Here is a 57,671-nt window from a genome sequence, read left to right as displayed (position 1 = left end):
GCAGCGCGGCCTGCTGGCCACGCACGCGGGCCGCTACTTCGAGGTGATCGAGCGGGTGTGGGCGGACCGGTCGATCCAGATCGCGATGGACATCGTGAAGGGGCTCTACCCCTCGCTGCAGGGTGACTCCGCCACGCTGGAGGCCACGGACGCGTGGCTGGCCGGGCACGAGGACGCCGCCCCGGCCCTGCGCCGCCTGGTGCTGGAGTCCCGCGACGACCTCGCCAGGGCCCTCGCCGCGCAGCGGTGCGACGCGGCGGCCGGCTGACCGACCCGGGCTCTGGCCGGACCCGGTCCTCGAACGCCGGACGGGCTGGAAGAACCAGCCTCGTCGGTGTCCGAGGCGCGGGGTCCGGGCAGAGCCCTGGTGCCGGGGCCGCAGCGCCGCAGGCTATCGGCAGTCGAACGCCCGTACTTTAGCCCCAGCTTGTCCGGATTTGCCGACGAGCGTGTAACAGGGGTTAGCAAGGCCATGGCCTGAGGGAATCACCGCGTCATGAACCACAACGCACCCCTCCCCCTCGCCCACCTCACCGGCAACCGCCCCCGCGTGCTGACCCTCGCACAGCTGCGCGAGCACGGCGTGAGCGCCTCCGAGGCCGCCGGGCGGCCCTGGCAGCAGATCCTGCCCGGCGTGTTCCTGCTCCACTCCGGGCCGGCGACCAGCGAGGAACGGCTGCACGCCGCGCTGCTGTACGCGGGCCGGCGCGGCGGGGGCGAGGCCATGATCACCGGGCTGGCGGCCCTGGCCCTGTACCGCTTCGCCTCCGCGCCCTCGTTGCTCGCCCTCCCGCACATCGACGTGCTGGTGCCGGGCATCCGGCGGCTCCGGTCCACCGGTGACGTGCGGATCGTGCGGGTGCACGCCGCGCCCCGGTCCCAGGAGGTCACCGGCCTGCCCGTCGCGCCCGTCGCCCGGGCGGTCGCCGACGCCGTCGCGCAGCTCTCCGATGCCGGCACCGTACGCCGGCTGCTGAGCGAGGCCGTCCGCAGCGGGCACTGCGAACCGGGTGCCGTCGTAAGGGAGCTGACGGTGGCCCGGCTGCTGAACCGGCCGCACGTGGTCGACGCCGTCGAGTCCCTCCTGGCGGAGGGCCGGGCCATCGCCGAGGACCGGCTGTACCACCTCGTGCGGGGCTGCGAACTCCCCGACCCCGTCTGGAACGTGGACCTGCGGATCCCCGGCGGGCCGCATCTGGGCGGGGTCGACGCGTACTGGCCCGAGCACTCCGTGGCCGTGGAGATCGACACCCGTGTCCCGCGCCAGGGCGAGGACGAGGAGTGGTCCGAGTGCGTGCGCAAGCGCGAGACGCTGGAGCGGCTCGGGGTGACCGTCCTTCACATCACCCCGCGCAAGCTCCGCGACTGGCCCGAGCAGCAGGCCGCGGTCATCCGCACCGCCCTGACGGCCTCGGACGTCCGGGAGCCCGCCGCCTACCTGGTGGTGCTCCCCAGGTGAGGGGAGTACTCCGGGGTGCTCCACAGCAGCCGCCCCGGATGCACCCCCTCCACCACCGACTCCACGCGGAAGCGGGTGCGGCGGCCGCCGTCGGGCGCGAACTCCGTCCGGGCCCGGCCGCTGAGCTGGAGGACGGCCCCGCTCTCCCAGTCCGGGAAGAGCAGCCCGGCCCGCGGGTCGGTCATCAGGTTCCCCAGGGTCAGGAACATCGCGTTCCCGGCGTAGTCCGGCCAGGCCAGCTCGACCGGGGAGAGCACCTCCACGAAGCCCGGCAGGCCGCCGCGGTGGCTCGCGTCGACACCGTCCCCCTCCGCCGTGGTGGCGACGAAGAAGGTGTCGGCGCCCCGGACGGTCCGCACCTGGCCGGGGGTGAGCGCGTCCCCGCGGCGCACCACGCCGGCCCCGTCCGCGACCAGCTCCAGCGGCTGCCGCTTCTGCAGGTACTTCGGGCAGTTGGCGAAGACCTGCTCGGCCTCGACGGCGAAGCCCCGCGCGGTGGCCGTGAGGGTTCCGTTCAGCCGCATCCGGCGCCGGGTGCGCGGATCGAGCGCGATGGTCCCGACCCGGGTCCCGGCCGTGGCCAGCGCCCCGGCGAGCGGGTCGCCGGCGGGCGGACCGCCCGTGACGGCGACCCGGTGCGCCCCGGTGGCCCGTACGAAACCGGGCGGCCCGGTGAGCAGGGAGGCCCACATCCGGCCGGCGCCGTCGGCGGCCCCGACGACCAGGTGCGGCTGGAGTTCCAGGAAGGCCGCTGCGACGTCGCGGATGTCCGTACCGATCGAGCGGCCGACGTGCTCGGCCGGCCCGCGCACGCCGACCCGCTCCTGCACCGCCAGCGACCCCCAGTGGTAGACGCTGCCCATTAGAAGAACCCGCAGGTCGGCGCCCCCGCAGTGGGAGCGGGGGCATCCTCGGCGCCGGTCGGCACGGAGATCTCCAGGCGGGTGCCGTCGGGGTCGTGGAAGAAGATGCCGCCGGAGGCCGCTCCCTCGCCGTGGGCGACGACGCCCTCGTGGGCGAAGTCGACGCCGAGGCCGCGCAGCCGCTCCTCGTACGCGCGCACCTCCTCGATGGCGCCGGCCGAGAACGCCAGGTGGTGCAGTCCGGCCGCGGCCGGTGCGAAGGCGCCGTCGGCCTGCTGCCAGAGCGTGAGGACGAGCTCGCCGTCCCGGCCGAGGAAGGCGTAGCGGCGGTCCTCCTCCTTGCCCTCCCCCAGCACCTGGAAGTCGAGGGCGTCCCGGTAGAAGGCGAGCGAGCGCTCCAGGTCGGTGACGTTCAGGCCGACGTGTCCGGTGCGGAGCTTGCTGATGACGGTGGTCATGACGGGTCCTTCCCCAGAGGCCGTTCAACGAGTTCTAACCTTCTAAATCCAATTTAGAGGTTAGAGCAGGGGACGTCAACCACTCACGTACCCTTGAGGGGTTAGCGAGCGAGGAGACGGACATGACGACGGCGGACCCGCGGCCCCTGACCGGGGAGCCGATCGCCCTCGACCTGCTGAACACCCGCTGGATGCAGGAGGGCGAGCCCCTCGACCTCTTCGCCGGGGCCTTCGGACTGAGCCGGGTCGAAGGGCTCGCGGTCTGGCTGGAGTCCGCCGGGCTGGCCGGCCGCTTCCGGGCCGACGCCTCGACCCTCGTCCACCTGATGACCGCCCGCGAGGCACTCGCCCGGGCGGTCGCCGACCCCGCCGACGAGAGCGCGCGCGCCCTGGTGGACGCCGTACTGGAGCACGGGCGCATCCGCGCCACCCTGACCGCCGAAGGCCCGGGCGAGCGCGCCGAGTTCGACGACCGCACCTGGGGTCCGGCCTGGACGGCCGCCCGGAACTACCTGGAACTGCTGGAATCCGCGCCCGACCGGATCCGCAAGTGCGCCTCCGAAACCTGCGTCCTGCACTTCCACGACACCTCGCGCAACGGAACCCGGCGCTGGTGCTCCATGTCCGCCTGCGGAAACCGGGTGAAGGCATCGCGCCATTACGCGCGCACGCGCGAGCGCTGACCGCTCGAAATCTGTCACACCCGCACCGGGGAACGACTGCACCTCGGTGCGGACTTGGGGCCACTAAGTCGATAAGTCAACTCTTCAGCACCTGCGGTTCGCACCACTGTGCCCGGATACGGCCTCACTGGCGGAAGTCCCGCGCTGGCGGATGTCCGCCACGACAGGTCTCGGTCGATGACATCCCTCCCCAAAGACCAGTCGGTTGAGGAAAGCTGACCGGTCATCCGGCACCGAAATCCGGACCGTATCTTTCACTTACCAGGGATGCTGATGACCCTCGAATCCCCCAGTTCCATACCCGGGGCAAGACGCGTCGCGCGCGTCGCGGCCGCGGCCGGCCTGGTCGCCGCCCTCGCGGCGACCGGCGCCGGGCCCGTGTTCGCGGCGACCGCCGCGGACACCCCGGGCACCTCGCCCGCGGTCAAGTCCGCCGACCAGAAGCTCGGTTCGGCCGATGTCGAGCTGCTCCAGGAGGCCAAGGCCAAGGGTGACGCGAACGTCACCGTCATGGTCGCGACCGCCCCCGGCCAGACCAAGCAGGTCGCCGACCAGCTGGACGCCGTCCAGGGCGCCTCGGTCGGCCGGACGTACGACAACCTCGGCTACGTGCGCGCCACCCTGCCGACGGGCCAGGCCGAGGCCGCGCTGAAGGCGGCGGCCAAGCTGTCCTCGGTGCACGGCATCGACCTGCGTCACGAGATCCAGCTGCCGGACCCGCGTCCGGACGCCGGCCGGGAGAGCGGCACGGTCAAGAAGACCGCGGCCGAGACGTACGCGGCGCCGGACAAGAACACCCCGGCGAAGAACCCGTACAACCCGTCCTTCGAGACCGGTGCGGTCGACTTCGTCGAGCAGAACCCGCAGGCCGACGGCCGCGGCGTGACCATCGGCATCATGGACTCGGGCGTCGACCTCGGCCACCCGGCCCTGCAGAAGACCACCACCGGCGAGCGCAAGATCGTCGACTGGGTGACGGCCACCGACCCGATCACCGACAACGACGGCACCTGGCGCGCCCAGATCACCCCGGTGACCTCGGCGGGCGGCGCCTTCACCGCGGGCGGCCAGAGCTGGAAGGCGCCCGAGGGCAGCTTCCAGTGGAGCCGGTTCAGCGAGTCGATCACCGCCACCGGCGACATGGCGGGCGACGTCAACCGGGACGGGGACACCACCGACCGGTTCGGCATGCTCTACGACGCCGCCGCCGGCACCGTCCGCGTCGACACCGACCAGGACGGCGACTTCACGAACAACGAGCCGATGAAGCCGTACAAGGACGGCTACCAGATCGGCTACTTCGGCACGGACAACCCCGCGACCGAGGTCGCCGAGCGGATCCCGTTCGTGATCGAGATCCGCAAGGACGTCCCGATGGACCCGCTGGGCGGGGACTGGGTCGGCAAGAAGGCCGACTTCGTCAACATCGGCATCATCGAGTCCGAGCACGGCACGCACGTCGCCGGCATCACCGCCGCCAACAGCCTCTTCGGCGGCAAGATGAACGGTGAGGCGCCCGGCGCCAAGCTCGTCTCCTCGCGCGCCTGCTCCTGGTCCGGCGGCTGCACCAACATCGCGCTGACCGAGGGCATGATCGACCTCGTCGTCAACCGCGGCGTGGACATCGTCAACATGTCGATCGGCGGCCTGCCGGCGCTGAACGACGGCAACAACGCGCGCGCCGAGCTCTACCGCAACCTCGTCGACACCTACGGCGTCCAGCTGGTCATCTCGGCCGGCAACTCCGGTCCGGGTGTGAACACCATCGGCGACCCGGCCCTCGCGGACAAGGTCATCTCCGTGGGTGCCTCGGTCTCCAAGGAGACGTGGGCCGCCAACTACGGCTCCGGCGTGAGCACGAAGTACAACATGTTCCCCTTCTCCTCGCGCGGTCCGCGTGAGGACGGCGGTTTCACGCCGACCATCAGCGCCCCCGGCGCGGCCATCAACACCATCCAGACCTGGCTGCCCGGCGCGCCGGTGAAGGAGGCCGGCTACGGCCTGCCGGCCGGTTACGGCATGCTCCAGGGCACCTCGATGGCCTCGCCGCAGGCGGCGGGCGCGAGCGCGCTGCTGATCTCGGCCGCGAAGCAGCAGGGCATCAAGCTGACCCCGGCCTCCCTGCGGGTCGCGCTCACCAGCTCCGCGAAGAAGATCGACGGCGTCCCCGCGCACGCGCAGGGCTCCGGTCTGATCGACGTCAAGGGCGCGTGGGAGTCCATCCAGCGCGACGCCAAGGCCAACGAGTTCACGGTCAAGGCCCCGGTCGACACCGCGATCGACCAGTTCCTGAAGACCCCGGGCTTCGGCACCGGCCTGTACGACCGCGAGGGCGGCCTCAAGGTCGGCCAGAAGAAGGTCTACAACGTCGTCGTCACCCGCACCACGGGCGTCAAGTACGGCACCCGGCACGACCTGAGCTGGCGCAACAACGACGGCACCTTCAAGATCATCGGCGGCTACGACTACGTCACGCTGCCGCTGAACAAGCCCGTCACCATCAAGGTCGAGGCCAACGCCAAGACGGCCGGCGTCCACAGCGGCATCCTGCAGCTGGACGACGAGACCACCGAGGGCATCGACAAGCAGATCCTGACGACCGTCGTGGCTTCCGCCCCCCTGGCCGCGCCGGCGTTCTCCCTGTCCGAGTCCTCCACCGTGCAGCGCAACTCGCACAAGTCGTACTTCGTGACCGTGCCGCCGGGCGCCAAGAGCCTGGAGGTCGCCCTCAGCAGTCTCGCGGCCGGCGCCCAGACGCGCTTCATCGCGATCCACCCGTACGGCGTGCCGGTCGACCCGACGGCCACGACCAACTGCTACCCGAACTACGACAACCCGGCGAACACCTGCCGCCCCGACGTGCGCTCGTACCCCGAGCCGACGCCGGGCGTCTGGGAGATCGAGGTCGAGGCCCGTCGTACGTCGCCGGTGCTCGACAACCCGTTCAAGCTGGACGTCTCCGTGCTCGGCGCCGCCTTCGACCCCGCGGTCAAGGTCCTGCCCGAGGTGAAGCAGGGCACCCCCGCCCCGGTCCAGTGGAGCGTCAAGAACGCCGCCGCGGCCATCAGCGGCGGCAAGCTCAAGGGCGGGCCGCTCGGCTCCGCGAAGGTCGCCAAGCCGACCATCGCGAACGGTGAGACCCACACCACCGAGATCGCCGTTCCCGCGGGCACCTCCCGCCTCGACGTCGCGATCGGCAAGGTGTCCGACACCGGCGCCGACCTCGACCTCGAGGTCTACAAGGACGGCGTCAAGGTCGGCTCCGCCGCCGACGGCGACTCCGAGGAGGCCGTGAGCCTGGTCAACCCGGCCGCGGGCACCTACACCGTCAAGGTGATCGGCTACGCCGTCCCGGCCGGTTCCACCACGTACGACTACCGCGACGTGTTCTTCTCGGCCGCCCTGGGCTCCGTCCAGGTCGACGAGGCCGCCGCGGTGAACCTCGCCACCGGCGCCACCGCGCAGGTCTCGGCGAACGTCCTGGTCACCAGCGCGGCCCCCGAGGGGCGTCAGTTCTTCGGCCAGGTCGAGCTGCTCAACGCCCGCGGCACCGCCGCCGGCACCGGCAGCGTGCAGATCGAGAAGGTCCTCCCGTAGCACCTTCGGCTCTTCCCGCGTGAAAACCCGAGGGGGCGGCGCTCCGACGAGCGCCGCCCCCTCGGGCCGTTCCCCGGCCGGCTACGGCCGGCCGAGCGTGCGCAGCGACTCGGCGTAGGTGCCGACCGCGTGCGCGATGACGTCCAGGTTCGTGTCGAAGGCCCTGAGGTCGAGGTTCTTCAGGTCGTCGCCCGCCCCGTGGTAGTTCGGGTCGTACGGAGCCCCGGCGGTGCCGCCGTAGCGCCGCGCCTGCTCGGCGGTCTTGATGCCCTCGGCCCCGGTGAAGGTGCCGCCGGCCGGGATGCCGTTCGCGATGAACGGCCCGTAGTCGGAGCGGCCGTCGAAGTCGCTGCCCTCGTGGGGCTTGCCCTTCCCGTCGAGGAAGCCGTTGATCAGCGCCTCGATCTGCGCGGAGCCCGCCGGGCCGGCGCCTGCGCCCGTCCTGTCCGAGTCGTCGCCGTCGTAGACGAACTGCACCGGGTTCGGCGAAGCGATCATGTCGAAGTTCAGGTAGAGCGCGATGTCCTTCCGCTGCTCCTCGGACAACTGCGCGACGTAGTGCTCCGAGCCCAGCAGGCCCAGCTCCTCCGCCGACCACCAGCCGAAGCGGACCTTGTTGGCGGGCCCCTTGCCCTTCTTGCCGGCCTCGGCCAGCTTGAGCGCCACCTCCAGCAGCCCGGCCGAGCCGGAGCCGTTGTCGTTGATGCCCGGCCCTTCGGGCACGGAGTCCAGGTGTGCCCCGACGGTGACCACGCGGTCGGAGCGGCCGCCCCTGGTTTCGGCGATCACGTTGCGGGTGGTCTTCCTCAGGTGCTCCTGGTCCAGGTCCAGGCGTACGGTCACCTCGCCCCGGCCGGCGGCGGCGGTCAGTGCCTCACCGTCGGCGAGGGTGATGCCGGCGCTCGGGATGATCCCCTCGGCGGGCGAGGAGAAGCCGCCCCGCACCGGGGTGGTGCCGCTGTGGTTGTAGACGATGACGCCGAGTGCGCCCGCTCCGGCCGCGGCCCGCTGCTTCTCCACGAAGGTGCACGCACCCCGCTTGACCAGGGCGATCTTCCCGGTGAAGGCGCCGGCCGGGTAGTCGTCCGCCGTGCATCCGGGGGTTTCGTCGACCCGGGCGGGCGCGAGCGGTGCGGTGAGGCCGCCCGCCGGGGTCGACCTGGTGAAGGTGAAGGCGGCGGTGGACAGCTCGCGGGAGTCCGGGCCGAGGACGGTGGTCCGCTCCGTGCGCGTGTGCGCCTCGTGGACGTCGAAGTCCTGGTACGAGACGTCGTACCCGGCCTTCTTCAGCGTGTCGTGGACGTAGGCGGCGGAAGCGGCGTGGCCGGGGGTGCCGGCCGCACGGTTGCCGCCGTTGGCGTCGGCGATCCGCTGGAACCTCGCCAGGTGGCGGTAGGCGCCCTTGGCGGTGACCTCCTCCACCAGCTCCCTGGCGAGCCGGCCCTCGCGCGGGTGGGCGGAGGCCGGGGCGGCGGCGAGCAGGACGGGTGCGGCGACGACGGCGGCCGCGAGGGCGGCGAGCGCCGGTATGGACCGGCGGCGGTGGCTGTGGCGGCGGATGGCGCGCACGGTGGATCTCCCCGAGTCTGTGGTTCGACCTGAAGTCGATCATGTCCGGATAGCGGACATGACAAGCTGGACGCTAACCGGTCCCGATCAGGCAAAACGGTCGTTCAGGGGGCGTGAAACACGGCTGCCACGCACTCGTCATGGGTGTTCACATTCAGAACACCGTCCGTTCCTCGGACAATAGATTGGACAAGGCGCGTGGGGTCGAACGCATGATGGCCTCACGCGCGCCCGCGTCGTACGGAGCAGAAGGAGTCACCGTGAGGGTCGGAATCGTCGGAGCCACCGGTCAGGTCGGCGCAGTCATGCGCAGCATCCTCGCCGAGCGCAAGTTCCCGGTGGACGAGCTGCGCCTGTTCGCCTCGGCCCGGTCCGCCGGCTCGACGATCGAGTGGGAGGGCCGCGAGATCACGATCGAGGACGCCTCCGCGGCCGACTACTCCGGCCTGGACATCGTGCTCTTCTCCGCGGGCGGCACCACCTCGAAGGCCCTGGCCGAGAAGGTCGCCTCGCAGGGCGCCGTCGTCATCGACAACTCCTCCGCCTGGCGCAAGGACCCAGAGGTCCCCCTCGTCGTCTCCGAGGTCAACCCGCACGCGATCAAGAACCGCCCCAAGGGCATCATCGCGAACCCGAACTGCACCACCATGGCGGCCATGCCGGTGCTGCGCCCGCTGCACGACGAGGCCGGCCTGACCGCTCTGATCGCCACCACCTACCAGGCCGTCTCCGGCTCCGGCCTGGCCGGTGTGGCCGAGCTCGACGGCCAGGTCAAGGCCGTCTCCGCGGGCGCGACCGCGCTGGTCCACGACGGCGGTGCCGTCGACTTCCCCGAGCCGGGCGTCTACAAGCGTCCGATCGCCTTCAACGTGCTCCCGCTCGCGGGCTCGATCGTCGACGACGGCTCCTTCGAGACCGACGAGGAGCAGAAGCTCCGCAACGAGTCCCGCAAGATCCTCGAGATCCCGGAACTCAAGGTCTCGGGCACCTGCGTGCGCGTGCCGGTCTTCTCCGGCCACTCCCTCCAGATCAACGCCCGCTTCGACCGCCCGATCAGCGTCGAGCGCGCGTACGAGCTGCTGAAGGACGCCGCGGGCGTGGAGCTCTCCGAGATCCCGACCCCGCTCCAGGCCGCCGGCAAGGACGCCTCGTACGTGGGCCGCATCCGCGTCGACGAGACGGTGGACAACGGCCTCGCGCTGTTCGTGTCGAACGACAACCTCCGCAAGGGCGCCGCGCTGAACGCGGTCCAGATCGCGGAGCTGGTCGCCGAGGAACTGCGCGGCTGACCCCGCACCCGGCACGACCTGGAGGGCGGGCGCCGCACGGCGCCCGCCCTCCAGTCGTGTCAGGGCCGGCGCACCTCGAACTGGAAGCAGCCGAACTCGGCGAAGCGCAGGTGTACGAGGGCCACCCCGGGATCGACGAAGGCCTCGTCGAGGGCCCGCTCGATCACCCCGTCCGGATCCTCCCCGAGGTCCAGGACCCGCCCGCCGAGGATGTGCCCGCGGGCGTCGTACCGCCGGGCGGTGCGTTGCACCCCCGCCCGGGCGAAGGGGTATCCCCCGCTGCCGCCCGCGGGCCCGCCGCAGTCCTCGGCGTGGACGAAAACGGGCCCCTGCTCGTCATAGGCGCCGGGATCGGCACCGGTCCGAGCCGCCCAGCGGCGCAGCGGCGCGTAGGAGACGAGCGCGATCCGCTCCCCCGCCGCACTGACGCGCAGACAGCACCGCAGGGGTGCCCCGCCCTCCCCGTCGGTGTACGGGACGGGGCCCCGTCCCGCGTCGTCGCGCACGCGGAGCTCCTTGAGCGCCGCCTCCTCGATGGGCCTCGCCCGGTATCTGCTGCTCATGCCCACCAGCGTGCCGAGGCGGGGCGCCGGTGTCCGGCAGGTTTGCGACCTCGCGTTCGCCCGTGGATTACTCCGAGGGCGGTACCCGTTCCCCCGTGGAAGGATGTCGGGGCAACGTCACCATCGAAGGAGATGACCGCGTGCCAGGCACGAACCTCACCCGTGAAGAGGCTCAGCAGCGTGCAAAGCTGCTCACCGTCGACTCGTACGAGATCGAACTCGATCTCAGCGGTGCGCAGGAGGGCGGGACCTACCCGTCCGTGACCACCGTGCGCTTCCAGTCGGCCGAGGCAGGGGCGGAGACCTTCATCGACCTGGTCGCCCCGGCGGTCCACGAGGTCGTCCTCAACGGAAAGTCGCTCGACGTCGCCGCCGTCTTCCGCGACTCCCGGATCGCCCTGGCGCACCTCGCGGCCGGGGCCAACGAGCTGCGGGTCGTCGCGGACTGCGCGTACACCAACACCGGTGAGGGCCTCCACCGCTTCGTCGACCCGGTCGACCAGCAGGCCTACCTCTACACCCAGTTCGAGGTGCCGGACGCGCGGCGGGTCTTCGCCAGCTTCGAGCAGCCCGATCTGAAGGCCACGTTCCAGTTCACCGTGACCGCCCCCGAGGGCTGGACGGTCATCTCGAACTCCCCGACGCCGGCACCTGCCGACGTCAAGGACAACGTCTGGCGTTTCGAGCCGACCCCGCGCATCTCCTCGTACATCACGGCGCTGATCGTGGGCCCGTACCACGCGGTGCACAGCTCCTACGAGGGCCCGGACGGTCAGTCCGTGCCGCTCGGCATCTACTGCCGGCCCTCGCTCGCCGAGTTCCTCGACGCGGACGAGATCTTCGACGTGACCCGGCAGGGCTTCGACTGGTTCCAGGAGAAGTTCGCCTACGACTACCCGTTCGCCAAGTACGACCAGCTCTTCGTACCGGAGTTCAACGCGGGTGCGATGGAGAACGCGGGCGCGGTCACCATCCGCGACCAGTACGTCTTCCGCTCGAAGGTGACGGACGCGGCGTACGAGGTGCGCGCGGAGACCATCCTCCACGAGCTCGCCCACATGTGGTTCGGCGACCTCGTCACCATGGAGTGGTGGAACGACCTGTGGCTAAACGAGTCGTTCGCCACCTACACCTCGATCGCGTGCCAGGCGTCCGCGGAGGGCTCGAAGTGGCCGCACGCGTGGACCACCTTCGCCAACTCCATGAAGACGTGGGCGTACCGGCAGGACCAGCTGCCGTCCACGCACCCGATCATGGCCGACATCCGTGACCTCGACGACGTCATGGTCAACTTCGACGGCATCACGTACGCCAAGGGCGCCTCGGTGCTCAAGCAGCTCGTCGCCTACGTCGGCACGGACGCCTTCTTCAAGGGCGTACAGGCCTACTTCAAGGCGCACGCCTTCGGCAACACGCGCCTGTCGGACCTGCTGGGCGCCCTGGAGGAGACTTCGGGCCGCGACCTGACCGCCTGGTCGAAGGCGTGGCTGGAGACGGCCGGCATCAACGTCCTGCGCCCCGAGATCAGCACCGACGCCGAGGGCGTGATCACCGCCTTCGGCATCCGCCAGGAGGCGCCCGCGCTGCCCGCCGGTGCCAAGGGCGAGTCCACCCTGCGCCCGCACCGCATCGCGGTGGGCCTGTACGAGCTCCAGGACGGCGCGCTCGTGCGCACCGACCGGATCGAGCTGGACATCGACGGCGCGCTGACCACGGTGCCGGAGCTGGTGGGCCGTACCCGCCCGACGGTGGTCCTGCTGAACGACGACGACCTGTCGTACGCGAAGGTCCGCCTGGACGAGGCCTCCCTCGCCGCCGTCACCGCGCACATCGGCGACTTCACGGAGTCCCTGCCGCGCGCCCTGTGCTGGGCCTCGGCCTGGGACATGACCCGTGACGGCGAGCTCGCCACCCGCGACTACGTCTCGCTGGTGCTCTCGGGCATCGGCAAGGAGTCCGACATCGGCGTCGTCCAGTCGCTGCACCGCCAGGTGAAGCTGGCCCTCGACCTGTACGCCGACCCGGCGTGGCGCGAGGAGGGCCTGGCGGCCTGGACCGAGGCCACCCTGGCGCACCTGCATGCGGCGGAGCCGGCCGGCGACCACCAGCTGGCGTGGGCGCGGGCATTCGCGGCCACCGCCCGCACCGAGGAGCAGCTGTCCTACCTGTCGGCGCTGCTGGACGGCTCGGCGGAGATCGAGGGCCTGGCCGTCGACACCGAGCTGCGGTGGACGTTCCTGGAGCGGCTCGCCGCGACGGGCGTGGCCGACGAGGCCGCCATCGCGGCGGAGCTGGAGCGGGACGCGACGGCGGCCGGCGAGCGGCACGCGGCGACGGCCCGGGCGGCCCGCCCGACGGCGGAGGCCAAGGCCGCGGCCTGGGCCTCGGTGGTGGAGTCCGGCGACCTGCCGAACGCGGTGCAGGAGGCGGTGATCGGCGGCTTCGTCCAGACCGACCAGCGCGAGCTGCTGGCCCCGTACACCGAGAAGTTCTTCGCCTCCGTCAAGGAGGTCTGGGAGACCCGCAGCCACGAGATCGCCCAGCAGATCGCGGTGGGCCTGTACCCGGCGCTCCAGGTCTCGCAGGAGACCCTGGACGCGACGGACGCGTGGCTGGCCTCCGCCGAGCCGAACGCCGCGCTGCGGCGCCTGGTGTCGGAGTCCCGCGCGGGCGTCGAGCGCGCCCTGAAGGCCCAGGCGGCCGACGCCGCCGCCGCCGCTGCCGCTCAGGTGTAAGGGCCCCGGGCCCGGCGCGGGGGCTCCGCCCCCGGGCCCCCGCGCCTCGAACGCCGGTGGGGCTGGATCTTCCGGCCCGCCCGGCGGGTGAGGCGCGGGGTCCGGGGCGGAGCCCCGGGGCGGACGGTCAGCGTGCGGCGGCGACGGTCCGCAGGGCCGTGAGGACGTGCGCCACCGCGGGAGCGGACTCGGCTCCGCGCCGCACCGCGGCGATCACGTGCCGCGTCGGCCGGTCCCGCGACAGCACCCGTACCGCCACCCCCGAGGCCCGGCTCGACACCATCCGGGGGACCAGGGCCACGCCCATCCCCGCCTCGACCATGGCCAGGATCGCGGTCCAGCCCGACGCCGAGTGGGCCTGTTCGGGCACGAAGCCCGCCGCCTCGCACGCGCCCCGGGCGATCTCCGACCAGGGCCCGCTGCCCCCGTAGATCCACGGGTCCCCGGACAGGTCCGCCAGCCGCAGGTCCGCCGCGTTCCGCAGGGGGTGCCCGGGCGGAAGTGCCACGTCCAGCGGGTCCTCCATCAGGGTGACCCGGGTGAACCTCCGGTCCCGCGCGGTCGGTGCGTGGGCGGCCAGCGACAGCGCCAGGTCCACGCCCCCGGCCGACAGGAGTTCGTACGACTCCGCGGCCTCGGTCTCCCGGACCCGTACCTCCACGCCCGGGTGGGCCCTGCGCAGTTCCGCCACCGCAGGGACCACCAGCGCGGGCACGGCGGTGGAGAACGCGCCGACCCGTACCTCTCCCGCGTCCCCGGCGAGGTAGCCGGCCAGTTCCGCGTCGGCCTGCTCCAGTTGTGCGAACACCGCTTCCGCGTGCCGCAGCACGAGGTGGGCGGCGTCGGTGAGGCGGACCCGGCGCCCCTGCGCCTCCAGCAGCACCACCCCCAGCTGCCGGGCGAGGTTCGTCAGTTGCTGCGAGACGGCCGAGGGCGTCATGTGGAGCGCCTCGGCCGCCCGGGTCACGGTCCCCTGTTCGGCGAGGGTCCGCAGGATCCGCAGCTTCTTGATGTCCCACTCGGTCATGACCCGAACCTACCGCCGGGCACTTCCCAGCCCGACCCCGCCGAGGATCAGCGCCATGCAGAGCAGTTGGGCCGGTCCGGTCGGCTCGCCCAGGAGCAGCAGGCCCAGACCCGTCGCGCACACCGGCTGGAGGTAGTAGACGACTCCCGCGCGGGCCGCCCCGATGATCGAGACGGCTTTGTTCCAGGCGAAGAAGGCGACGGCCGAGGAGAACACGCCGACGTAGAGGAGCGGTCCGACCGTGCCGGCCGTCGTCTCGAAGCCGCCCTGGACGTGGAGGGAGACGGCGTAGGCCGGGGCCAGCATCAGCGCGCCGAGGACGAAGGTGGTGACCAGGAAGGCCAGTCCGCCGAGTTCGGCGGGCTTGCGCTTGAGCAGGGCGCTGTACGTGGCGAAGGAGAGGGCGGCGGCGAACATCCACAGGTCGCCCGCGCCGAAGTCGAAGCCGATCGAGCCGTCGCCGACGAGCAGCAGCACTCCGAAGGCGGCGAGCAGCATGCCGAAGGTGCGGCGGGCGCCGAGGCGTTCGCCGCCGACGCGGGCGTAGAGCGCCATGATCACGGGTGAGGCCGCCATGATCATGCCCATGTTGGAGGCCGAGGTGGTCAGTCCGGCCTGGTGCACGAGGGTGTTGTAGAGGGCGACGCCGAACAGTGACGCGAGGGCGGTGAAGCCGAGGTGGCGCCGGATGAGGGCCCGCTGCTGCCAGGCCTGGCGGGCGGCGAAGGGGGCGACGGCGAGGAGGGCGATGATCCAGCGCCAGAAGACCGCCTGGACGGGCGGGACGGTCTCGGCCATGCCGCGGGTGGCGACGAAGCTGCCGGACCAGACGACCGTCGCGATCAGGGCGAGGAGTACGCCGAACCCGGCGGCACCCTTCTTGCCCGTGCTGCCGGGTTCGGCGTGCGAAACGGTGCGGACGCGGTCCATGACGGCCACTGTGCGTCTCCCCCTCGGGGTCGGTCGGATGTCGAGGGACCTACCGTCGCACCCGCCCATCGGTCAGGTCCATCGAAATGTTGCGATCGTTCTTTTCAGTAGAACTGAACGGTTGTGGGGTGCGGGCGGCCGCCAGCTGTCCGGCGACGGTGGCCCCGAAGGCGATCGCCATCCCCACGAGCTGTACGGGGGTGAGCGCCTGCCCGAGGGCGGCCCAGCCGATGGCGGCGGCGGTCAGCGGGGAGAGCGGGCCCAGCAGGGTGACGGAGGTGGCGCCGAGCTGCCCGATGCCGCGGAACCAGAGCCAGTAGGCGATACCGGTGTTGATCAGCATCATGTAGCCGTAGCCGAGGAGGGCCTTCCCGTCGAGCGCGGGCGGTGCGCCTTCGAGGAGGGCGGCCACCGGGATGATCACCAGCCCGCCGGCGGTGAGCTGCCAGCCGGTCATGGCCAGGGGCCCGACACCCTCGGGCCGGCCCCAGCGCTTGGTCATGACGGTGCCGGCGGCCATGGAGGCGGAGGACACCACGCCGGCGACGACGCCGACCAGGTCGAGGGCCGCCTCGGCCCTGAGGACGACCATGCTCACGCCGAACGCCCCCACGACGGCGGCCAGTACGGTACGCAGGCTCGCGCGCTCCCCGAGCACGAGGGCGGCGAGGCCCACGACGAACAGCGGGCCGGCGGAGCCGAGCACGGCCGCGACCCCTCCGGGCAGCCGGTAGGCGGACAGGAACAGCAGCGGGAAGAAGGCGCCGATGTTGAGGGTGCCGAGGACGGCGGACTTCCACCACCAGGCGCCCTTGGGCAGGGTGCGGGCCAGCGCGGTCAGCAGCAGGCCTGCGGGCAGGGCCCGCATGACCCCGGTGAACAGCGGCCGGTCGGGCGGCAGCAGTTCGGAGGCGACGGCGTAGGTCGAGCCCCAGGAGATCGGGGCGAGGGCGGTCAGGGCGACGGTGGCGAGACGCTTCATGGCGGGTGGCTCCCCGTGCGGGTGAGGAAGGCGGACCGGGGGTGTGGTTCAGGCGGCCGCGGGGGCCGGACGGCGGTCGGGTGCGGCCTCGGCGGAGCCGGCAACCGCGGCCGGGGGCTCCGCGTGCACGGCCGCGGCCGGCAGGTGCCGTTCCAGCCGCAGCAGCGCCAGGGCGGCGCCGAGCGCGGCGACGGCCAGGACGGCCCAGGGCAGCCGGCCGTCCACGGCGAGCAGGGCGGTGAAGAGGGAGGGGGCGAGGGCGGTGGCCAGCGAGTGGGACAGCTGGTAGGTGGCCAGGTAGCGGCCGCGCACCGGCTCGGGGGCCGCGGAGACGGACAGGGCGCCGCCGGAGGGGCTGTGCACCAGTTCGCCGAAGGTGTAGACGACGACGATGACGAGCAGGGCGGCCAGGGTCGCGCCCTGGCCGGGGCGCAGGGTGCCGAGCACGATCTGCCCGATGAAGGCGGCGGCGAAGAGCAGGGCGCCGAGGGCGGCGGAGCGGGTGCGGCGGGCGCCGGAGCGGCGGACGCGGCCCGCGACCAGCACGCCGATCCCGGCGCACAGGGCCGTGTTGAGGGTGAAGGCCGCTCCGGTGAGGGAGTCGGGGGCCGTCAGCCACGTGGAGAGGTAGAGCGGGAAGAGGACGGAGAGGGCGGCGTAGCCCAGCGCGGTGAGGAAGTTGGCGGCGGTGAGCCCGAGGAAGGGGCGGTCGCGCAGGACCATCCGGTAGCCGGCGGCCGGCCGCCCGGCGGTGGCGGCGTCCGCCTCGGCCGGGACCGGGCGGACCCTGCTGACGAGCCATCCGGCGAGGGCGAAGGCGAGGGAGTTGGCCCAGGCGGTGTGGGTGAAGCCGCCGGTGCCCCACAGCGCCACCACTCCGGAGACGAGGAGGGCGCCCGCGCCCATCCCGGCGTTCTGCAGGGCCCGGGTGGACGCCTGGAGCCGGTCGCGGGCGGCGCCCCGCGCCACTTCCCCGATCAGGGACTGCTGCACGACGGAGAAGGAGCGGTCGGCGAGCGCGGTGACGAGGGCTACGGCCGCGAAGGCGGGCAGGGAGCCCGCGAAGGGGTAGAGGGCGAAGCCGAGCGCCCTCATCCCGTAGAGCGCCAGGTTGACCCGCTTGGCACCGAACCGGTCGACGGCCGAGCCGGCCAGGGGCATGAAGGCCAGTCCGGCCACCCCGGTGACCGTCATGACCAGGCCGACGAGGGTGAAGGAGAGGCCGGTGACGTGGTGGAAGAAGACGAGCGAGAAGGGGACGTACATGCCGGTCCCGATCGCGCTGACCCCGATGCCGAGGAGCAGCGACCGCTCCCCCGCGACCTTCGCCTCCCCGGCCTTCGACGTCCTGCTCCTGAACACTGCCATGACGGCCTCTCCCCCCGATTCGATTGCTGACAAGTAGCTTACCGCTAAGCTACTTATCGTCAAGCAACTATCTTGCGAACGATCCGGGGGAGCCGGAATACTGCGCTCATGAGTGAGGAAAAGGACGCGGTCGACGCGATCACGGCCCAGTGGTTCGCCGTGCGCCCCGAGCTGGAGACGGCCCCCATGGCCGTCTTCGGACGCATCTACCGGATCGCCAAGGCCATGGGCGACGCGATGGAGGAGTGCTACCAACGCTTCGGCATCTCGCGCGGGGAGTTCGACGTCGTCGGCACGCTGCGCCGTTCGGGCGCCCCGTACACGCTCTCGCCCCGTCAGCTCTCGGCGACGCTCATGCTCACCACGGGCGGCATGACGGGGCGGCTGGACAAGCTGGAGAAGGCCGGGCTGCTGTGCCGCAAGCCCGATCCGCACGACCGGCGGGGGCTCCAGGTGACGATCACCGACCGCGGCCTCGCACTCGTCGACGAGGCCGTCACCGCCGGCCTGGAGGTGCAGCGCGCCGCCCTCACCGGGCTGTCCGACGAGGAGGTGGCCCAGCTCACCGGCCTGCTCCGCAAACTTCTGGCCGGCGTCTGAGGACACGCCGAGGCGCCGGGGGTCGACGCACGGCCGATACGGATCGGCGGTGCGGACCCCCGGCGCCCGGGAAGGTCATGCGGCCGCGGCCCGAAAGGGGCCGCAGCGGGTCAGGCCTGCTTCTTCTGCGGCCTGTCCGACTTGTCGAGGACCATCACGAGGCCCACGATGACGAGGAAGATGACGATCGGCAGGGCCACGTACAGACCGAGCGTCTCACCGATGCTCAGGCCCGGGCCCGGGTCGTCGCCGTCGTCGCGGGTCAGCGCGAGAGCGGGAGACGTCATCAGCAGCATCATCAGCGTCGTTCCGGCCGAGACGGCGCCGGCGCGCAGAGCGTTCTTCTTGTCCACGGTGCAAACGTAGCGAACACCTAAACGCCGCGCGCGCCCGGGGGTGCCGTACGGGGAACCGCCCCCTCCCGCACCGCGCTGAACAGTGCGTTCGCCCGGGGCGAGGCCATCAGCTCCTCCAGCGTCAGAGGCCGGCCCGCGGCATCGGCGACCGGCAGCCGCCAGTTGGGGTACTGGTCCCAGGTCCCCGGCAGGTTCTGCGGCCGCCGGTCCCCCACCGCGTCCGGCAGCCATACGCCCACCAGGCGCGCGGGGGTGCGCAGCAGGAAGGCGTACAGGGCCCGTACGGCGGCCTCCTCGCCCTTGGTGTCGAGGCCCAGCCCGTCCAGCAGGGCCAGCCACTCGGCGGTGTCGGCGGCGTCCTCGGCCCGCTCCCGGTCGGCAGGACGGGTCAGCAGGCCGAGCCGGTCACGCAGTTCCACGTGCCCGCCGGCGAGCTTGGCGGCCGTGGGCGGCAGGTCGTGGGTGGTGACGGTGGCCAGGCAGTCCGCCCGCCAGGCCTCCGGGGCGAGCGGGCCGCCGTCGCCCTCCCAGTCCCGCTCGAACCACAGCACCGAGGTGCCGAGCACCCCGCGGCGGGCCAGTTCCCGGCGCACGTGCGGCTCCACCGTCCCGAGGTCCTCGCCGATGACCGCGGCCCCGGCCCGGTGCGCCTCCAGGACCAGGACCGCCAGCATCGCCTCGCCGTCGTAGCAGACGTACGTGCCCTCGGCGGGCGGGGTCCCCTCGGGGATCCACCAGAGCCGGAAGAGGCCCATGACGTGGTCGATGCGCAGGGCGCCGGCGTACCGGAACACCCCGCGCAGCAGAGCCCGGAAGGCGGCGTAGCCGGTGCCGGCCAGCACGTCCGGGCGCCAGGGCGGCAGCCCCCAGTCCTGGCCGCGGGCGTTGAAGGCGTCCGGCGGGGCCCCGACCGAGATGTGGCGGGCGTGGAGGGCCGGCTCGGCGGCGTCCGAACCGCCCGGGTGCACCCCGACGGCGAGGTCGTGCACGATGCCGACGGTCATGCCGGCTCCGAGGGCGGCGCACTGGGCGGCGACGAGCTGGCCGTCCGTCAGCCAGACCAGCCAGCGGTGGAAGTCGGTGCGCACCCTCGGGTCCTCGCCCGTGCAGGAGGCCTGCCGGCCCGCGTGGACGTCGAGCGAGGCGCCTCCCTGCGCGCAGAACGCACGGTAGTCCGCTTCCCGTTCGGGGGTCCGCGGGACGGCGTACAGCAGTTCCAGGGCCTGCCGCTTGAGCGCCCAGACGGCGTCCCGGTCGATCAGGGCGCCCTTCTCCAGCACCTCGTGGCGCAGTGCCGCGCCCCGGGACGCCAGCTCGGCCAGGGCCTCCCGCTCGGGGCAGTCGGCGTACTCGGGGACGTCCTCGATCCGCAGGTGCACGGGGTCGGGGAAGCGGCGCGAGGACGGCCGGTACGGCGAGGGGTCGGTCGGGGTCCCCGGCAGGGCCGCGTGCAGCGGGTTGACCTGGATGAAGTCCGCGCCGTGGGTCCGGGCCGCCCAGCGGGCGAGCGCGGCGAGGTCCCCGAGGTCGCCCATGCCCCAGGAGCGTTCGGAGAGCAGGGAGTAGAGCTGGACGAGCAGCCCGTGGGCCCGCTCCGGCGCGGCGGGGGCCCGTTCGGGGGCCACGACCAGGGTCGCCCCGGCGGTCCGCCCGTCGGGGGCCTCGGCGGTGATCCGGTGGACCCCGAGGGGGAGTCTGGGGCCCCAGGCGAGCTCCTCACCCGACTCCTCGGCCACCACCACGACCCGGCTGCCCGGCGGGAGCCCGGCCGGGAGCAGCGGAACGGGCTCCCCCTGCCAGAGCACCACCGTGGGCGGCAGCAGCCGGCCGGCGGCCGACTCGGCGGCCGACCGGGCGAACGCCCGGATGCTCTCCGCATCGTCGGTGACGGCCCCGAGCAGCCCGAGGATCGTTCTGATGGTGGTCTCGGGGACCTCGACGGTGACGTCGGGGGCGGGCCGGTAGGAGGTGGCGATGCCGTGCAGGGCCGCGAGTCGGGCCAGGTCGTCCATGGACGGGCGCTCCTTCGTGCGTGCGGGCAGACGGAGGTGAGGGTGGGTCAGAAGCGTGGAGCACAAAAGCGGGACGCCGCCGGGGAACACCGCAGCCATACCCACTGGGAGGGGTCGCATTCCTGTCGCATCCGGGGCAGATCACCCACCCGCATTGACACTCCAGCCGCACGGGTGGTGGGCTCGGGCTCATTCGTACGAGTGGGGGACGTCTCGGGACGAGGAGGCTCTGTGCAGCTCAGAGGCAGGAAACGGTCGACGGCGGCCGCCATCGCGGTGATCGGGTCGCTGCTCGGCGGCGCCGTGGCCTCCGCGCCGCTCGGGTTCCTCGCCAGTCCCTCCCTCCCGGACGGGCCGGCGACCACGCCGGGCGCCGCGGGCGCCGCGGGCGCCGGCGCCAACGGCACCGTCGGCCCCGTGCTCGACCCGGGTGCCGACACCCCCCGGAGCGTCTCCGAAGGCCCGGCCGTGTGGCCCCGGCCGCAGTCGATGGCCGCCGATCCGGCGCGCGAGGTCCCGCTGGGCAGGGAGGCCGTGCTGGTGGCCCCGGCGGACGCCGATCCGTACGCCCTCCGGGTCGTGCGCGAGGCCCTGCGCAAGGCGGGCGTGAAGACCCTGCACGAGCCGGCGCCCGGGGAGCCGCTGCCCGCGCGGGGCACCCTCGTACGCCTCCAGGACGCGGGCGCACAGGAGGCCCTGCTGGCGATGGGCGCGACCGCTGCCACGGACCTGCCGGCCGGCGGCTACCGGCTGGCCGTGGGCCGGCCCGGCGGCCGCGACACGGTCGCGCTGGCCGGCGTCGGCGAGGAAGGGCTCTTCCACGCGGCGCAGACGCTGCGTCAGCTGCTCGCCGCGGGCGGCGGGAAGGTGCCCGGCGTGCTGGTGCGGGACTGGCCGGCCGCACCGGTGCGCGGGATCACCGAGGGGTTCTACGGACAGCCGTGGACCCAGGAGCAGCGCCTGGCCCAGCTGGACTTCATGGGCCGCACCAAGCAGAACAGGCTGCTGATCGCGTCCGGCGACGACACGTACCGCACGACGGGCTGGCGCGAGGACTACCCGCGGGAGCGGCAGGAGGAGTTCCGCGCGCTGGCCGAACGGGCCCGCGCCAACCGGGTCGTACTGGCCTGGGCGGTCACCCCTGGACAGTCCATGTGCCTGTCGTCGGCGGCCGACCGGGCGGCGCTCGCACGCAAGGTGGACGCGATGTGGGACCTGGGCTTCCGCGCCTTCCAGGTGCAGTTCCAGGACGTCAGCTACACCGAATGGGGCTGCCGGGCGGACCGGCAGCAGTACGGCAGGGGCCCGGCGGCGGCGGCGAAGGCGCACGCGGAGGTCGCGAACGAGCTGGCCGCGCACCTGGCCGCCCGGTATCCGGGAGCGCCCGCGCTGTCGCTGCTGCCGACCGAGTACTACCAGGAGGGCGCCACCACCTACCGGACGGCCCTGGCCCGCGCGCTGGACGCGCGGGTGGAGGTCGCCTGGACGGGCGTCGGCGTGGTGCCGCGCACGATCACGGGCCGGGAACTGGCCGGGGCGCGCTCCGCCATGGGGCACCAGCCCCTGATCACCATGGACAACTACCCGGTGAACGACTGGGACCCGGGCCGGATCTTCCTCGGCCCCTACGCGGGACGCGAACCGGCGGTGGCGGGCGGCTCGGCGGCGCTGCTGGCGAACGCGATGCAGCAGCCCATCCTGTCGCGCATCCCGCTGTTCACGGCGGCGGACTTCGCCTGGAACCCCCGCGACTACCGGGCCGGCGAGTCCTGGCAGGCGGCGGTGCGCGACCTCGCGGGTTCCGACCCGAAGGAGCGCGAGGCGATCGCGGCGCTGGCCGGGAACACGGCGTCGTCCGGCCTCAAGCAGGAGGAGTCGGCGTACCTGAAGCCACTGGTCGAGCAGTTCTGGAAGGCCCGGGCCGCGGGTGATCCGGCTGCCGGGACCGAGCTGCGCAAGGCGTTCACGGTGCTGCGCGAGGCCCCCGAGCGGCTGACCGCCCTGTCGGACGAGGCGGGTCCCTGGCTGGAGCGGCTCTCGCGCTACGGAAGGGCCGGCGAACTGGCCGTGGACGTCCTGCAGGCCCAGGCCCGCGGGGACGGTGCCGCCGCCTGGCAGGCCTCACGGGCCCTCGCCGAGGCGCGCGAGGCGCTGGCCGAGCCGGGACCCGCCCAGGTGGACAAGGCCGTCCTGGACCCCTTCCTGAAGAAGGCGGCGGCGGAGGCGGACGCCTGGACCGGCGTCGCCCGCACGACCGGCACGGTGACGAAGGACGCACAGGCCTGGACGGTACGGCTGGACTCCGCACGCCCGGTGGCGGCGGTGACGGTGATGACGGACCCGCTCCCGGCGGGCTCGCGGGGCGCCGTGGTCGAGGTCCACGTACCGGGCGAAGGGTGGCGCAAGGTCGGCGACGCGGCGCCGTCGGGCTGGACCCAGGTGGACACGGCCGGGGTGCGGGCGGACGCGGTGCGCCTGGCCTGGGCCGGGGCCGCGCCCGTGGTGCACCAGGTGGTGCCGTGGTTCGGGGACGGCCCCGTGGCCCGCTTCGAGCTGGCGGACGGGGGCCGGACCGATGCCGAGATCGGCGGCGCCCCGCAGCGGGTCACGGCGCAGCTGTCCGCCCTGGGCCCCGGCGAGGTCCGCGGACCGCTGTCGGCGCAGCCGCCCGCGGGCATAGAGGTCCGCCTCCCGCAGACGGCGGTGGTCCCGCGCGGCGGTCAGGCGTCGATCCCGCTGGAGGTCGTGGTCGCGCCGAACACCCCGACGGGCAGCTACCGGATCCCGGTGGCCTTCGGCGGGGAGACCCGCACCCTGACGGTCCGTGCGGTGCCCCGGACCGGCGGACCGGACCTGCTGCGCACGGCGCGGGCGAGCTCCTCGGCGAACGAGACCGCCTCCTTCCCGGCCTCGGCGGCCGTGGACGGCTCCCCCAGCACCCGCTGGTCGTCGCCGCCGGTGGACGGCGCTTGGTGGCAGGCGGAGCTGTCCGCCCCGGCCCGGGTCGGCCGGGTGGAGCTGCACTGGCAGGACGCCCACCCGTCGGCCTACCGGGTGGAGACCTCCGCCGACGGCGTGACGTGGCGGCCGGCCGCGGCCGTCACGGGCTCCCGCGGCGGGCGCGAGTCGCTGCGGCTGGACGCGCCGGACACCCGCTTCGTGCGGGTGACGTGCGAGCGCCGCGCGACGCGCTACGGCTGCTCGCTCTGGTCGGTGGAGGCCTACGCGGTCAAGCCGTAGCCGGACGACCCGGCCCCGTCGGCCTTCGGGGCGCGGCGGAGCGGAACCCGGGAAGCCGGGCCGCGGGTCCGACGACCTGCGGCCCGGTGCGTCCGGCGGGCCCCGGCGGGGGCCGTCAGGAGGCGGCCAGCCCGATCCCGATCCGCTCCAGCGCGTCCTCGGCCCCGTACGGTTGGAGGTAGGGCATCCAGCGGGGGTCCCGGTGTCCGGTGCCGATGATGCGCCAGGCCAGACCCGAAGGAGGGGCCGGCTGGTGACGCAGGCGCCAGCCCAGTTCCAGCAGGTGCCGGTCGGCCTTGACGTGGTTGCAGCGCCGGCACGCCGCGACGACGTTGTCCCAGACGTGCTGTCCGCCCCGGCTGCGCGGAATGACGTGGTCGACGCTGGTGGCGACGGCGCCGCAGTACATGCAGCGGCCGCCGTCCCGCGCGAACAGGGCGCGCCGGGTGAGTGGAACGGGCCCCCGGTAGGGGACCCGCACGAAGCGCTTGAGCCGTACCACGCTGGGCGCGGGGACGACCCTTGTCGCGCTGTGCAGATAGGCGCCGGATTCCTCCAGGGAGACCGCTTTGTTCTCCAGGACGAGGACGAGCGCGCGGCGGAGCGGTACGACGCCGAGGGGCTCGTACGACGCGTTGAGGACCAGGACGTGCGGCACGGACTGCCTCCTTGTACGCCGGCGGCGCGTGGCTCGCGCCGGGACGATCTGTTCTCCAGTCTCTCCTTACGGCTGGTCGAAGCGCCACCACTCGCCCGTAACGGGTCCGAGGTGTTTTCGACCACAGTCAGTCATCCCCGGGTGAGTCTGGTCTCTCCCTCGAACACGGCGCCGAAGTGAAGGGATTGCCCCGTTAGTGTGGTTGGTCTGCCCGTGCATCCGCCCCCGGCCCCCGTCCGGCGGGACCCCCGGCGGGCGGACCGCTACATCTGGAGGTTCCTGTCGTGCCCTGGCCCGCCGCTCTGCTGCCGCTGGCAGCCGATGTCCCGGACGCGCCCGCTTCGGTCAAGGAGGCGCAGGAGAGCGTCACCGAGGCCGCGAGCTTCATCGAGCAGAACTGGGCCACCTGGCTGAGCATCGGTCTGCGGATCCTGCTGATCGTGGTGATCGCGGCCGTGATCCGCTCGGTGGTCCGCAAGGCGCTGACCAAGCTCATAAACCGGATGAACAGCAGCGCCGAGGCGGTCGAGGGCACCGCGCTCGGCGGCCTGCTGGTCAACGCCGAGCGGCGGCGGCAGCGGTCGGAGGCGATCGGTTCCGTCCTCCGGTCGGTGGCGTCCTTCCTGATCCTCGGCACGGCCGCGCTGATGGTCCTGGCCGCCCTGAAGATCGACCTGGCCCCGCTGCTGGCCAGTGCCGGTGTGGCCGGTGTGGCCATCGGTTTCGGTGCCCGCAACCTGGTGACGGACTTCCTCTCCGGCGTCTTCATGATCATGGAGGACCAGTACGGCGTCGGCGACAAGATCGACGCCGGGGTGGCCTCGGGCGAGGTCATCGAGGTCGGCCTGCGCGTGACCAAGCTGCGCGGCGACAACGGCGAGATCTGGTACGTGCGCAACGGCGAGATCAAGCGGATCGGCAACCTCAGCCAGGGCTGGGCGACCGCGGGCGTGGACGTGCAGGTCAAGCCCTCGGAGAGCCTGTCGCGGATCCGCGAGGTGGTCCAGCAGGTCGCCGACTCGATGGCGAAGGAGTCCCCCTGGGACGAGCGCCTGTGGGGCCCGGTGGAGGTACTGGGCCTGGACGAGGTGCTGCTCGCCTCGATGACGGTGAAGGTCTCCGCGAAGACGATGCCGGGTCAGCAGTTCGCCGTGGAGCGGGAGCTGCGCTGGCGGATCAAGGAGGCCTTCGACGCCGCGGGCATCAGGATCATCGGCGGCGTGCCGGCCGCGGACGAGGAGGACGAGGCCCCGGCGGACCCGGCGGCCTCCGTCGCCGCGCCGTCCGCGCTGGCGAACCCCGCCTCCCCGCAGTCCCTGGCCACCGCCCCGATCCCGCCGCCGGCCGGCCCGCGGATCACCAAGTAGCGGCTCCTCCGTCCCGCTCCCGCTGCCCCGCAGGCCGTGTCGTCACGACCTGCGGGGCAGCGGCATTGACACGTCTCGAACGGGGATAGGAAACTTACCTAACAGATCGCCTCGGTGAGGGAGAGCCGCCGCATGCCCGCCGCCACGCCCGGAACGCCCAGCCTGCTGCGCGCCATGAACGACCGGGCCGCACTGGACCTCCTGCTGACGCACGGTCCGCTGTCCCGGACCCGCATCGGACACCTCACCGGGCTCTCCAAGCCCACCGCCTCCCAGCTGCTGGCCCGCCTGGAGGCCGCCGGACTGGTCGTGGCCACCGGCACCGACGGCGGCCGCCCCGGCCCCAGTGCCCAGCTGTACGCGATCAACCCGCGGGCCGCGTACGTCGGCGGCCTCGACGTCACCCCGGGGCGCGTCCTCGCCGCCGTCGCGGACCTGACCGGCACCGTGATCGCCTCCCACGAGGTCCCGTACACGGAGGGCGCGCAGGCCGTCGACCAGGTGACCGCGGCCCTCGGCGGGGCCGTCAAGGCCGCCGGACTGCACCCCTGCGACCTGCACCGGGTGGTCATCGGCACGCCCGGCGCCTTCGACCCGCAGACCGGCCGGCTGCGCTACGCCAGCCACCTCCCCGGCTGGCACTCCCCCACCCTCCTCGACGACCTGGCGGCGGCCCTGCCGGTGCCCGTCGAGTACGAGAACGACGTCAACCTCGCCGCCGTCGCCGAGCAGCGCCTCGGCGCAGCCCGCGGGCACGGGGACTTCGTCCTGCTGTGGAACGAGGAGGGGCTCGGCGCCGCCCTGGTGTTCGGCGGCAGGCTGCACCGCGGCTGGACCGGCGGCGCGGGCGAGGTGGGCTTCCTGCCCGTGCCGGGCCGCCCCCTGGTCCGGCAGGTCACCCGGGCGAACTCCGGCGGCTACCAGGAGCTGGCCGGAGTGGAGGGGCTGCCCCGGCTCGCCGCGGACCTGGGCGTCGAGCCCGCCTCCTGCTCACCGGCCGACCCGGACGCCGGGCCGCACGGCCCGGAGGTCGCAGCCGCCGTCGCGCTGCTCGCGCGGGCGGCCGCCGCGCCCGAAGGCGCGCACCTGAGGTTCCTCCAGGCGTACGCCACCGCCCTGGCCACCGGTCTCGCCTCGCTGGTCGCCGTACTGGACCCGGAGATCGTGGTCCTGGCCGGGGCCGCGATCGACGCGGGCGGCGAACCGCTGCGCGAGCTGCTGGAGGCCGAGCTCGCCGAACTGGCCCCCTCGCGCCCCCGGCTGGTCCCGGGGGAGGTCCTGGAGCGGCCGGTCCTGCACGGTGCGCTGGAGAGCGCGCTCGCCGCCACCCGGGACGAGGTCTTCGACACCTCCCGCTGACCCCGCGTCACCCCCCACCCGCACACGCTCCGCGCACCACGCTCCGCCGGCACCCACAGGCCCCCACCGGAAGTTCCCTCCCGCAGAGAGCGAGCCCCGCCATGCCCAGAACCGGACGCCTGACCACCGCAGCCGCCGTCCTCGCGGCGATATCCGCACTCGCCACGGCCTGTACGGGCCCGGCCGCCGAGTCCGCCGCCGACGATCCGAAGGCGGACGTCACCCTCGCCTTCTGGCACGGCTGGTCCGCCCCGGGCGAGGTGAGGGCGATCGAGGACGGCATCGCCCGCTTCGAGGAGGCCCACCCGAACATCAAGGTCGAGGTCACCGGCAACATGACCGACGACAAGATCAACCAGGCACTGCGCGCGGGCGGGGCCAAGGCCCCCGACGTGGTGTCCTCCTTCACCACGGACAGCGTCGGCAAGTTCTGCAACTCCCGCGCCTTCGCCGACCTGAACCCCTTCCTGCAGAAGTCCGGCATCGACAAGACGAAGGTCTTCCCCAGGACCCTGCTGGAGTACACGCAGTTCAAGGGCAACCAGTGCACCCTGCCCCTGCTCAACGACGCGTACGGCCTCGTCTACAACAAGACCGCCTTCGCCGCCGCCGGCATCACCGAACCCCCCAGGACCTGGAGCCGGTTCGTCGAGGTCGCGCAGAAACTGACGAAGACGGATGCGTCCGGAGACTCTTATGAGCAGGTCGGCCTGATGCCCACCTTCCACGGCTACGAGACCACCCCCATGCGGCTCGCCGCCCAGTGGAGCCCCACCTACTTCGACGCCGAGGGCCGGTCCAACCTCTCCCGGGACCCGGCCTTCGCGAAGATGCTGACCGCGCAGAAGGACCTGGTGGCGGGGCTCGGCGGGTACGAGAAGCTGGAACGCTTCCGCAGCACCTTCGGCGACGAGTGGAGCGCCGAGCACCCCTTCCACACCGGCAAGGTCGCCATGCAGATCGACGGCGAGTGGCGGGCGCCCATGGCCAAGGAGGCCGGTGTCGCCTTCGAGATCGGCACGGCCCCGCTGCCCGTCCCCGACGACCAGGCCGCCGACTACGGCAAGGGCTACCTCTCCGGCACGGTCGTCGGCATCGCCTCGGGCAGCAGGAAGCAGAACGCAGCCTGGGAGCTGGTCCGGTACCTGACCACCGACACCGAGGCGGTGGTCGCCTTCGCCAACGCCATCCACAACGTGCCGTCCACGCTCGCCGCCCTGGAGTCCCCCGGCCTCCAGGTGACCCCGGAGCTGCGGACCTTCCTCGACATCGCCCGGCACCCGAAGTCCAGCACCACCCCGGCCCGCGCCGACGGCGGCACCTACCAGCTGACCTTCCAGGACTTCGCGTACGCCGTCGAGAAGGGCGCCGTCGCCGACATCCCCGCCGGTCTCGCCAAGGCCGACCAGCAGATCGACACGGACATCGCGAAGGCGGAGTAGCCGGTGCCCGCCGCCCGCGCCCAGCGGTCGAAGCGCCTGCGGTCCGCCGTGCGGACCGCGGCCTTCCTGTCCCCCTGGCTGATCGGATTCTCGGTCTTCTTCGCCTACCCCCTGCTGTCCACCGTGTACTTCTCCTTCACGAAGTACGACGGCTTCCGCCCGCCCGCCTTCAACGGCGCCGACAACTGGAGCTACGTCTTCAGCGACTATCCGCTGTTCTGGCCCGCGCTGCGCAACACCCTGTGGCTGGTGGTGGTGATGGTGAGCTGCCGCGTGGTCTTCGGCCTGGGCGTCGGCCTCCTCGTCACGAAGATCAAGACCGGGGTCGGGGTCTTCCGGACCCTCTTCTACCTCCCCTACCTCGCCCCGCCCGTCGCCGCCACCCTGGCCTTCGTCTTCCTGCTCAACCCCGGCACCGGCCCCGCCAACACCCTGCTGGACGCCGTGGGGCTGCCCACCCCCGGCTGGTTCACCGACGCCGACTGGTCCAAGCCCGCCCTGACCGCCCTCGCGCTGTGGGGGGTGGGCGACCTGATGGTCGTCTTCATGGCCGCGCTGCTCGACGTGCCGAAGGAGCAGTACGAGGCCGCCGAGCTGGACGGCGCCGGGGCCTGGGCGCGGCTGCGCCACATCACCCTGCCCACCATCTCGCCGATCGTCATGTTCGCCGTGGTCACCGGGGTCATCCAGGCCATGCAGTACTACACCCAGCCGCTGGTGGCGGGGAAGGTGGCGGCCGGGGTGATCGGCGGCTCCGGCCAGCAGTTCGAGCCGGGCTACCCGGACCGGTCCACCCTGACCCTGCCCCAGCTCGTCCACAACCTGGGCTTCCAGCGCTTCGACTACGGCGCGGCGTGCGTCGTGGCGCTGGTCCTGTTCGCCCTCTCCATGGCCTTCACCGCATTCCTGATGCGACGCCGTGGCGGTCTGATCGGAGCAGGTCGATGACCCCTCACCGGCCGGCGGGAGCCCACCGGCGCAAGGCCGTGCTGCACTGGATCGGCGTGCACTCGCTCGGTGTGGCCGCCGCCCTGTTCTTCGTCCTGCCCTTCGTCTTCCTCCTGCTCACCTCCCTGATGGGCGACCGGCAGACACTGACCCGCGACCTGTGGCCGGACACCTGGGAGTGGGCCAACTACGCCCGGGTGTGGCACACCCCGGGCTTCCTCACCTGGTGGCGCAACACGCTCCTGTACGCCGGAGTGGGCACCCTGTTGACCGTGGTCTCCTCCGTGCCCGTCGCGTACGCGCTCGCCACGTTCCGCTTCCGCGGCCGGAACCTGTCCCTGATGCTGGTCATCGCGATGATGATGCTGCCGCCGCAGGTGGTGGTCATCCCGATGTACCTCTTCTGGGCCAGGCAGCTCGACCTGTCCGGCAGCCTGTGGCCACTGATCGTCCCGATGGCCTTCGGCGACGCCTTCTCCATATTCCTGCTCCGGCAGTTCCTGCTGACCATCCCCGCCGAGTACCTGGACGCGGCCCGCGTGGACGGCTGCGGGGAGGTGCGCACCCTGCTGCGCGTGGTCGTGCCGATGGCCAGGCCCGGGATCGCGGCCGTCGCGCTGTTCCAGTTCTTCTCCGCCTGGAACGACTACTTCGGCCCGCAGATCTACGCCTCCGACAACCCGGCCGCCTGGACCCTCAGTTACGGACTGGAGTCCTTCAAGGGGGCCCACCACACCAACTGGAACCTGACCATGGCCGCGACCGTGCTGGTCATGGCCCCGGTGATCGTCCTCTTCTTCTTCGCCCAGAAGGCGTTCGTCGAGGGAGTCACCCTGACCGGCGTGAAAGGCTGACGACGTTGAAACTCGCAGTGGTGGGCGGCGGTTCCACCTACACCCCCGAACTCATCGACGGCTTCGCGCGACTGCGCGACACCCTGCCGGTCGAGGAACTGGTGCTGATCGACCCGGCCACCGAGCGGCTGGAGCTGATCGGCGCCCTGGCCCGCCGGATCTTCGCCCGGCAGGACCACGCCGGCCTGGTCACCACGACCACCGACCTCGACGCGGGCGTCGCCGGGGCCGACGCGGTCCTCCTCCAGCTGCGCATCGGCGGACAGGCGGCCCGGCTCCAGGACGAGACCTGGCCGCTGGAGTGCGGCTGCGTCGGGCAGGAGACCACCGGCGCGGGCGGGCTCGCCAAGGCCCTGCGCACCGTCCCGGTGGTCCTCGACATCGCCGAGCGGGTCCGGCGGGCCAGCCCCGACGCCTGGATCATCGACTTCACCAACCCGGTCGGGATCGTCACCCGGGCCCTCCTGCGCGCCGGGCACAGGGCCGTCGGGCTGTGCAACGTCGCCATCGGCCTCCAGCGGAAGTTCGCGGCGCTGCTGGACCTGGCACCCGCCGACGTCCACCTGGACCACGTGGGCCTCAACCACCTCACCTGGGAGCTGGGGGTGCGCCGCGGCGGCCCGGACGGCGAGGACCTGCTGCCCGGGCTGCTCGCCGAGCACGGGGAGGCCGTCGCCGCGGACCTGCGGCTGCCGCGGGCGGTCCTGGACCGGCTCGGCGTCGTCCCCTCGTACTACCTGCGCTACTTCTACTCCCACGACGAGGTCGTACAGGAGCTGGGCACCAAGCCCTCGCGGGCCGCCGAGGTCGCCGCGATGGAGCGCGAACTGCTCGGCCTGTACGCGGATCCGGCCCTCGACGAGAAGCCCGCACTGCTGGCGAAGCGGGGCGGCGCCTTCTACTCGGAGGCGGCCGTGGACCTGGCGGCCGCGCTGCTGGGCGGCGGCGGCCCGGAGGTCCAGGTGGTGAACACGTACAACAACGGCACGCTGCCCTTCCTGCCCGACGACGCCGTCGTCGAGGTCCAGGCGCGCGTCCGCGCCGCCGGCGGCTCCGGCCCGGTCCCGCTCCCGGTGCCGCGCCCGGACCCGCTGTTCGCCGGGCTGATCTCGCACGTGACGGCGTACGAGGACCTCGCGCTGGACGCGGCCCTGCGCGGCGGCCGCGAACGGGTGTTCAGGGCGCTGCTGGCGCACCCGCTGGTCGGCCAGTACGACCTGGCGGAAGGGCTGACCGACCGGCTCCTCGCGCACAACAAGGAGCACCTGCCATGGGCGTGACCCGCGTGACCCTCCCTCCGGTCCTCGCGATCGACGCGGGCAACAGCAAGACAGACGTCGCGCTCCTCGGCCCGGACGGGTCGGTGCTGGCCACCGGGCGGGCCGGGGGCTTCCAGCCGCCCCGTACCGGTGTGGCTGCGGCCGTGGACGTACTGGCCGAGGCGCTGGCCTCGGCGGGCCTGCGCGCCGACGGCGGGGCCGGGCCCGTCGCGGAGCACGTGTCGGCCTGTCTCGCCAACGCCGACTTCCCCGTCGAGGAGAAACTGCTGGCGGACGAGATCGGGCGGCGCGGCTGGGGGCGCGCGACCACGGTGCACAACGACACCTTCGCGCTGCTGCGCGCCGGACTGCCCACGGGCGCCGCACCGCGCGGCGTGGCGGTGGTGTGCGGGGCCGGCATCAACTGCGTCGGGATGACCCCGGACGGGCGGACCGCGCGCTTCCCCGCGGTCGGGCGGATCTCCGGCGACTGGGGCGGCGGGGGCGGACTGGCCGAGGAGGCCCTGTGGTGCGCCGCCCGGGCGGAGGACGGGCGGGGGGCGGACACGGAGCTGGCCCGGGCGCTGCCCGCGCGGCTCGGCCACGCCTCGATGGCCTCGCTGATCGAGGCCCTGCACCTGGGGGAGGTGCCGGCCGGCCGGCGGCACGAGCTGACCCCGGTGCTGTTCGAGGTGGCCGCCGCCGGGGACCCGGTGGCGCTCTCGCTGGTGCACCGTCAGGCGGACGAAGTCGTGGCCATGGCCGCGGTGGCGCTGGGCCGCCTGGGGCTGCTGGACGAGGAGGTGCCGGTGGTGCTGGGCGGCGGGGTGCTGGCGGCCCGGCACCCCCCGCTCGACGAGCGGCTCGCGGCCGGCTTCGCCGCACGGGCCCCGCAGGCCCGGATCACGGTGGTCACGGCGCCCCCGGTGCTGGGCGCCGCGCTGCTCGGCCTGGACGCGGTCGGGGCCCCGGCGCCGGTCCACGGAAAACTCCGCGCCCATTTCGGGTGAACCGGGCCCCGGAATGCGCCCGGTCTGGAACCGTTGCGGCCGTAAGGACGTATTGACGGTGAAGGGGTGACGAAAGGCACCCGCGGGGGCGGATCGCCCCGGATCCAGCACCGGGTGCTGTGGTCCACCGGCACTACGGCCATACTGCTGCTGCGCAGGGGGACTCCTCCTGCGCCTGCTGGGGGGACGACAGGACCGAGGGGGAGGTCACGGTGGCGATCACATCACGCGCGCCCGCGCCCGGGGGTGGTGTCCCCGTGGCGCCCGCCGGCGTGCCGGCGCCGCCGCCCGAGGGCCCACCGGGCCGGCGCACCGCCTGGTCCGAGGGGGTGCAGCGGCTGCGCGAGGCCGCCACCACCGAACCGGGCCGGCTGCGGATCACCGGGGCGGTACTGGCCGCCCTGATCATGCTGTTCGGCGCGGTGAGCGTGTGGGAGATCTCCGACCGGGCCGGCGCCGCCGACGACGTCGTGGGCCGCAGCCAGCCGCTGAGCGCGGACGCGGCCAGCATCTACCGTTCCCTCGCCGACGCCGACACCACCTCCTCCAGCGGGTTCCTCCTCGGCGCGCAGGAGCCGCGCGAGGTCCGCCAGCGCTACGAGAAGGACATCGCCAACGCCTCGCGCCTGCTGGTGAGCGCCGCCGCGAACGCCGGCGGCAGCGAGGAGTCCCGTGAGCAGATCACCCTGTTGAGTGAACAGCTGCCGCGCTACACCGGCCTGATCGAGCAGGCGCGGGCCACCAACCGGCAGGGCCTCCCGCTGGGCGGCGCCTACCTCCGTTACGCCAACGAACAGATGACCACCCAGCTGCTGCCCGCCGCCCAGCGGCTGTACGAGGCGGAGACCCGGCGGCTGCACACCGACGACGACGACGCCCGGTCCTGGCCGATCGGCTCGCTGGGCCTGGGCCTGCTCGCCCTGGCCGCCCTGGTGTGGGCGCAGCGGCGCAACTACCGGCACACGAACCGGGTCTTCAACCACGGGCTGGTGGCCGCGACGGCGGCCTCCGTGGTGGTGCTGCTCTGGCTGTCCGTCGGCCACACGGTGGCGCGTTCCTCACTGAGTGAAGCGCGCACGGACGGGCAGGAGTCGATGAAGGTGCTCAACGACGCGCGGATCGCCTCCCTCCAGGCCCGGGCGAGTGAGAACCTGACACTGGTCGCGCGGGGCGCCGTACTGGCCGAGGACAAGAGGTCCGACAAGTACGACGTGGACTTCACGCACAACATGAAGCAGCTGGACGCGGGGCTCGCGACCGCACTGCGACTGGCCGACGACGACGCCGGCCGGGAGCCCGTGAGCCGTGCCGCCGACGGCGTGGAGCAGTGGAAGAAGCGGCACCAGGCGGCCCGGGAGGCGGACTTGAAGGGGGACTACGAAGCCGCGCTGCCCCAGGTCATCGGGGACGAACAGCACAAGCAGAGCAGCGGCGCCGCCTTCGACACGGTGGACGCCTCCCTGGAACAGGCCGTCGCCCACGAGCAGCGGGAGTTCACCCGTGCGGCCCGGGACGGGCTCGGCGCGCTGGGCGGACTGGTGACGGGCTCGGCGGTCCTGGTGGTCATCGGCGCGACAGCGGCCCTGCTCGGTATCGGGCGCAGGCTTTCGGAGTACAGGTGAGAGCGATGCGGATACGGGCGAGGCGGGCCGCCGAGGGCCATGAGGAGTACGCGGGGCACGAGGGGTGCGAGGAGCTCTCGGGCCGCAGGCGTGCCCGGGGCGCGCCGTCCGGCCTCCGGCGGGCCGCGGGCCGGCTGCGCGGCTGGGGCGGCGTGAGCGCCATGGCCGCCGCCTGCGCCGTGACGGCCGCGCTGGTGCTGCTGCCGCTCGCCCACGCGACACCGGACACCGCCCCCGGCGTCCCCGCCCACGGGCCCGCCCAGGCCGCGGCGGCGGCTCCGGCGGCGCCCTGGGTCCTCTCGGACACCTGCCAGGACCCCGAGGCCAGCCTGCGCCCGTCCGACGTGGACGGCGCGGCCATCGCGCGGATCAAGGCGGCGGGCAAGCTCGTCGCGGGAGTGGACCAGAACAGCTTCCGCTGGGGGTACCGCAACCAGACCGCGGAGGGCGGCCGCCTCGACGGCTTCGACATCGACCTGGTCAAGGCCATCGCCAAGGACATCCTGGGCGACGAGAACGCGGTCATCTACCGGGCCATCCCGACGAGCCAGCGCATCCCCGCCCTGCAGGAGGGGCGCGTCGACATCGTCGTGCGGACCATGACCATCAACTGCAAGCGGCTGGAGGACGTCGCCTTCTCGACGGCCTACTTCGAGGCCGGACAGCAGGTCCTGGCCCCGAAGGGTTCGCCGATCACCGGCTACGACGCCTCGCTGAAGGGCAAGCGGATCTGCGTCGCGGCCGGTTCCACGGCGGAGAGCGCGCTCAAGGCCCAGTCGTACGGATCGGTGCCGGTCACCGTCGCGAACCAGCTGGACTGCCTGGTCCGGCTCCAGCTGCACGAGGTCGACGGCATCATCACCGACAACGCCCTCGCCGCCGGCCAGGCCGCGCAGGACCCGTCGGTGCGGCTGGTGGGCTCGCCCTTCACCCGCGAGTTCTACGGTGTCGCGATGAACAAGGACGCCTCCGACCTGGTCCGCCGGGTCAACAAGGTGCTGGAGAACTACCGCGCGGGCGGCAACGACAGCCCGTGGATGAGGGCGTACCTCAAGCACCTGCAGCCCGTGCTGCCCGGCGTGACCGCCCCGCCCGCGCCCAAGTACCGGGACGGCTGAGGCCGGTGGCGATTTCGGGCACGGGGCCGGGCACGAGGTCGGACGCGGAGGGGCCCACGGAAGCGGACACGGAGGCGGCGGAAGCGGAGGCACAGTCGGTGGAGACGGGGTCTGCAGTGATGGACCGGGACGGCGTCGACCGTGCCCTGACCCGGCTGGGCGCGGAGCACGAGGCCGTCGAGACCTCGCTGCTCGCGCTCCAGGACCACGCCGGGCGCCGGCTGCTGGAGGGCGCCGATCTGACCGGGCTCACCCGGGAGCGCTGGGCGGCCGCCGACGCGGACATCACCCGTCTGTGGACGTACTTCGACGCCTACAGCGGGGCGCTGACCGCCGCACGGGAGATCCGTGAGCGGCGCCGCTGGCCGAACCGCGAAGACCTGATCGAGCTGACCGAGCGGCTGCGCGGGCCCGGGGTCCTGATCGCCGGGGCGGCCACGGAGGGCGCCGCGCTGGCGGAACGGGTCTCCCTCGCCGAGCTCGTGTCCCGGATGAACGACCTCTACGCGCGTTCGCTGGACGTGGTGGTCGCGGCCGACGCCGTGTGGTCGGCGCTGCCCGCCCGGATCGACCTGCTCGCCGCCGAGCTGCACCGCACCCGTTCGCTGGCCCACTCGGTGGGCGTGCGGCCGGGCGAGCACCCCTCGGGCGACGACCTGGAGTACATCACCGCCGAGCTCACGGAGCTGCGCGCCCGGGTGATCGCGGATCCGCTGGCCTTCTGGCGTCCCGCCGCGGGGAGTTCCGCGCCCGGCGGCGGCCGCCCGGACACCGCGCGCTACGACCGGGCCGCGCTCGCGCTGGAGGACGTACGCCGGGAGGTCGAGGCGGTGCTGGACGTGCGCCAGGACGCCGAGCAGCGACTGATCAGCCTGCGCGACGTGCTCTCGCGGGCCGACCGGACCCTGGCGGAGGCGCGGACGGCGCGCGTCGAGGTGCTGGCGAAGATCGCCGCGTCCGAGGTGCCGGTGGTCAGCGGTCCGCCGACGGTGCTGCAGGAGCAGCTCGCGGCGGCGGCCGAGCACCGGCGCCAAGCGCGCTGGCACCGGCTCTCACCGCTGCTGGAATCCCTGGAGGAGCGGGCCGAGGAGGAACTGCGCAGGGCCCGTGAATCGTTGACCGCGGTGACGGCGCCGCTGGCCGTGCGGGCCGAGCTGCGCGGCCGTCTCGACGCCTACAAGGCGAAGGTGGCCCGGCACGGCCTGGCGGAGGACCCCCTGCTGATCGAGAGGTACGACGTGGCCCGGCGCATGCTGTGGAGCGCGCCCTGCGACCTGCGGGCCGCGGAGCAGGCTGTCCTGCGCTACCAGCAGGCGACCGCGGAGTCGCTGGCGCCGCGGCACCGGCCCGAGGAGACGATCCGGCCGGACGAGCCGGGGACGGAGGACGCATGAGCATGATCGGAGCAGCGTGCGTTCGCCCCGGCTGCCCGGGAACGTACGAGGACATGGGTGGCGGCGAGCTGTACTGCGACACCTGCGGCCTGGCCCCGGTCGGCTCGATCGCGGCGGGTGCGGAGGAGCTGGTGTCGCCGCCGACGGGGATGACGAGCGCGGCCCGCGGCTCCCTGGGGTCGGGCGGGTCCCACGGGTCCTACGGCTCCCACGGGTCGCAGGGCTCCCAGGGGTCCCACGGTTCGGCGCGCTCCTCGGCGTCGGCCCGGTCCTCCCGGTCCTCCTCGTCCCGCCGTTCGGTGTCGGGCCGGCTCTCACGGGCCCTGACGGGGCAGGCGTCCACCCGGTCGGTGTCGGTGCGCAGTTCGGGCTCGGCCGCGTCGTCGGGCCGCAGCCGGCTCGGTGCCGGACTGGTCAACGTGCCGGAGGTGCCGCGTCCGGACCCCTCGACGGCGGTCCTGGAGAATCCGGAGGTGCCGGAGCGCAAGCGCTTCTGCTCGCGTTCGGACTGCGGCGCCCCGGTGGGCCGGGCCCGTGGGGACCGGCCCGGCCGGACGGAAGGGTTCTGCACCAAGTGCGGGCACCCGTACTCCTTCGTGCCCAAGCTGCGCGCCGGTGAAGTGGTGCGCGGCCAGTACGAGGTGGCGGGCTGCCTCGCACACGGCGGTCTCGGCTGGGTGTACCTGGCGGTGGACCGGGCCGTCGCGGACCGGTGGGTCGTCCTCAAGGGCCTGCTGGACACCGGCGACCAGGACGCGATGGAGGCCGCGATCTCGGAGCGGCGCTTCCTCGCGGAGATCGAGCACTCCAACATCGTGCGGATCTACAACTTCGTGGAGCACCTGGACCAGCGGACCGGTTCGCTGGACGGGTACATCGTCATGGAGTACGTCGGCGGCAAGTCGCTGAAGGAGATCGCGAACGAGCGGCGCAGGCCGGACGGCCGACGCGACCCGCTGCCGGTCGAACAGGCCTGCGCGTACGGCATCGAGGCGCTGGAGGCGCTGGGCCACCTGCACAGCCGGAACCTGCTGTACTGCGACTTCAAGGTCGACAACGCGATCCAGCAGCAGGACCAGCTGAAGCTGATCGACATGGGCGCGGTGCGGCGGATGGACGACGAGGAGTCGGCCATCTACGGCACGGTGGGCTACCAGGCCCCGGAGGTCGCGGAGCTGGGGCCGTCGGTGGCCTCCGACCTGTACACGGTGGCGCGGACGCTTGCCGTCCTGACCTTCGACTTCCAGGGCTACACCAACGTGTTCGTGGATTCGCTGCCGGATCCGGAGCACATCGAGGTGTTCCGACGGTACGAGTCCTTCTACCGGCTGCTCGTACGGGCGACCGACCCGGACCCGGGGCGGCGCTTCGCGTCGGCGCAGGAGATGGCCGACCAGCTGACGGGCGTACTGCGCGAGGTGGTCGCGCTGCAGACGGGGCAGCCGCGGCCGCAGCTGTCCACCCTCTTCGGCCCGGAACTGCGGGTTCCGGACACCCGGCTGTTCACCGGCACGGACACGTCGGACACGGTCGTCTCCCGCCTGGGCCACCGCGAGGTCGCCTCCCGCGGCACCGGCCTGCGGAACCTGTGGGGCCGCGCCCTGCCGACGGCTCCGGCGCCGGGCGGACCCGGGACGGGCCGGCAGCCGGGCGCCACGCCCGTACCCGGCGCAGCCGCGCGCGCCCCGGGCGCGGGCACCTCGCCGGGCGCGCCGGGGCAGCGGCACGCCGCGCCCGGCGGCGCAGCCGCTGCGACGGGGACCGCCGCGCCCGGCGCGGGAAACCCGCCCGCCTTCGGCGCGGCCTCCGGCCCGCCCGGCTCCGCCCCCGGCGGCACACCCGGCCCCTGGCACCCCGCGCCGGGCGGCGCAGCCGCCCGCGCCTTGGGCGCCGGCACCCCGCCCGGCGGGACCGGGTTGACCACGGCCACGCACGTGGCGGGGGCGGCCGTGCCGCGGGCACGGCAGGCTCCCGCGACCGCGGCGGGCCCCGCGCCCGCGCCCCTGACCGCGTCCCCCGCCGGAGGCACCCGCACCGCCACCACGCTCGACGCCCGCGACAGCGCCCTGGCGCTGCCCGTACCGCTGGTGGACGCCGGCGACCCCAACGCCGGTTTCCTGGCCGGGCTGCTGGCCTCCGCGCCCGCGGACCTGCTGGGCGCGCTGGCCTCGGCACCCTCCGACTCGGCCGAGTTGCGGCTGCGCGAGCTGCGGGCCCGGCTGGAGCTCGGCGAACCGGCCGCGGCCGGGGACGCCCTCGCCGAGCTGGAGGCCCGTCACCCGGACGACTGGCGCGTGGTGTGGGCCCGCGGCATCGTCTCGCTGGCCACCGGTGACGACGAGACAGCGGCCGTGTCCTTCGACGCGATCTACGACGCGTTCCCGGGCGAGCCCGCGCCGAAGCTGGCCCTCGGGCTGTGCGCGGAGGTGCTGGGCCAACTGGACAACGCCGCCGAGTACTACCGCCTGGTCTGGATCACCGACCCGGGATTCGTCAGCGCGGCGTTCGGGCTGGCGCGGGTCCAACTGGCCGCCGGTGACCGGGACGGAGCCGTGCGCACGCTGGAATCCGTACCGGAGGCGTCCATCCACTACACCGCCGCGCGGGTGGCGGCCGTACGCGCACGTCTGCGCGACCGGTCACCGGACGAGCCTCTGCTGGCCGATCTTTCGGCCGCCGCCGACCAGGTGGAGGCCCTGCGGAGGTTCGGGCTGGACCCGGAACGGCAGGAGTTGCTGGCGACGGAGGTTCTGGGCTCGGCCCTGGACTGGGTACTGTCGGGTGGTCGGGGTGCCGACCCCGGCCGGACCTCGCTGCTCGGCAGTCAACTGGACGAGCGGGGCCTGCGCTTCGGCCTGGAGCGCTCGTACCGCGTCCTCGCACGGCTGGCTCGGCGTGGCGAGGAGAGGATCGAACTGGTGGAGCGGGCCAACCGTTTCCGTCCCCGGACGTGGGTGTGATTGATGTCGATGCATCGGCTGTCGGGCTGCCCCAGCTGCGCGGAACCCCTCGAAGAGGGTGACCGTTTCTGCGGTCTGTGCGGCTACGCCCTGACCCCTTCTTCCGCGGCCGCGTCCACGGACCACCCGACCGTTCCCATCCCACCGGCGCCACCCGCACCACCCGCGCCATCCGCGCCGCCGGCACCGCCCGCGGGCGGGTACGCGATCCCGGCCCCGGCCCCGGCCGCCTCGCGCGCCTCCTCCGGCGCCGCCGAACCCGCCCCCGGCTGGGGCAGCGTGGCCGCGGCCGCGCCGACCCTGGTCGGGGACCCGGCCGACTGGGCGGCCGCCCCGGCGCCGCACCAGCCGGAACCGGAGTCCCGGCCGGGCCCGGCCGGCGCCTCGTACCCGGGCCCGGGCCACGAGAACCCCTACGACCCCGGCACGCCCCCGGAAGGGACCCCTTGGGGTGTCGCCGGCTCCCCGCCCCCGCCCACGACCCCGGCCCCGCAGGGCCCGGCGGACGGCCCCGAGACCCGCCACGACCGGCCCGGCGGCGACCCCGGCACGCCCGCCGGGGCGACGCCCTGGAGCACGGGCGAGGCCCCGTACGAGAACCCGTACGACAGCGCGCCCCCGCCGGGCGCGACGCCCGCCGCGGCCCCCGGCCCGACACCCGGCGGGAAGACCTGCGTGGCCTGCCGGGCCGGGCACGTCGACACCGACGGGTACTGCGAGCACTGCGGGCACGCCCAGCCCCGGGAGCGGGACCACGTCGAGGAGGAACTGGGCAGCGTCGCCGCCGTCAGCGACCGCGGGCTGCGCCACCACCGCAACGAGGACTCGTTCGCCGTGTCGGCCACCGCCCTGCCCGACGGCTCCGCCGCCACCGTGGCCATCGTCTGCGACGGGGTGTCCTCAGCGAGCCGCCCCGACGACGCGTCGGCCGCCGCGGCCGCCGCCGCGAACGAGGCACTCCTGGAGGCCCTCCCCCGCGGCGCGCACCCCCAGGAGGCCATGCACGAGGCGATCCTGGCCGCCGCCGCGGCGGTCGACGCGCTGGCCCCCGAGGTCCCCGGCGCGCAGAACGCGCCCGCCTGCACCCTGGTCGGCGCCGTCGTCAGCGGCGGCCTGCTGACCATCGGCTGGGTGGGCGACAGCCGCGCCTACTGGGTGCCCGACGACCGCGCCGCGCTGCCCCGCCGGCTCACCGAGGACGACTCGTGGGCCGCCCAGATGGTCGCCGCCGGCCTGATGGGCGAGGCCGAGGCCTACGCGGACGTCCGCGCGCACGCCATCACCGGCTGGCTGGGCGCCGACGCCTACGAGCTCGAACCGCACACCGCGATCTTCAAGCCGGACCACCCGGGCGTGGTCGTGGTCTGCACCGACGGACTGTGGAACTACGCGGAGTCCGCGCGGGAGATGGCGCAGGTCCTGCCCGTCGACGCCGCAGTCCGCCCGCTGCACAGCGCACAGGTGCTCGTGGGGCACGCCCTCGACGGCGGCGGCCACGACAACATCACCGTGGCCGTCGTGCCGTTCGCCACGCAGCCCGGACGGGAACGGGAACCGGGAGCGGCCCCGGAGACCGGCACGGCACCACCAGCGGAACCGGAAGTGGAAGCGCGCCCGCAGGTCTGACCCGCCTGCCCGAGCCCTCGAGGAGTCCAGCCGATGGCGAATTTCGCCAAGCCGAGCGCACCGCGCTTCAGCGTGGACGTGTACCAGAACGAGTTCCTTCCCGAAGGCGGGCGGGACGTCCACGCCATCGTCACCGTCACCGCCACCGGCGGGGGCAGCGTCACCCGCGGGACGCCCGCCGACGGCACGGCCGCCGTCGTGATCATGGTCGACTGCTCGGGCTCCATGGAGTACCCGGCGGAGAAGATGCGGGGCGCCCGCGAGGCCACGGCCGCGGCCGTCGACACCCTGCGCGACGGCACGGCCTTCGCGGTGATCGCCGGCACGCACGTGGCCAAGGAGGTCTATCCGGGTCTGGGCCGCCTCGCCGTCGCCGGCCCCGCCACCCGGGCCGAGGCCAAGGAGGCCCTGCGCGGCCTCAGCGCCGGCGGCGGCACCGCCATCGGCACCTGGCTGCGCCTGGCCGACGGCCTGCTGCGCGGCTCCACCGCGGCCATCCGGCACGGCATCCTGCTCACCGACGGACGCAACGAGCACGAGGAGCCGGCCGTCCTGCGCGCCACCCTGGACGCCTGCGCGGGCCGCTTCACCTGCGACGCCCGCGGTGTGGGCACCGACTGGGAGGTGAAGGAGGTCACCGGCATCGCCAGCGCCCTGCTCGGCTCCGCCGACATCGTGGCCGACCCGGCCCACCTCACCGAGGACTTCACGCGCATGATGGAGAAGGTCATGGGCAAGGAGGTCGCGGACGTCTCCCTGCGCCTGTGGACCCCGGTCGGCGTGGAGATCCAGTACGTCAAGCAGGTCGCACCCACCGTGCAGGACCTGACCGACCGCCGTACCGACACGGGCCCGCGCGCGGGCGACTACCCGACCGGGTCGTGGGGCGACGAGTCCCGCGAGTACCACGTGTGCGTCCGGGTCCCCGGCGCGGCCGTCGGCCAGGAGATGCTCGCCTCCCGCGCCACGCTGGTGCGGCCGGCCACGGGCGGCGAGCCCGAGGCCGTCCTGGCCCAGGGCCTGGTGCGCGCGGTGTGGACCGACGACGTGGCCGCGTCCACCGCCATCAACCCGCAGGTGGCCCACTACACCGGGCAGGCGGAGCTGGCGCAGGCTATCCAGCAGGGCCTCGAAGCCCGCAAACTGGGCGATGTCGATGGTGCTACGGCCAAACTCGGACGGGCCGTACAACTGGCGAGCGTCTCCGGGAACGCCGACACAGCACGACTTCTGTCGAAGGTGGTGGATGTGGTGGACGCGGTGGCGGGTACTGTGCGGCTGAAAGCGAAGGTTGCCGACGCCGACGAGATGACTCTCGAAACACGTTCCACGCAGACCGTCCGAGTGAAGAAGTTCTGAGAGCCTCCCGCATGACGCAGGGAGAAGAAGGGGGAAGAGCCGCCATGCCGACCTGCCCGAACGGGCACCAGTCCGCCTCCGACGACTGGTGCGAGGTCTGCGGCCACCGCATGGGTACCCCCGAGGGTCCCCCCGCCGTGCCTTCCTACGGCTACGGCTTCCCCCCGACCGCCGGTGAACCGACCGCCCAGGCAGAGCTCTGCCCGCAGTGCCGGACCCCGCGCGAGGCCATGGCCCCGTTCTGCGAGGAGTGCCGGTACAACTTCCTGACCCGAGCGGCGACCCCCTACACGCCGCCTCCGGTCTCGGACCCGGCGCCGCCGGCGCCCGGCGCCGGTGCCGCTGCCGGGCCCCGTCCGGGCAGCCCGCCCCCGCCGCCCGTGCCGGCGCCGGGGACGTACGGCCAGGACCACTTCGAGTACCAGGGCTCGCGGCCGTCCCGCGTCAACCGCCCGGCGGAGCCGCTCCAGCGCGAGGACGACTGGCTGCTGCCGCCGCCCGCGCACGAGCCGCCGCCGGCGTACCAGCAGGCCCCGCAGCAGGCGCAGTACCAGCAGCAGGCCCCGCCGCAGCACCAGCAGGACTACCAGCAGGACTACGGCCGGCAGCCCCAGGCGCCGTCGTACCAGCCCCTCCCGCCCCAGGGCGGGTCCTGGAGCGCGACGATCGGCCCCGACCGCTCGTACTTCATGGCGATGATGCAGCGCAGCGGTCCCGAGGCGACCGGCCTCAACCTGCCCGCGTACTCCCCGGAGCAGCACCTCCCGCTGTCCGGCGGCCAGATCACCATCGGCCGCCGCCGCGCCTCCACGGGCGAGTCCCCGGACATCGACCTGTCGGTGCCCCCGGAGGACCCGGGCGTCTCCCACCAGCACGCGGTGCTGGTGCAGCAGCCCGACATGAGCTGGGCGGTGGTGGACCAGAACTCCACCAACGGCACCACCATCAACGGCGGCGAGGACCCGATCCAGCCCTACGTCCCGGTCCCGCTCGCCGACGGCGACCGCGTCCACGTGGGCGCCTGGACCACGATCACCATCCGCCGCGGCTGATCAGGCTCCCCCCAGGGGCCACACGTAGGGACCCTGGGGGTCGTCCAGCCACGACCACTGGCCGTCCGGACCGACCGAGACGCCGAAGCGCTCGCGGCCCGGGCGGCCCTCGCTGCGCCACAGGTCCAGGGCCTCGCGGGGGTGCAGTACCCCGGCGGTCAGCACGAGCATGAACTGGAAGCGCTCGTTCTCCACCAGCTCGTACGGGAGCCCGCGCACCATCGCCGTCCGGTCGGGCGGCGGTACGGCCGTGGCCCCGCGCAGCGGGACGAAGTAGGCCGGGGTGTGCAGGAAACGGCCCTCGGCGAAGCCGGCGTCCCGGACCGTGAGCGCGATCAGCCCGGTCGACAGCGGGGCCAGGATGCGGGCCCCGGGCCGGCACTGGCCGAGCCAGGCGTGCGGGACCAGCGGCAGCGTGCAGGTCACCAGGATCCGGTCGAACGGGGCCCGGGCGGGGCAGCCGCGGGCGCCGTCGCCGGTGACCACCGTCGGGTGGTAGCCGAGGCGGGCCAGGTGGGCCCGGGCGGACTCGGTGATCTCCTCGTCCAGGTCCACGGTGGTGACGTGCTCGTCGCCGAGGCGGTGGCAGAGCAGGGCCGCGTTGTAGCCGGTGCCCGCCCCGATCTCCAGGACGTCGTCGCCGTCGCGCACGTCGAGGGCGGCCAGCATCTTCGCCATCAGGGAGGGCTGGCTGCTGGAGGACACCAGGCGGCCGTCGCGCAGCCGGGTGGCGAGCGGGGCGTCGACGTACACCCCGCGCAGCCAGCGGGCCCGCTGGGCGGGGTCGGGGTCCTCGGCCCAGAGCCGTTCGTGGCCGGCGCCGCGGTCGGCCCAGAAGTAGGGCACGAAGGCGTGCCGGGGCACGGCCGCGAAGGCCGCCCGCCAGCGCGGGTCCTCCAGCACGCCGGCCGCGGTCAGCTCCCGCACCTGGGCGGCGTGCGCGGTCTCCCGCAGGTCCCGCGTCCCGGTGCGTGCGCTGTGTGCGGTGTGTGCGGCCATGCCTCCACTGTCCTGCGGCCGGCCCGCACGTGCGAGCGCGAAGGCGCACCCGGACGGCACCGGGCGTCTGAGACGATGGTCGGGTGAATGAGATTCCGCAGGGCGGCCTTCAGGAGCAGGAGCAGACCTTCTACGAGCAGGTGGGCGGCGAGGACACCTTCCGTCGCCTCGTGCGGCGCTTCTACCAAGGGGTCGCGGAGGATCCCCTGCTGCGCCCGATGTACCCGGAGGAGGACCTCGGTCCGGCCGAGGAACGTTTCGCGCTGTTCCTGATGCAGTACTGGGGCGGGCCGACCACGTACAGCCGGCACCGCGGCCACCCGCGGCTGCGGATGCGGCACGCGCCGTTCCAGGTGGACACGGCGGCCCACGACGCCTGGCTGAAGCACATGCGGGTGGCGCTGGACGAGCTGGGCCTGGCGCCGGAGCACGAGGCGCAGCTGTGGAAGTACCTCACGTACGCCGCCGCGTCGATGATCAACACGGCGGGCTAGGGCGTCTCCTGGTGGCGGGCTGACGCGTCCCCCGGGGGGAGGCACCCGCGGGTCGGCCGCGGGTGCGCGCCTGGTGCGCGGGTCAGACGGGGCTGACCCGGAAGGCGCCGAGGCCGCCGGTGGCGCCGGGACGGCGGGTGGCGACGGAGCCGTACGGGGTGCGCAGCCGCAGCCAGCTCCCGGAAGCGAGCAGCGCCACCGGGTCGGGGGCTGCGCCGGACGGGGTGGCGGGCACCGTGGCCCGTACCGGCCGCAGGAAGCCCAGGGACTGCGCGGCGTGCGCGACGCGCAGCGGCAGCTCGGTGTCGCCCAGGGTGCGGGACCAGATCTCGCGGCCGATGCGGTCGCGCTCGGACCGGGTCCGGTGCTGCGCGGGCAGGGCCTCGTCACGGGCCCGGAACTCGGCGACGGAGGATGCCAGGGCCTGGGCGATCGCTTCGGGGCCGGGCAGGCCCGGCAGCTGCTGCCAGCCACCGCGGGGCGGGAGCACCCCGGTCCAGGGCGGTCCGGTGACCGGCCCGGGCACGGTGGCCCCGGCCGAGGCCTCGTCCACGGACTCCAGCAGCTCACCGGCGGACACGGTGACGTCCAGCGGTGTCGTCACGGGTACGGCGAGCCGCACGGTGCGGATGGCCAGGACCTCGAAGGAGGGCGGCCGCCCGAACACGCCGAGCGCGCCGCCGCCCGACTGGAGGCGGACGGCGGCGGCCCGGTCGTAGTGCACCAGCCGGCCCAGGAAGGCGGCGAGGTCCGCCGCCTCCCCGGAGTCGGCGAAGCGCAGCTGCTCACTCATGCCGCGATGGCCTCGGCGCGCGGCTCGTCGAGGTACTCCTCGAGGAAGTGCCTCTCCTCGGCCGTGATGCGGCGGGGCCGCCCCGCGGCGAGGTTGTAGGGCACGACCACGGTCTCCGCGCGCACGTAGACGGTCTCGGGCCTGTCCTCGGTCGCCTCGTCCTTGACCTCGTAGCGGATGGTCAGGGAAGCGGCGCCTATCCGGGTCACCCAGGACTCGATGAGGACCGGCTCGTGCCGGTGTACGAGGGGCAGCTTGTAGTCGATCTCGTGGCGGGCCACGACGGATCCGCCCGTGAAGGACTCGCTGCCCTCCCCCGGCGCGAGGCGGAACATGAAGTCGATCCGTGCCTCCTCCAGATAGCGGAGGAAGACGACGTTGTTGACGTGCCCGAAGGCATCCATGTCCGCCCAGCGCAGGGGGCAACGGTATTGGTGTCTGGCCATGGCCGTGACCTCGGCTCTCCCCTCAGCCTCGGGTGAGCTTCTTGTAGGTGGCGCGGTGCGGACGGGTCGCGTCCGGGCCGAGCCGCTCGATCTTGTTCTTCTCGTAGGACTCGAAGTTGCCCTCGAACCAGAACCACTTGGACTCGCCCTCGTAGGCGAGGATGTGGGTGGCCACCCGGTCCAGGAACCAGCGGTCGTGGGAGACGACCACGGCCGCACCGGGGAACTCCAGCAGCGCGTTCTCCAGCGAGCCCAGGGTCTCGACGTCGAGGTCGTTGGTGGGCTCGTCGAGGAGCAGCAGGTTGCCGCCCTGCTTGAGGGTGAGCGCGAGGTTCAGGCGGTTGCGCTCACCGCCGGAGAGCACGCCGGCCGGCTTCTGCTGGTCCGGGCCCTTGAAGCCGAAGGCGCTGACGTACGCGCGGGACGGCATCTCGACGTTGCCGACGTTGATGTAGTCCAGCTCGTCCGACACGACCGCCCAGAGGGTCTTCTTGGGGTCGATGTTGGCGCGGCCCTGGTCCACGTAGCTGATCTTGACGGTCTCGCCGACCTTGATCTCGCCGGAGTCCGGCTTCTCCAGGCCCTGGATCATCTTGAAGAGCGTGGTCTTGCCGGCGCCGTTCGGGCCGATGATGCCGACGATGCCGTTGCGCGGCAGCGTGAAGGACAGGTCGTCGATGAGGACCTTGTCACCGAACGCCTTGGAGAGGTTGTTGACCTCGACCACGATCGAGCCCAGACGCGGGCCCGGCGGGATCTGGATCTCCTCGAAGTCCAGCTTGCGCATCTTGTCGGCCTCGGCCGCCATCTCCTCGTAGCGGGCGAGACGGGCCTTGGACTTGGCCTGGCGGCCCTTGGCGTTGGAGCGGACCCACTCCAGCTCTTCCTTGAGGCGCTTGGCGCGCTTCTCGTCCTTCTTGCCCTCGACCTTGAGGCGCTCGGCCTTCTTCTCCAGGTAGGTGGAGTAGTTGCCCTCGTAGGGGTGGGCGCGGCCGCGGTCGAGCTCGAGGATCCACTCGGCGACGTTGTCGAGGAAGTAGCGGTCGTGGGTGACGGCCACGACGGCGCCCTTGTACTGGGCCAGGTGCTGCTCCAGCCAGTTCACGGACTCGGCGTCGAGGTGGTTGGTGGGCTCGTCGAGGAGCAGCAGGTCGGGGGCCTCCAGCAGCAGCTTGCAGAGGGCCACGCGGCGCTTCTCACCACCGGAGAGGTTGGTGACCGGCCAGTCGCCGGGCGGGCAGCCCAGGGCGTCCATGGCCTGCTCCAGCTGGGCGTCGAGGTCCCACGCGTTGGCGTGGTCCAGGTCGTCCTGGAGCTTGCCCATCTCCTCCATCAGCTCGTCGGTGTAGTTCGTCGCCATTTCCTCGGCGATCGCGTTGAACCGGTTGAGCTTCTGCTTGATCGGGCCGACGCCGTCCTCGACGTTCTCCAGGACGGTCTTGGACTCGTCCAGCTTCGGCTCCTGCATGAGGATGCCGACGGTGTAGCCGGGCGACAGGAAGGCGTCACCGTTGGACGGCTGCTCGATACCCGCCATGATCTTCAGAACGGTGGACTTACCGGCACCGTTCGGGCCGACCACACCGATCTTCGCGCCGGGCAGGAAGTTCAGGAAGACGTCGTCAAGGATCACCTTGTCGCCGTGTGCCTTGCGCGTCTTGCGCATGGTGTAGATGAACTCAGCCAAGAGAAACCGTCCGGCAGATCGATGGTGGGCAGATACACCCCATCTTGCCGTACGTCCATACCCGCGGGCGAATGGGTAGGTCAGAGCCCGGTGGGCCGGGGCGGGGGTCGGCGGGACGGCCGGGCCACAGGCCGCCCGGGCGGCGGGCGGTCTGCGGGGCCACGGGGTCCGGGGCGGGGTGGTCAGAGGGGGCGGTAGACCGTGAGGGCGGCCGGGAGGGTGTCGAGGACGAGTTCGCTCGGGGCCTTGGCGTATTCGCCGTCGTAGGCGAGGGGGGTGCCCTGCGGGACGGATGCGACGCGCAGGCTGCGCAGGTGGGTGGCCGCGTGGACCGGGGACCGGCTCAGGGGGCCGGCGAAGGCGGCGGCCAGCAGCCGGGGGCCGGGCCGCCCGCCGCCGTAGACGACCCGCAGGTCGAGCAGGCCCTCGCCGACGCTGTCGCGGCGGCCCGGGGTGGGGCCGGTGCCGTGGTAGGTGCCGTTGCCGGCGAAGAGCAGCCAGACGCTCCGGGGCCGCCCGGCCAGCTTCAGCCGCACGGGCCGCTCGGCGCGCAGGACCTTCCAGGCCGCCAGCAGGGCGGCCGGGCCGCCGCCGATGCGCGGGCCCCAGTGCAGCCGGTGGCGCAGCAGCTCCGGGTAGGCGCCGATGCTGAAGTTGTTCAGGAAGTAGCCGGGCGCGCCGTCGGGGCCGGGGCCCGGGGAGAAGCGGCCCACGCCGATGCGGACGGCCTCCCCGTGCTCCAGGGCTTCGCAGGTGGCCTCGGGTCCGAGGAGGCCGAGGTCGAGCGAGAAGTGGTTGAGGGTGCCGCCGGGGAACACGGCCAGGGGGACCCCGGCCTTCAGGGCGGCGGTGGCGGCCGCGTTGACGGTGCCGTCGCCGCCGCACACCCCGAGGACGGTGGAGCGCGAGGCCGCCTCCGCCAGTGCGGGGAGCAGGTCCGCGCCCTGGCACTCGATCACCTCGGCCTTGGGGAGCCGGGCGCGCACGACGTCGGGCACGGCCGCGGCCGTGCCCGACCCGGTGTTGACGACCACCGTCAGCCCGGCCCCGTCGGGCAGCGCGGGGACCCCGATGGCCTTCGGCTCGTCGCCCGGCACGGCCCGGGCCTCCTGCACGTCCCGCGCGAGCCGCCGTACGACGAAGGCGGCGGCCACGCCCAGGGCCGCACCCGCGACCACGTCGGAGGGGTAGTGCACGCCGGTGTAGACCCGGGAGAACGCCACCGACGCGGCCACCGGGGCGAGCGCGGCACCCAGGGCGGGGGCCTCCAGCGCCAGCCCGGCGGTGAAGGCGAAGGCGGACGCCGAGTGCCCGGACGGGAAGGAGGTGGTCTGCGGCTGCACGGCCAGCTGCCGGACCGCGGGCACGCCTTCCAGCAGCGGCCGGGGGCGGCGTACGGACCACTTGCCGATGGTGTTGATGGTCGAGGAGGCCAGCGCCAGGGAGGCCGCCCCGCGCAGGGCCGCCTTGCGCGCCCCGGCCGATCCGAAGACGGCGATGGCCGCGGCGGCCCCGCCCCACAGCACGCCGTGGTTCGCGGCCCGCCCGAGGCGGGGCAGCACGCGGTCGGCGCCGGGCCAGTGCCTGCGGGCCACGGCGTCGAACAACCGGCGGTCCCACCGCGCGAAGGCGCCGGTCCAGGTCAGTTCTTGATCAACCATTTCCTGCCTCTACCCCGGATCCCTTACCGGAACCGGCGCGGCGCCCGGCGCCGGCCGCTTTCCTCGTCCCTGTTCCGCTTTCCTCGTCACCTGGTCCGCCTTCCTCGTCCCCTGCTCCGCTTCGCTTCCTACTCCTCCTCGTCGAGAGGGCGCTTGCGCAGCAGCAGGACGACCAGGCCGCCCAGCACGACGAGGCCCACCGCCAGGGAGGCGATGACGGGCGTGGCGGCCGAGCTGCCGCTGGTCGCGAGCCGCTCCTCGTCCGGGGAGGTCGTCGCGAGGGACGCGGACTGCGCGCCCAGCGCGACCGCCCCCGGACCGGCGTCCGGGTCCGAGGCCCCGGCCGGGGTCGCACCGGCCTCGGGCGGCGGGGGCGGCGGCCAGGCCGCCCGCGCCGTCGCCGTCGCCGCGGACTCGCTGGAGCCGGCCACGATCTGCGCCTGGGCGGGGACGCCGCTGGTGAAGACCCGCCCGACCGGCACCTTGGTCGCCCCCTGGACGGTGACCGACGCCGTCCCGTCGGGGGTGCCCGCCGGCACCTCGAAGTAGATCCGGCTCCCGTTGGCCGCCGTGGTCAGCGGCTGCCCCTCGGCGTCCACCACGCGCACCCCCATGGCGACGGCCGCCGCGTCCGGGATGACCGCCACGCTCCGCGCGCCGGTGCGCACCGTCACCGGGCCGAGCCGGGTGCCGACCGGCCCCGACACGTCGCCGGGGCCGAGTCCCAGCGAGGCGGGCGGCTCCGGCATCTGTCCCGCCGCACGCTGGAGGTAGTCGGCCAGCTTCTCCGCGGCCGGGTCCGCCGCCTCGACGCGCACCCCGTCCGCGAGCCGCCAGATCGCCACCTGGGTCCCGGCCGCCGCGCTCTCGGCGGTCAGCGACACGGCCCCGGCCGCCTTGGCGAGCCCGGCCAGGTCGTTCAGCTGCGGGTAGGAGTGCTCCAGCACCCAGCGGATCCGTCCGGCCTGCCCGTTGCCCGCCAGCGGGCTGCCGCTCCAGCCGCTCTCCGTGTACCGGGCCTGCGGCTGTGCGTTGCCCGCCACCCCGACCCCGTACGTCTGGAGCATCCCGCCACCGTCGACCCGCATCTCGTACAGACCGGCGGGGATGTGCCGCACCGATCCGTCCCCGGCGTGGAGGACCGCCTGCCCGAACGTCTTCAGCCCGTCCAGCACGGCGCTCGCGCCCTCCGGTACGCGGGGCGCCACCGGCCCGGAGTCGGCGGCGGCCCGGGCGCCGGGCGCGGCGGCGAGGGCCGCGGCCAGCAGGGCGGCCGCGAGCGGCCGACGGGCGGCCCCCCGCGGCGCACCGCCGGTGGGAGCATCGAGAACGGGAGCAGCAGGTACCGAAAGAGCAAGAGCGGGAGCAGCCGGTACCGAAGCAGCAGGAGCAGGAGCAGGAGCGGGAGCAGGAGCGGAGGATGCGGGAACGGCAATCGACACAGTCTTCCCCTTCGGGCCAAAGACCCAGGTGCCCGTGAGTACCGGGGAATCCTAACCGCCTCGAACACTCAACCCACCGACGCCTTCTGAGTGCCCATCAGCGGATGATCGGTTCTCACCACTCGCCGGAAGGCCGCCGTCCCGCGGTTCAGGTCGTGCCCGATGGCGGTTGCCTCGATCTCCGCGCTGACCCACCGGTTTCCCCCCTCCCCGGCCGGTGGGTCGTCCCGCACGCGCAGCCGCCCGTGCACCACCAGCGGCTCGCCCACCGATACGGAACCGGCGAGGTTCACCGCGAGGGTGCGCCGCGCCCACACCGTGTAGAAGCTGGTGGTCCCGTCCGTCCAGGCGTCCTTGCGCCGGTCGTAGTACCGGGGCGTCACCGCGAAACGGAACCGCGCCGACGGACCGTGCACCGTCTCCTTGTAGTCGACCTGTGTCGCCACATGGCCCACCAGCGTCACCTGGGTGTCGTACATCCCGGTCGCCCTCCCCCGTCGTCCCGGCCCGCACGGACCATCCGTACGGGCTACGGACCATGCTGCGTCCGGCGGCCCGTCCCCCGCTCCGACCTGTGGATTACTGGCGGGTTGTGGACAACCGGCTCCCCCCTGCGGCGACCGCGGCGTACTGCTCCCGCACCTCCCGGTAGCGCAGCAGCTCCGCCGCCACAGGTTCCAGCACCCGGGCCCGTCCGCACCCGGCGGCCGCCTGCCGCAGCCTGCGCTCCGCGTCCTGCCCGTACCGCCGGGCCGGGCCCCGGGCCGCGATCGAGCAGGCCCATTCCACGAGCGGCCCGCCGATGATGCCCGCCACCATCAGCAGCACCGGCGGCACCAGCTCGGGCTCCAGGACCCCGACGATCTGCCCGACGAGCCACAGTCCGCCGAAGATCTGGAGCAGCGTCATGGCCGCCTGCGTCAGCACCGCCGCGGGCCACCAGGCGGGCCGCGGCGGTTTGGCGTTCGACACGGCGACCGCCGCACCGAGGGTCACCGCGATCTCGTCCAGCGCCTCCGGAAGCCCCTCGGCACCGCGCACCGCCGTCTCCCGGACCGCCTGCGCCCACGGGTCGGGCAGGCCCGCGACCGCTTCGTCGGCGACGACCCGTACGGCCTGCTCCACCCGCTGACGGGCGGTCACCTCCTCCTCGACCGGAGCCTGTGCGGCCGTCTGGCCCCGGCCGCCGATCGCCGCCAGGGCGGCCAGGCCCGCCAGGGTGCGCGGCGCGCGCCGGTTCTCGTACCAGCGCCACAGCCGCAGCCACGGGGTCCCGCACGCCTTGCCCGCGTTGCGCCGCCAGGCCCGTTCGGCGGCGAGTCCGGCCGCGCAGGCCCCGACCGCTTCGGCGAGCCGGTCCTCGAACTCGGTGCGCGCCGCTTCCCCGATCTCCGGTCCGGCATGCCCGTCGGCGACGTAGAGCGGCCGCAGGCGGATCGCCGCGCGGTCCACGTCCGCCGAGATCCGCCGGGTCGCGGCGCCCTTCTCCTGCGTGAACTGACCGAGGAGTTCGCGCAGCTCCCCGACGCCGTCGCCGGTCAGGGCGGACAGCCCGAGGACCGTGGCGCCGGGCTCGCCGTGCTCGCCGAGCGCGATGCCGTCCTCGTCGAGCAGCCGGCGCAGGTCGTCCAGTACGAGGTCGGCGGCCTCGCCGGGCAGCCGGTCCACCTGGTTGAGCACGACGAAGGTCACCTCGGCGTGTCCGGCCAGCGGCCGCAGGTACCGCTCGTGCAGCACCGCGTCGGCGTACTTCTCCGGGTCCACGACCCACACCACGGCGTCGACCAGCGCCAGTACCCGGTCCACGTGCTCGCGGTGCGCGGCGAGCGCCGAGTCCAGGTCCGGCAGGTCCACGAGGACCATCCCGCGCAGGGCCTCGGCCTCGGAGGTCTCGCGGGGCCGGCGCCGCAGCCGTCCGGGAATCTCCAGCCGGTCCAGGAGCCCGGCTGCCCCGTCCGACCAGCTGCACGCGATGGGCGCGGCGGTGGTCGGGCGGCGCAGCCCGGTCTCGGAGATCTGCACCCCGGCGAGTGAATTGAAGAGCGTGGACTTGCCGCTTCCGGTCGCTCCGGCGATCGCCACGACCGTGTGCTGGGGCGAGAGCCCGCGGCGTGCGGCGGCCTCGTCCAGTACCCGTCCGGCTTCGGCGAGGGTCTTGCCGTCGAGCCGGGTCCGGGAGAGCCCGACCAACTGCCGCAGCGCGTCGAGGCGCTGGCGCAGGGCCCGCGCCTCGGGGCTGAGCGGGGGCGCGGCCGACTTGCCGCCGTCGCTGCCGGCGCCCGAGACGGCCCGTACGAGCGCTTCGTCGCCCTCGTCGCCCGCGTCGGCGGCGTCCCCCTCGCCCGCTTCGACGGGGCGGGGGCGGGAACGCGCGATGAACCCGTCGTCCCAGCGGTCGTCGGTGCGGTCGGTCAGGGCGGTCACGGCGTCACCTCTCCTTCTGCAGTACGGACAGCGCGGCGATCAGTTCGGCCTGCGGTTCCGGGCTCACTTCGAGTGCTTCCAACGGGGCGAGGCGGCGGTCGCGTTCGCCGCGCAGCACCTCGTCGAGGTGGTCGCCGACGAGTTCCCCGCCCTTGTCGCGCAGTCGCAGGGCGGCCTGTGCGCCGATCCGCTCGGCGAGCTTCTCCCCAGCGGGCCGGGCCCGTTTGCCGCCGAGCAGTGCGGCGGCGAGCAGGGCCGCGACGGCGTCGGGGTCGGGTGCGGGCTGCCGGTCGAGTCCGCCCACCTCCTCCTCGACGAGTTCCTCCAGCACGCGCCGCCAGCGGCGTACGGCCATGCCGATACGTTCGCCCGCCTCCCTGTCGGGCGTGGGCAGGACCAGCGCGCCGGAGGCCGGTTCGCGGCGCCAGGCCTCGGCGATCCGTTCGTCCGCGGCGGCGACGGCGCACTGGAGCAGGGCGGCGAGCGACTCGGCGAGCGAGTCGAGCAGTTCGTCGGCGCTGGTGTCGAGGGGGTAGCCGCGCCAGCGGGTCAGCGCGTCGCCGGCCAGTACGGCGCCCCGGTCGAGGCGGCCCCGGACCCGCTTGCCCTCGCGCCGGTACGCGTCCTCGACGGCCGACGTCAGCCGTACGGCGGCGGCGTGCTGGGCGGCGACGGCGGAGGCGAGTTCGGGCATCCGGCTGCGCAGGGAGTCCAGGGCGCCGAGGGCGGTGCGCCCGACGGCGTACTGCCGGGCGGCGGGGTCCTGCGCGTGGTGGGCGAGCCAGGCGAAGAGCGGGGCGACGGCGCTGGCCGGGAGCAGTCCGCCGCCGCCGGTCGACTCGGGGAGTTCGGGGACGGTGAAGCGCGGTACGTCTCCCAGGCCGGCCTTGGTGAGCAGGGCTCCGTACTGGCGGGAGACCTCGGCGAGGACCTGGTGCGGCACCCGGTCCAGGACGGTGACCAGGGTGGCCCTGTACTGCTTGGCGGTGCGCAGGATGTGCCAGGGGACGGCGTCGGCGTAGCGCGAGGCGGTGGTGACCATCACCCAGACGTCGGCGGCGCAGATGAGTTCGGCGGCGAGTGTCCGGTTCTCGACCACGAGGGAGTCGATGTCGGGGGCGTCGAGGATGGCGAGTCCGCGCGGCAGGCTCGAGACGGTCTCGATCCGCATCTCGCGGGTCTCGTGGCCGCCCCGGGTGCCGGTGCGGCCGCGGCCCGGGCCGCGGGGGGCGGCCTTGGGGGGCGTGTCGTCGTCCTCGTGGGGCACCCAGACCCGCATCAGGTCGGGGAGTACGCGCATTCCGGCGAACCAGTGGTGGTCGTCGGGGTGGCAGACGAGCACCGGCGTGCGGGTGGTCGGGCGCAGCACGCCGGCTTCGCTGACCTGGCGTCCGACGAGGGAGTTGACGAGGGTGGACTTACCGGCCCCGGTGGAGCCGCCGACCACGGCGAGCAGGGGCGCCTCGGGCGCCTTCAGGCGCGGTACGAGGTAGTCGTCGAGCTGCGCGAGCAGCTCGGATCTGGTCTGGCGGGCCCGCGGGGCGCCGGGCAGGGGCAACGGCAGACGTACGGACGCGACCCGGTCGCGCAGGGCGGACAGGGCTTCGAGCAGCTGAGGCCGAACATCCAAGGTCACCACATGCGAAGAATGCCCAATTTAGGACCATTTTTGAAGCTTATACGTCCCCTGCGCGCCGACCGCGACTTCAGTGGGACATTCTGGGCACGACGGACGAGTGGGGCGCAGGCATAACGAGTGCACAACACCCAGGGCGCCGCGGCGCAAAAGCGATGCGAGAATCGCACCTGCCTGCGATTATCGGGACCGCTTCACGGAACCTCCACATCGTGGCCCGCGAGTGAAGCAACCGGGACAAGGCGGCCGGAGCCCTATCCTTGACCCGGAACGGACCGAAGTCCCACCCCCACCAGGGGCTCCAGGCCCACCAAGGCCACCTTCCGGCCCCCGTAGCTCAGTGGATAGAGCAGGTGCCTTCTAAGCACTTGGCCGCAGGTTCGAGTCCTGCCGGGGGCACACATTCTTCATCACCCGAAGCCCTCCCTCCGCGGAGGGCTTTCGCGCAGGTCGCAGCGGTCGGCGGGGTTGGCCGGGCCGGTCGGGCGGGGCCGCAGGACCCCGCTCCGGACGCACCGGGAGGCCGTCCGCGGCGGCCCCCTTCACGGCCGCGCGGGCCGAACTCGCCCGCGCCGGGCCGCAGATCGGCCGGAAACAGACCCTGCGGGCCGTGCGGCGGACCCGTCGACGGGAAGACGGCCGCTCCACCTCCGGGGCCATCCCGGGGGCATCCCGGGGATGCCCCCGGGCAGCTGCGGCGATGGATGCCGCGGTCCGCCGGCCTCCCCGACTTGCGGGAATCCCCCGCGTGGGGTTGCGTCGGAAGGAGGGGGTGCGTGGTCCCGTCTCCCCTCGGGTTGGGGGTGAACCCCGTGCTCTTCACCGACCGCGCGGACGCCGGGGAGCGGCTCGCCGCAGCCCTCCGCCCTCTGCAGGAGGAACGTCCCGTCGTACTGGGCCTGCCCCGCGGCGGCGTCCCGGTGGCCTTCCCCGTGGCGCGGGCCCTCGGCGCCCCGCTGGACGTGATCGTGGTCCGCAAGCTCGGTGTCCCGCACCACCGCGAGCTCGGCTTCGGGGCGATCGGCGAGGGGGGCGTACGGGTCATCAGCGAGGACATCGTCCGCAGCAGCCGCGTCACACGCGAGGACCTGGAGGCGGTCGAGCGCGCCGAGGAGGCGGAGCTCGCCCGCCGGGCCCGCAGGTTCCGCGGCGACCGGCCCCGGGTGGCCCTCGACGGGCGGACGGTGATCGTGGTCGACGACGGGATCGCCACCGGAGCCACGGCAGCCGCCGCCTGCCAGGTCGTACGGGCGCAGGGCGCGGCCCGTGTGGTGCTGGCCGTCCCGGTGGCCCCGCCCGACGCGGTCGCCCGGCTGCGCGAAGAGACCGACGAGGTGGTGTGCCTCTCCGCGCCGCCGGCCTTCCGGGCCGTCGGCGAGTGGTACCGGGACTTCTCCCAGACCTCCGACGAGGAGGTCGTCTCCCTGCTGGCGCGAGCGGCGGCCGGCCCACGGCCCGCGCGGGCCGTCGGGAGCGTCGGCGCCGTCGAGGCCGCCCGGCCCGTCGAGGTCGAGGTGGACGCCGGCGGTCTCGCCCTGGCCGGCGACCTGGCCCTGCCGGAGGGGGCCGGGGCGGTCGTGGTGTTCGCCCACGGCTCCGGCAGCAGCCGCCGCAGCCCGCGCAACCGGACGGTCGCGGCGGACCTGAACCGGGCGGGCCTGGGCACCCTGCTCTTCGACCTGCTGACGCCCGCCGAGGAGGCCGACCGGGCCAACGTCTTCGACATCGAGCCGCTGGCCGGACGGCTCGCGGCCGCCACCGCCTGGCTCCGCCGGCGCGCGCCCCTCCCGATCGGTTATTTCGGCGCGAGCACCGGGGCCGCGGCCGCGCTGTGGGCCGCGTCCGCCGCCGACGCCGACATCGGCGCCGTGGTCTCGCGCGGCGGCAGGCCCGACCTCGCCGGGCCGCGGCTGGCCTTCGTACGGGCGCCGACCCTGCTCGTCGTCGGCGGCCGCGACACCACCGTGCTGGAACTCAACCGCGCCGCGCAGCGTGAGCTGCTCTGCGAGACCCGGCTGGAGGTCGTCCCGGGAGCCACGCACCTCTTCGAGGAACCGGGCGCCCTGGACGAGGTGGCCGCCCTGGCCCGCGGCTGGTTCACGCGGCACCTGTGACGGGTGGCCCGCGGGCGACGACGTGCCCTGCGGGGCGGGGCGCGCGACGATGGGGAGATGGAAGAGGCGTCCGTGCGCGACATCAGCGCCCCGGCGCGCATCGCCCCCGCCGGTGAGGGCATCGGCCAGGAGGAGTTGGCGCTCGCGGCCCGCAATCACGGCCTGCCGCTGGAGGCCCTGCGCTACGAGGTCACGCCGCCCGGACTGCACTACGTC

At 73.7% G+C, this 57,671-nt stretch carries 46 protein-coding genes and 1 tRNA gene (2 of these 47 running past the window's edge); 26 read left to right on the top strand and 21 right to left on the bottom strand.

The features are described from left to right. Window positions 1-268: the end of an aminopeptidase N gene (pepN, locus tag IH80_RS0106465; RefSeq protein WP_030958436.1), read on the top strand. 2,288 nt of this gene lie to the left of the window's left edge; the window shows 268 of its 2,556 coding nt (coding positions 2,289-2,556); its start codon lies off the left edge, out of view; it ends in the stop codon at window positions 266-268. 228 nt (window positions 269-496) lie between these two features. After that, window positions 497-1,459 (top strand): hypothetical protein, encoded by a 963-nt coding sequence (locus IH80_RS0106460; protein ID WP_030958435.1) that lies wholly within the window; start codon window positions 497-499, stop codon window positions 1,457-1,459. Here IH80_RS0106460 and IH80_RS0106455 read toward each other — a convergent pair. Continuing rightward, window positions 1,435-2,322: a pyridoxamine 5'-phosphate oxidase family protein gene (locus tag IH80_RS0106455; protein WP_030958433.1), complete on the bottom strand. Its 888-nt coding sequence runs from the start codon at window positions 2,320-2,322 to the stop codon at window positions 1,435-1,437. The genes IH80_RS0106460 and IH80_RS0106455 overlap by 25 nt on opposite strands. After that, complete coding sequence (locus IH80_RS0106450; RefSeq protein ID WP_030958432.1) at window positions 2,322-2,780, bottom strand: VOC family protein; 459 nt, start codon at window positions 2,778-2,780, stop codon at window positions 2,322-2,324. Before IH80_RS0106450 ends, IH80_RS0106455 begins: the two co-directional genes overlap by 1 nt. Window positions 2,781-2,902: 122 nt before the next feature. Between IH80_RS0106450 and IH80_RS0106445 the strand changes: the two genes are divergently transcribed. Continuing rightward, window positions 2,903-3,463, top strand: a complete 561-nt coding sequence (locus IH80_RS0106445; RefSeq protein ID WP_030958429.1) for a CGNR zinc finger domain-containing protein — start codon at window positions 2,903-2,905, stop codon at window positions 3,461-3,463. 273 nt (window positions 3,464-3,736) lie between these two features. Beyond that, entirely contained in the window at window positions 3,737-7,060 is a 3,324-nt protein-coding gene (locus IH80_RS0106440; RefSeq protein WP_030958427.1) for a S8 family serine peptidase, read from the top strand. Window positions 7,061-7,141: 81 nt separating this feature from the next. On the opposite strand, the gene IH80_RS0106435 is transcribed toward IH80_RS0106440, so the two are convergent. Beyond that, window positions 7,142-8,629, bottom strand: a complete 1,488-nt coding sequence (locus IH80_RS0106435) for a M28 family metallopeptidase (RefSeq protein WP_030958426.1) — start codon at window positions 8,627-8,629, stop codon at window positions 7,142-7,144. Between the two features lie 260 nt (window positions 8,630-8,889). Here IH80_RS0106435 and IH80_RS0106430 point away from each other — a divergent pair, with 260 nt between their 5' ends. Next, a complete protein-coding gene (locus tag IH80_RS0106430) occupies window positions 8,890-9,918 on the top strand; it encodes an aspartate-semialdehyde dehydrogenase (RefSeq protein ID WP_030958425.1) in 1,029 nt (342 codons plus the stop codon). 59 nt (window positions 9,919-9,977) lie between these two features. On the opposite strand, the gene IH80_RS0106425 is transcribed toward IH80_RS0106430, so the two are convergent. After that, complete coding sequence (locus IH80_RS0106425) at window positions 9,978-10,481, bottom strand: DUF1203 domain-containing protein (protein WP_030958424.1); 504 nt, start codon at window positions 10,479-10,481, stop codon at window positions 9,978-9,980. 140 nt (window positions 10,482-10,621) lie between these two features. Here IH80_RS0106425 and pepN (IH80_RS0106420) point away from each other — a divergent pair, with 140 nt between their 5' ends. Next, window positions 10,622-13,216, top strand: a complete 2,595-nt coding sequence (gene pepN, locus IH80_RS0106420; RefSeq protein WP_030958422.1) for an aminopeptidase N — start codon at window positions 10,622-10,624, stop codon at window positions 13,214-13,216. A gap of 127 nt (window positions 13,217-13,343) precedes the next feature. Here the strand turns inward: pepN (IH80_RS0106420) and IH80_RS0106415 are convergent, their stop codons facing one another. Genes IH80_RS0106415 through IH80_RS0106400 form a run of 4 tightly spaced genes read right to left on the bottom strand, consistent with a single transcriptional unit; the run spans window position 13,344 to window position 17,523 of the window. Then, window positions 13,344-14,243 (bottom strand): LysR family transcriptional regulator, encoded by a 900-nt coding sequence (locus tag IH80_RS0106415; RefSeq protein WP_030958420.1) that lies wholly within the window; start codon window positions 14,241-14,243, stop codon window positions 13,344-13,346. A 9-nt stretch (window positions 14,244-14,252) separates the two neighbouring features. Next, on the bottom strand, window positions 14,253-15,173 hold the full coding sequence (locus tag IH80_RS0106410; RefSeq protein WP_051808879.1) for a DMT family transporter: 921 nt from the start codon (window positions 15,171-15,173) through the stop codon (window positions 14,253-14,255). A gap of 49 nt (window positions 15,174-15,222) precedes the next feature. Beyond that, window positions 15,223-16,155, bottom strand: coding sequence for an EamA family transporter (locus IH80_RS0106405; RefSeq protein WP_030958417.1), 933 nt, complete (start codon window positions 16,153-16,155; stop codon window positions 15,223-15,225). A 48-nt stretch (window positions 16,156-16,203) separates the two neighbouring features. Then, window positions 16,204-17,523, bottom strand: coding sequence for an MFS transporter (locus IH80_RS0106400; RefSeq protein WP_051808870.1), 1,320 nt, complete (start codon window positions 17,521-17,523; stop codon window positions 16,204-16,206). A 108-nt stretch (window positions 17,524-17,631) separates the two neighbouring features. Between IH80_RS0106400 and IH80_RS0106395 the strand changes: the two genes are divergently transcribed. Next, a complete protein-coding gene (locus tag IH80_RS0106395; protein ID WP_030958415.1) occupies window positions 17,632-18,123 on the top strand; it encodes a MarR family winged helix-turn-helix transcriptional regulator in 492 nt (163 codons plus the stop codon). Between the two features lie 110 nt (window positions 18,124-18,233). On the opposite strand, the gene IH80_RS0106390 is transcribed toward IH80_RS0106395, so the two are convergent. Both IH80_RS0106390 and IH80_RS0106385 read right to left on the bottom strand, forming a co-directional pair. Then, window positions 18,234-18,476 carry a hypothetical protein gene (locus IH80_RS0106390; protein ID WP_030958413.1) on the bottom strand — a complete coding sequence of 81 codons (243 nt, stop codon included), beginning with the start codon at window positions 18,474-18,476 and terminating at the stop codon, window positions 18,234-18,236. Between the two features lie 20 nt (window positions 18,477-18,496). Then, window positions 18,497-20,491, bottom strand: a complete 1,995-nt coding sequence (locus IH80_RS0106385; protein ID WP_030958411.1) for a 4-alpha-glucanotransferase — start codon at window positions 20,489-20,491, stop codon at window positions 18,497-18,499. Window positions 20,492-20,722: 231 nt separating this feature from the next. Here IH80_RS0106385 and IH80_RS0106380 point away from each other — a divergent pair, with 231 nt between their 5' ends. Beyond that, a complete protein-coding gene (locus IH80_RS0106380) occupies window positions 20,723-23,731 on the top strand; it encodes a beta-N-acetylglucosaminidase domain-containing protein (protein ID WP_030958409.1) in 3,009 nt (1,002 codons plus the stop codon). 115 nt (window positions 23,732-23,846) lie between these two features. Here the strand turns inward: IH80_RS0106380 and IH80_RS0106375 are convergent, their stop codons facing one another. Next, complete coding sequence (locus IH80_RS0106375) at window positions 23,847-24,389, bottom strand: HNH endonuclease (protein WP_030958408.1); 543 nt, start codon at window positions 24,387-24,389, stop codon at window positions 23,847-23,849. A 284-nt stretch (window positions 24,390-24,673) separates the two neighbouring features. Here IH80_RS0106375 and IH80_RS0106370 point away from each other — a divergent pair, with 284 nt between their 5' ends. From IH80_RS0106370 to IH80_RS0106325, 10 genes are all read left to right on the top strand, one after another. Next, on the top strand, window positions 24,674-25,756 hold the full coding sequence (locus IH80_RS0106370; RefSeq protein WP_386390666.1) for a mechanosensitive ion channel family protein: 1,083 nt from the start codon (window positions 24,674-24,676) through the stop codon (window positions 25,754-25,756). Window positions 25,757-25,888: 132 nt separating this feature from the next. Next, window positions 25,889-27,115, top strand: coding sequence for an ROK family transcriptional regulator (locus tag IH80_RS0106365; RefSeq protein WP_030958405.1), 1,227 nt, complete (start codon window positions 25,889-25,891; stop codon window positions 27,113-27,115). Window positions 27,116-27,216: 101 nt separating this feature from the next. Next, window positions 27,217-28,557, top strand: coding sequence for an extracellular solute-binding protein (locus tag IH80_RS0106360; protein ID WP_030958403.1), 1,341 nt, complete (start codon window positions 27,217-27,219; stop codon window positions 28,555-28,557). Window positions 28,558-28,560: 3 nt separating this feature from the next. Next, window positions 28,561-29,505, top strand: a complete 945-nt coding sequence (locus tag IH80_RS0106355) for a carbohydrate ABC transporter permease (protein WP_030958401.1) — start codon at window positions 28,561-28,563, stop codon at window positions 29,503-29,505. Further along, entirely contained in the window at window positions 29,502-30,359 is an 858-nt protein-coding gene (locus IH80_RS0106350; protein ID WP_051808867.1) for a carbohydrate ABC transporter permease, read from the top strand. The genes IH80_RS0106355 and IH80_RS0106350 overlap by 4 nt, the downstream gene beginning before the upstream one ends. Before the next feature lie 5 nt (window positions 30,360-30,364). After that, a complete protein-coding gene (locus IH80_RS0106345; RefSeq protein ID WP_030958398.1) occupies window positions 30,365-31,639 on the top strand; it encodes a 6-phospho-beta-glucosidase in 1,275 nt (424 codons plus the stop codon). Next, window positions 31,630-32,628 carry an N-acetylglucosamine kinase gene (locus tag IH80_RS0106340; RefSeq protein ID WP_030958396.1) on the top strand — a complete coding sequence of 333 codons (999 nt, stop codon included), beginning with the start codon at window positions 31,630-31,632 and terminating at the stop codon, window positions 32,626-32,628. Before IH80_RS0106345 ends, IH80_RS0106340 begins: the two co-directional genes overlap by 10 nt. Before the next feature lie 212 nt (window positions 32,629-32,840). Beyond that, window positions 32,841-34,250, top strand: coding sequence for a hypothetical protein (locus tag IH80_RS0106335; RefSeq protein WP_420708762.1), 1,410 nt, complete (start codon window positions 32,841-32,843; stop codon window positions 34,248-34,250). A gap of 5 nt (window positions 34,251-34,255) precedes the next feature. After that, entirely contained in the window at window positions 34,256-35,368 is a 1,113-nt protein-coding gene (locus IH80_RS0106330; protein WP_078906350.1) for a glutamate ABC transporter substrate-binding protein, read from the top strand. A 119-nt stretch (window positions 35,369-35,487) separates the two neighbouring features. After that, window positions 35,488-36,762 (top strand): hypothetical protein, encoded by a 1,275-nt coding sequence (locus tag IH80_RS0106325; RefSeq protein ID WP_051808865.1) that lies wholly within the window; start codon window positions 35,488-35,490, stop codon window positions 36,760-36,762. Between the two features lie 199 nt (window positions 36,763-36,961). Here the strand turns inward: IH80_RS0106325 and IH80_RS47315 are convergent, their stop codons facing one another. Further along, window positions 36,962-37,180 carry a hypothetical protein gene (locus IH80_RS47315; protein ID WP_420708761.1) on the bottom strand — a complete coding sequence of 73 codons (219 nt, stop codon included), beginning with the start codon at window positions 37,178-37,180 and terminating at the stop codon, window positions 36,962-36,964. 10 nt (window positions 37,181-37,190) lie between these two features. Between IH80_RS47315 and IH80_RS38945 the strand changes: the two genes are divergently transcribed. From IH80_RS38945 to IH80_RS0106305, 4 genes are read left to right on the top strand one after another with little or no spacing between them, the layout of a single operon-like run. Next, window positions 37,191-39,722 carry a tetratricopeptide repeat protein gene (locus IH80_RS38945; RefSeq protein WP_420708760.1) on the top strand — a complete coding sequence of 844 codons (2,532 nt, stop codon included), beginning with the start codon at window positions 37,191-37,193 and terminating at the stop codon, window positions 39,720-39,722. Window positions 39,723-39,725: 3 nt separating this feature from the next. After that, a complete protein-coding gene (locus IH80_RS41870; protein ID WP_051808861.1) occupies window positions 39,726-41,348 on the top strand; it encodes a protein phosphatase 2C domain-containing protein in 1,623 nt (540 codons plus the stop codon). Between the two features lie 33 nt (window positions 41,349-41,381). Further along, on the top strand, window positions 41,382-42,707 hold the full coding sequence (locus tag IH80_RS0106310; protein ID WP_030958388.1) for a VWA domain-containing protein: 1,326 nt from the start codon (window positions 41,382-41,384) through the stop codon (window positions 42,705-42,707). Window positions 42,708-42,751: 44 nt separating this feature from the next. After that, a complete protein-coding gene (locus tag IH80_RS0106305) occupies window positions 42,752-43,759 on the top strand; it encodes an FHA domain-containing protein (protein ID WP_030958386.1) in 1,008 nt (335 codons plus the stop codon). Here the strand turns inward: IH80_RS0106305 and IH80_RS0106300 are convergent, their stop codons facing one another. Next, entirely contained in the window at window positions 43,760-44,758 is a 999-nt protein-coding gene (locus tag IH80_RS0106300) for a methyltransferase domain-containing protein (protein ID WP_051808859.1), read from the bottom strand. An 83-nt stretch (window positions 44,759-44,841) separates the two neighbouring features. On the opposite strand from IH80_RS0106300, the gene IH80_RS0106295 reads away from it, so the two are divergent. After that, on the top strand, window positions 44,842-45,252 hold the full coding sequence (locus tag IH80_RS0106295) for a globin (RefSeq protein WP_030958383.1): 411 nt from the start codon (window positions 44,842-44,844) through the stop codon (window positions 45,250-45,252). A gap of 82 nt (window positions 45,253-45,334) precedes the next feature. Here IH80_RS0106295 and IH80_RS0106290 read toward each other — a convergent pair whose 3' ends face one another. The 8 genes from IH80_RS0106290 to IH80_RS0106255 all read right to left on the bottom strand — a co-directional run bounded on the left by IH80_RS0106290 (window position 45,335) and on the right by IH80_RS0106255 (window position 55,335). Continuing rightward, the gene (locus IH80_RS0106290) at window positions 45,335-46,045 is read right to left on the bottom strand and encodes a hypothetical protein (RefSeq protein ID WP_030958382.1); all 711 of its coding nucleotides are present in this window, start codon (window positions 46,043-46,045) and stop codon (window positions 45,335-45,337) included. Beyond that, window positions 46,042-46,491: an acyl-CoA thioesterase gene (locus IH80_RS0106285; protein WP_030958380.1), complete on the bottom strand. Its 450-nt coding sequence runs from the start codon at window positions 46,489-46,491 to the stop codon at window positions 46,042-46,044. The genes IH80_RS0106290 and IH80_RS0106285 overlap by 4 nt, the downstream gene beginning before the upstream one ends. 22 nt (window positions 46,492-46,513) lie before the next feature. Beyond that, window positions 46,514-48,178 carry an energy-dependent translational throttle protein EttA gene (gene ettA, locus IH80_RS0106280; protein WP_078906349.1) on the bottom strand — a complete coding sequence of 555 codons (1,665 nt, stop codon included), beginning with the start codon at window positions 48,176-48,178 and terminating at the stop codon, window positions 46,514-46,516. A 182-nt stretch (window positions 48,179-48,360) separates the two neighbouring features. Next, window positions 48,361-49,839, bottom strand: a complete 1,479-nt coding sequence (locus IH80_RS0106275; protein WP_030958377.1) for a bifunctional phosphatase PAP2/diacylglycerol kinase family protein — start codon at window positions 49,837-49,839, stop codon at window positions 48,361-48,363. 128 nt (window positions 49,840-49,967) lie between these two features. Next, window positions 49,968-51,281 carry a thioester domain-containing protein gene (locus IH80_RS38940; RefSeq protein ID WP_030958376.1) on the bottom strand — a complete coding sequence of 438 codons (1,314 nt, stop codon included), beginning with the start codon at window positions 51,279-51,281 and terminating at the stop codon, window positions 49,968-49,970. 68 nt (window positions 51,282-51,349) lie between these two features. Continuing rightward, window positions 51,350-51,760 (bottom strand): single-stranded DNA-binding protein, encoded by a 411-nt coding sequence (locus tag IH80_RS0106265; protein ID WP_030958375.1) that lies wholly within the window; start codon window positions 51,758-51,760, stop codon window positions 51,350-51,352. A gap of 100 nt (window positions 51,761-51,860) precedes the next feature. Then, window positions 51,861-53,705: a YfjP family GTPase gene (locus IH80_RS0106260; RefSeq protein WP_051808856.1), complete on the bottom strand. Its 1,845-nt coding sequence runs from the start codon at window positions 53,703-53,705 to the stop codon at window positions 51,861-51,863. A 4-nt stretch (window positions 53,706-53,709) separates the two neighbouring features. Further along, window positions 53,710-55,335, bottom strand: a complete 1,626-nt coding sequence (locus IH80_RS0106255; RefSeq protein WP_030958370.1) for a dynamin family protein — start codon at window positions 55,333-55,335, stop codon at window positions 53,710-53,712. A 332-nt stretch (window positions 55,336-55,667) separates the two neighbouring features. Here IH80_RS0106255 and IH80_RS0106250 point away from each other — a divergent pair. The 3 genes from IH80_RS0106250 to IH80_RS0106240 all read left to right on the top strand — a co-directional run. Then, window positions 55,668-55,740: transfer RNA gene (locus IH80_RS0106250), tRNA-Arg, on the top strand. 413 nt (window positions 55,741-56,153) lie between these two features. Further along, the gene (locus IH80_RS0106245; RefSeq protein WP_030958369.1) at window positions 56,154-57,455 is read left to right on the top strand and encodes a phosphoribosyltransferase family protein; all 1,302 of its coding nucleotides are present in this window, start codon (window positions 56,154-56,156) and stop codon (window positions 57,453-57,455) included. A gap of 57 nt (window positions 57,456-57,512) precedes the next feature. After that, window positions 57,513-57,671 carry the 5' portion of a sulfite oxidase gene (locus tag IH80_RS0106240; protein ID WP_030958367.1) on the top strand. 963 nt of this gene lie beyond the right edge of the window, so 159 of the gene's 1,122 nt are visible here — the first part of the coding sequence; its start codon is at window positions 57,513-57,515; its stop codon lies off the right edge, out of view.

The organism is Streptomyces sp. NRRL S-378, assembly GCF_000720645.1.
Lineage (GTDB): Bacteria > Actinomycetota > Actinomycetes > Streptomycetales > Streptomycetaceae > Streptomyces.
The sequence above is the reverse complement of the archived record's forward strand: the minus strand, read 5'-3'. Positions and strand labels throughout refer to the sequence as shown.

Excerpts from the sequence above, each read along its gene's own strand:
- IH80_RS0106460 (WP_030958435.1), top strand. The coding sequence starts at position 497 with ATGAACCACAACGCACCCCTCCCCCTCGCCCACCTCACCGGCAACCGC.
- IH80_RS0106310 (WP_030958388.1), top strand. The coding sequence starts at position 41,382 with ATGGCGAATTTCGCCAAGCCGAGCGCACCGCGCTTCAGCGTGGACGTG.
- IH80_RS0106445 (WP_030958429.1), top strand. The coding sequence starts at position 2,903 with ATGACGACGGCGGACCCGCGGCCCCTGACCGGGGAGCCGATCGCCCTC.
- IH80_RS0106425 (WP_030958424.1), bottom strand. The coding sequence starts at position 10,481 with ATGAGCAGCAGATACCGGGCGAGGCCCATCGAGGAGGCGGCGCTCAAG.
- IH80_RS0106340 (WP_030958396.1), top strand. The coding sequence starts at position 31,630 with ATGGGCGTGACCCGCGTGACCCTCCCTCCGGTCCTCGCGATCGACGCG.
- IH80_RS41870 (WP_051808861.1), top strand. The coding sequence starts at position 39,726 with ATGTCGATGCATCGGCTGTCGGGCTGCCCCAGCTGCGCGGAACCCCTC.
- IH80_RS0106285 (WP_030958380.1), bottom strand. The coding sequence starts at position 46,491 with ATGGCCAGACACCAATACCGTTGCCCCCTGCGCTGGGCGGACATGGAT.
- IH80_RS0106275 (WP_030958377.1), bottom strand. The coding sequence starts at position 49,839 with ATGGTTGATCAAGAACTGACCTGGACCGGCGCCTTCGCGCGGTGGGAC.
- IH80_RS0106265 (WP_030958375.1), bottom strand. The coding sequence starts at position 51,760 with ATGTACGACACCCAGGTGACGCTGGTGGGCCATGTGGCGACACAGGTC.
- IH80_RS0106350 (WP_051808867.1), top strand. The coding sequence starts at position 29,502 with ATGACCCCTCACCGGCCGGCGGGAGCCCACCGGCGCAAGGCCGTGCTG.
- IH80_RS0106330 (WP_078906350.1), top strand. The coding sequence starts at position 34,256 with ATGCGGATACGGGCGAGGCGGGCCGCCGAGGGCCATGAGGAGTACGCG.
- IH80_RS0106300 (WP_051808859.1), bottom strand. The coding sequence starts at position 44,758 with ATGGCCGCACACACCGCACACAGCGCACGCACCGGGACGCGGGACCTG.
- IH80_RS0106405 (WP_030958417.1), bottom strand. The coding sequence starts at position 16,155 with ATGAAGCGTCTCGCCACCGTCGCCCTGACCGCCCTCGCCCCGATCTCC.
- IH80_RS0106385 (WP_030958411.1), bottom strand. The coding sequence starts at position 20,491 with ATGGACGACCTGGCCCGACTCGCGGCCCTGCACGGCATCGCCACCTCC.
- IH80_RS0106400 (WP_051808870.1), bottom strand. The coding sequence starts at position 17,523 with ATGGCAGTGTTCAGGAGCAGGACGTCGAAGGCCGGGGAGGCGAAGGTC.
- IH80_RS0106325 (WP_051808865.1), top strand. The coding sequence starts at position 35,488 with ATGGACCGGGACGGCGTCGACCGTGCCCTGACCCGGCTGGGCGCGGAG.
- IH80_RS0106305 (WP_030958386.1), top strand. The coding sequence starts at position 42,752 with ATGCCGACCTGCCCGAACGGGCACCAGTCCGCCTCCGACGACTGGTGC.
- IH80_RS0106450 (WP_030958432.1), bottom strand. The coding sequence starts at position 2,780 with ATGACCACCGTCATCAGCAAGCTCCGCACCGGACACGTCGGCCTGAAC.
- IH80_RS0106365 (WP_030958405.1), top strand. The coding sequence starts at position 25,889 with ATGCCCGCCGCCACGCCCGGAACGCCCAGCCTGCTGCGCGCCATGAAC.
- IH80_RS0106455 (WP_030958433.1), bottom strand. The coding sequence starts at position 2,322 with ATGGGCAGCGTCTACCACTGGGGGTCGCTGGCGGTGCAGGAGCGGGTC.
- IH80_RS0106395 (WP_030958415.1), top strand. The coding sequence starts at position 17,632 with ATGAGTGAGGAAAAGGACGCGGTCGACGCGATCACGGCCCAGTGGTTC.
- IH80_RS0106410 (WP_051808879.1), bottom strand. The coding sequence starts at position 15,173 with ATGGACCGCGTCCGCACCGTTTCGCACGCCGAACCCGGCAGCACGGGC.
- IH80_RS0106360 (WP_030958403.1), top strand. The coding sequence starts at position 27,217 with ATGCCCAGAACCGGACGCCTGACCACCGCAGCCGCCGTCCTCGCGGCG.
- IH80_RS0106415 (WP_030958420.1), bottom strand. The coding sequence starts at position 14,243 with ATGACCGAGTGGGACATCAAGAAGCTGCGGATCCTGCGGACCCTCGCC.
- IH80_RS0106290 (WP_030958382.1), bottom strand. The coding sequence starts at position 46,045 with ATGAGTGAGCAGCTGCGCTTCGCCGACTCCGGGGAGGCGGCGGACCTC.
- IH80_RS0106440 (WP_030958427.1), top strand. The coding sequence starts at position 3,737 with ATGACCCTCGAATCCCCCAGTTCCATACCCGGGGCAAGACGCGTCGCG.